Source organism: Nostoc sp. ChiVER01 (assembly GCF_034531155.1).
Classification (GTDB): domain Bacteria; phylum Cyanobacteriota; class Cyanobacteriia; order Cyanobacteriales; family Nostocaceae; genus Nostoc.
Window position 1 is genome coordinate 1 of record NZ_JAVRBS010000013.1, and the last position, 57,671, is coordinate 57,671.

At 41.5% G+C, this 57,671-nt stretch carries 50 protein-coding genes; 23 read left to right on the forward strand and 27 right to left on the reverse strand.

Annotated elements, in window-relative coordinates:
- Window positions 1-275 precede the first annotated feature (275 nt).
- Complete coding sequence (locus RMY00_RS17925; protein WP_322648819.1) at window positions 276-968, reverse strand: urease accessory protein UreF; 693 nt, start codon at window positions 966-968, stop codon at window positions 276-278.
- A complete protein-coding gene (ureE, locus tag RMY00_RS17930; protein ID WP_322648820.1) occupies window positions 943-1,386 on the reverse strand; it encodes an urease accessory protein UreE in 444 nt (147 codons plus the stop codon). Before ureE ends, RMY00_RS17925 begins: the two co-directional genes overlap by 26 nt.
- 125 nt (window positions 1,387-1,511) lie before the next feature.
- Here ureE and RMY00_RS17935 point away from each other — a divergent pair, with 125 nt between their 5' ends.
- Both RMY00_RS17935 and RMY00_RS17940 read left to right on the forward strand, forming a co-directional pair.
- Window positions 1,512-2,084, forward strand: coding sequence for a Uma2 family endonuclease (locus RMY00_RS17935; protein WP_322648821.1), 573 nt, complete (start codon window positions 1,512-1,514; stop codon window positions 2,082-2,084).
- A 335-nt stretch (window positions 2,085-2,419) separates the two neighbouring features.
- Window positions 2,420-4,015, forward strand: coding sequence for an alkaline phosphatase family protein (locus tag RMY00_RS17940; RefSeq protein ID WP_322648822.1), 1,596 nt, complete (start codon window positions 2,420-2,422; stop codon window positions 4,013-4,015).
- A 320-nt stretch (window positions 4,016-4,335) separates the two neighbouring features.
- On the opposite strand, the gene RMY00_RS17945 is transcribed toward RMY00_RS17940, so the two are convergent.
- The 4 genes from RMY00_RS17945 to RMY00_RS17960 form a co-directional block, all read right to left on the reverse strand.
- Window positions 4,336-4,722, reverse strand: a complete 387-nt coding sequence (locus RMY00_RS17945; RefSeq protein ID WP_322648823.1) for a hypothetical protein — start codon at window positions 4,720-4,722, stop codon at window positions 4,336-4,338.
- A 54-nt stretch (window positions 4,723-4,776) separates the two neighbouring features.
- Entirely contained in the window at window positions 4,777-6,552 is a 1,776-nt protein-coding gene (locus RMY00_RS17950; RefSeq protein ID WP_322648824.1) for an ATP-binding protein, read from the reverse strand.
- Between the two features lie 63 nt (window positions 6,553-6,615).
- Window positions 6,616-9,237 carry a PAS domain S-box protein gene (locus RMY00_RS17955; protein WP_322648825.1) on the reverse strand — a complete coding sequence of 874 codons (2,622 nt, stop codon included), beginning with the start codon at window positions 9,235-9,237 and terminating at the stop codon, window positions 6,616-6,618.
- Between the two features lie 53 nt (window positions 9,238-9,290).
- A complete protein-coding gene (locus RMY00_RS17960) occupies window positions 9,291-9,422 on the reverse strand; it encodes a hypothetical protein (protein WP_322648826.1) in 132 nt (43 codons plus the stop codon).
- A 199-nt stretch (window positions 9,423-9,621) separates the two neighbouring features.
- Between RMY00_RS17960 and RMY00_RS17965 the strand changes: the two genes are divergently transcribed.
- Window positions 9,622-10,209, forward strand: coding sequence for a Uma2 family endonuclease (locus tag RMY00_RS17965; protein ID WP_322648827.1), 588 nt, complete (start codon window positions 9,622-9,624; stop codon window positions 10,207-10,209).
- A 310-nt stretch (window positions 10,210-10,519) separates the two neighbouring features.
- Here the strand turns inward: RMY00_RS17965 and RMY00_RS17970 are convergent, their stop codons facing one another.
- Window positions 10,520-11,032 (reverse strand): GNAT family protein, encoded by a 513-nt coding sequence (locus RMY00_RS17970; protein WP_322648828.1) that lies wholly within the window; start codon window positions 11,030-11,032, stop codon window positions 10,520-10,522.
- 175 nt (window positions 11,033-11,207) lie between these two features.
- On the opposite strand from RMY00_RS17970, the gene ada reads away from it, so the two are divergent.
- Window positions 11,208-12,293 carry a bifunctional DNA-binding transcriptional regulator/O6-methylguanine-DNA methyltransferase Ada gene (ada, locus tag RMY00_RS17975; RefSeq protein WP_322648829.1) on the forward strand — a complete coding sequence of 362 codons (1,086 nt, stop codon included), beginning with the start codon at window positions 11,208-11,210 and terminating at the stop codon, window positions 12,291-12,293.
- On the forward strand, window positions 12,277-12,915 hold the full coding sequence (locus tag RMY00_RS17980) for a DNA-3-methyladenine glycosylase 2 family protein (protein ID WP_322648830.1): 639 nt from the start codon (window positions 12,277-12,279) through the stop codon (window positions 12,913-12,915). The genes ada and RMY00_RS17980 overlap by 17 nt, the downstream gene beginning before the upstream one ends.
- Before the next feature lie 37 nt (window positions 12,916-12,952).
- On the opposite strand, the gene RMY00_RS17985 is transcribed toward RMY00_RS17980, so the two are convergent.
- Entirely contained in the window at window positions 12,953-13,090 is a 138-nt protein-coding gene (locus RMY00_RS17985; RefSeq protein ID WP_322648831.1) for a hypothetical protein, read from the reverse strand.
- Window positions 13,091-13,124: 34 nt separating this feature from the next.
- Between RMY00_RS17985 and RMY00_RS17990 the strand changes: the two genes are divergently transcribed.
- Window positions 13,125-14,123 carry a DMT family transporter gene (locus tag RMY00_RS17990; protein ID WP_322648832.1) on the forward strand — a complete coding sequence of 333 codons (999 nt, stop codon included), beginning with the start codon at window positions 13,125-13,127 and terminating at the stop codon, window positions 14,121-14,123.
- Window positions 14,124-14,218: 95 nt separating this feature from the next.
- Here the strand turns inward: RMY00_RS17990 and dapF are convergent, their stop codons facing one another.
- Window positions 14,219-15,058 carry a diaminopimelate epimerase gene (gene dapF, locus RMY00_RS17995; protein ID WP_322648833.1) on the reverse strand — a complete coding sequence of 280 codons (840 nt, stop codon included), beginning with the start codon at window positions 15,056-15,058 and terminating at the stop codon, window positions 14,219-14,221.
- A 69-nt stretch (window positions 15,059-15,127) separates the two neighbouring features.
- On the opposite strand from dapF, the gene RMY00_RS18000 reads away from it, so the two are divergent.
- Window positions 15,128-15,343, forward strand: a complete 216-nt coding sequence (locus RMY00_RS18000) for an Hfq-related RNA-binding protein (RefSeq protein WP_322648834.1) — start codon at window positions 15,128-15,130, stop codon at window positions 15,341-15,343.
- Window positions 15,344-15,551: 208 nt separating this feature from the next.
- On the opposite strand, the gene RMY00_RS18005 is transcribed toward RMY00_RS18000, so the two are convergent.
- Both RMY00_RS18005 and RMY00_RS18010 read right to left on the reverse strand, forming a co-directional pair.
- On the reverse strand, window positions 15,552-17,336 hold the full coding sequence (locus RMY00_RS18005) for a diguanylate cyclase domain-containing protein (RefSeq protein ID WP_322648835.1): 1,785 nt from the start codon (window positions 17,334-17,336) through the stop codon (window positions 15,552-15,554).
- 604 nt (window positions 17,337-17,940) lie between these two features.
- The gene (locus RMY00_RS18010) at window positions 17,941-20,280 is read right to left on the reverse strand and encodes a cation:proton antiporter (RefSeq protein WP_322648836.1); all 2,340 of its coding nucleotides are present in this window, start codon (window positions 20,278-20,280) and stop codon (window positions 17,941-17,943) included.
- A 777-nt stretch (window positions 20,281-21,057) separates the two neighbouring features.
- Between RMY00_RS18010 and RMY00_RS18015 the strand changes: the two genes are divergently transcribed.
- On the forward strand, window positions 21,058-22,305 hold the full coding sequence (locus RMY00_RS18015; RefSeq protein WP_322648837.1) for a tetratricopeptide repeat protein: 1,248 nt from the start codon (window positions 21,058-21,060) through the stop codon (window positions 22,303-22,305).
- Window positions 22,306-22,475: 170 nt separating this feature from the next.
- Here the strand turns inward: RMY00_RS18015 and RMY00_RS18020 are convergent, their stop codons facing one another.
- The 4 genes from RMY00_RS18020 to RMY00_RS18035 form a co-directional block, all read right to left on the reverse strand.
- A complete protein-coding gene (locus tag RMY00_RS18020; RefSeq protein ID WP_322648838.1) occupies window positions 22,476-23,309 on the reverse strand; it encodes a PhnD/SsuA/transferrin family substrate-binding protein in 834 nt (277 codons plus the stop codon).
- A gap of 123 nt (window positions 23,310-23,432) precedes the next feature.
- The gene (locus RMY00_RS18025) at window positions 23,433-24,098 is read right to left on the reverse strand and encodes a glutathione S-transferase family protein (RefSeq protein WP_322648839.1); all 666 of its coding nucleotides are present in this window, start codon (window positions 24,096-24,098) and stop codon (window positions 23,433-23,435) included.
- A 73-nt stretch (window positions 24,099-24,171) separates the two neighbouring features.
- The gene (locus tag RMY00_RS18030; protein WP_322648840.1) at window positions 24,172-25,293 is read right to left on the reverse strand and encodes an aryl-sulfate sulfotransferase; all 1,122 of its coding nucleotides are present in this window, start codon (window positions 25,291-25,293) and stop codon (window positions 24,172-24,174) included.
- A gap of 102 nt (window positions 25,294-25,395) precedes the next feature.
- Entirely contained in the window at window positions 25,396-26,433 is a 1,038-nt protein-coding gene (locus RMY00_RS18035) for an NADP(H)-dependent aldo-keto reductase (RefSeq protein WP_322648841.1), read from the reverse strand.
- A 259-nt stretch (window positions 26,434-26,692) separates the two neighbouring features.
- Here RMY00_RS18035 and RMY00_RS18040 point away from each other — a divergent pair, with 259 nt between their 5' ends.
- A complete protein-coding gene (locus RMY00_RS18040; RefSeq protein ID WP_322648842.1) occupies window positions 26,693-27,712 on the forward strand; it encodes an isopenicillin N synthase family dioxygenase in 1,020 nt (339 codons plus the stop codon).
- 10 nt (window positions 27,713-27,722) lie between these two features.
- Here the strand turns inward: RMY00_RS18040 and RMY00_RS18045 are convergent, their stop codons facing one another.
- From RMY00_RS18045 to RMY00_RS18065, 5 genes are all read right to left on the reverse strand, one after another.
- A complete protein-coding gene (locus tag RMY00_RS18045; protein ID WP_322648843.1) occupies window positions 27,723-28,064 on the reverse strand; it encodes a 4Fe-4S binding protein in 342 nt (113 codons plus the stop codon).
- 12 nt (window positions 28,065-28,076) lie between these two features.
- Window positions 28,077-29,750, reverse strand: coding sequence for an FAD-binding protein (locus tag RMY00_RS18050; protein WP_322648844.1), 1,674 nt, complete (start codon window positions 29,748-29,750; stop codon window positions 28,077-28,079).
- A 121-nt stretch (window positions 29,751-29,871) separates the two neighbouring features.
- On the reverse strand, window positions 29,872-31,095 hold the full coding sequence (locus RMY00_RS18055; protein WP_322648845.1) for a glutathione S-transferase family protein: 1,224 nt from the start codon (window positions 31,093-31,095) through the stop codon (window positions 29,872-29,874).
- Between the two features lie 3 nt (window positions 31,096-31,098).
- Window positions 31,099-31,755: a class I SAM-dependent methyltransferase family protein gene (locus RMY00_RS18060; RefSeq protein WP_322648846.1), complete on the reverse strand. Its 657-nt coding sequence runs from the start codon at window positions 31,753-31,755 to the stop codon at window positions 31,099-31,101.
- Window positions 31,756-32,139: 384 nt separating this feature from the next.
- A complete protein-coding gene (locus RMY00_RS18065; protein ID WP_322648847.1) occupies window positions 32,140-32,889 on the reverse strand; it encodes an aspartate/glutamate racemase family protein in 750 nt (249 codons plus the stop codon).
- 274 nt (window positions 32,890-33,163) lie between these two features.
- On the opposite strand from RMY00_RS18065, the gene RMY00_RS18070 reads away from it, so the two are divergent.
- The 3 genes from RMY00_RS18070 (at window position 33,164) to RMY00_RS18080 (ending at window position 35,734) form a co-directional block, all read left to right on the forward strand.
- Entirely contained in the window at window positions 33,164-33,835 is a 672-nt protein-coding gene (locus RMY00_RS18070; protein WP_322648848.1) for a glutathione S-transferase family protein, read from the forward strand.
- A gap of 48 nt (window positions 33,836-33,883) precedes the next feature.
- Entirely contained in the window at window positions 33,884-34,750 is an 867-nt protein-coding gene (locus RMY00_RS18075) for a CmcJ/NvfI family oxidoreductase (protein ID WP_322648849.1), read from the forward strand.
- Between the two features lie 69 nt (window positions 34,751-34,819).
- The gene (locus RMY00_RS18080; RefSeq protein WP_322648850.1) at window positions 34,820-35,734 is read left to right on the forward strand and encodes a TauD/TfdA dioxygenase family protein; all 915 of its coding nucleotides are present in this window, start codon (window positions 34,820-34,822) and stop codon (window positions 35,732-35,734) included.
- 577 nt (window positions 35,735-36,311) lie between these two features.
- On the opposite strand, the gene ssuE is transcribed toward RMY00_RS18080, so the two are convergent.
- The 5 genes from ssuE to RMY00_RS18105 all read right to left on the reverse strand — a co-directional run bounded on the left by ssuE (window position 36,312) and on the right by RMY00_RS18105 (window position 40,588).
- Window positions 36,312-36,878 carry an NADPH-dependent FMN reductase gene (gene ssuE, locus RMY00_RS18085; protein WP_322648851.1) on the reverse strand — a complete coding sequence of 189 codons (567 nt, stop codon included), beginning with the start codon at window positions 36,876-36,878 and terminating at the stop codon, window positions 36,312-36,314.
- Complete coding sequence (locus tag RMY00_RS18090) at window positions 36,875-37,513, reverse strand: carbonic anhydrase (RefSeq protein ID WP_322648852.1); 639 nt, start codon at window positions 37,511-37,513, stop codon at window positions 36,875-36,877. The genes ssuE and RMY00_RS18090 overlap by 4 nt, the downstream gene beginning before the upstream one ends.
- 27 nt (window positions 37,514-37,540) lie before the next feature.
- Complete coding sequence (gene ssuD / locus RMY00_RS18095) at window positions 37,541-38,701, reverse strand: FMNH2-dependent alkanesulfonate monooxygenase (protein WP_322648853.1); 1,161 nt, start codon at window positions 38,699-38,701, stop codon at window positions 37,541-37,543.
- Between the two features lie 182 nt (window positions 38,702-38,883).
- The gene (locus tag RMY00_RS18100) at window positions 38,884-39,651 is read right to left on the reverse strand and encodes an ATP-binding cassette domain-containing protein (RefSeq protein WP_322648854.1); all 768 of its coding nucleotides are present in this window, start codon (window positions 39,649-39,651) and stop codon (window positions 38,884-38,886) included.
- Window positions 39,652-39,763: 112 nt separating this feature from the next.
- On the reverse strand, window positions 39,764-40,588 hold the full coding sequence (locus tag RMY00_RS18105; protein WP_322648855.1) for an ABC transporter permease subunit: 825 nt from the start codon (window positions 40,586-40,588) through the stop codon (window positions 39,764-39,766).
- A 987-nt stretch (window positions 40,589-41,575) separates the two neighbouring features.
- Here RMY00_RS18105 and RMY00_RS18110 point away from each other — a divergent pair.
- From RMY00_RS18110 to RMY00_RS18140, 7 genes are all read left to right on the forward strand, one after another.
- Window positions 41,576-42,397 (forward strand): class I SAM-dependent methyltransferase, encoded by an 822-nt coding sequence (locus tag RMY00_RS18110; protein ID WP_322648856.1) that lies wholly within the window; start codon window positions 41,576-41,578, stop codon window positions 42,395-42,397.
- Window positions 42,398-42,432: 35 nt separating this feature from the next.
- Window positions 42,433-43,797 (forward strand): LLM class flavin-dependent oxidoreductase, encoded by a 1,365-nt coding sequence (locus RMY00_RS18115; protein WP_322648857.1) that lies wholly within the window; start codon window positions 42,433-42,435, stop codon window positions 43,795-43,797.
- Between the two features lie 326 nt (window positions 43,798-44,123).
- Window positions 44,124-45,662: an amidohydrolase family protein gene (locus tag RMY00_RS18120; RefSeq protein ID WP_322648858.1), complete on the forward strand. Its 1,539-nt coding sequence runs from the start codon at window positions 44,124-44,126 to the stop codon at window positions 45,660-45,662.
- Window positions 45,663-45,767: 105 nt separating this feature from the next.
- Window positions 45,768-46,421, forward strand: coding sequence for a dienelactone hydrolase family protein (locus RMY00_RS18125; RefSeq protein ID WP_322648859.1), 654 nt, complete (start codon window positions 45,768-45,770; stop codon window positions 46,419-46,421).
- Window positions 46,422-46,427: 6 nt separating this feature from the next.
- Complete coding sequence (locus tag RMY00_RS18130) at window positions 46,428-47,102, forward strand: class I SAM-dependent methyltransferase (RefSeq protein WP_322648860.1); 675 nt, start codon at window positions 46,428-46,430, stop codon at window positions 47,100-47,102.
- Window positions 47,103-47,169: 67 nt separating this feature from the next.
- On the forward strand, window positions 47,170-48,168 hold the full coding sequence (locus RMY00_RS18135; RefSeq protein WP_322648861.1) for an aldo/keto reductase: 999 nt from the start codon (window positions 47,170-47,172) through the stop codon (window positions 48,166-48,168).
- 194 nt (window positions 48,169-48,362) lie between these two features.
- Window positions 48,363-50,213, forward strand: coding sequence for an ABC transporter ATP-binding protein (locus RMY00_RS18140; RefSeq protein WP_322648862.1), 1,851 nt, complete (start codon window positions 48,363-48,365; stop codon window positions 50,211-50,213).
- Between the two features lie 49 nt (window positions 50,214-50,262).
- On the opposite strand, the gene RMY00_RS18145 is transcribed toward RMY00_RS18140, so the two are convergent.
- Together RMY00_RS18145 and RMY00_RS18150 are read right to left on the reverse strand one after the other, a co-directional pair.
- Window positions 50,263-51,366: a sulfonate ABC transporter substrate-binding protein gene (locus RMY00_RS18145; protein ID WP_322648863.1), complete on the reverse strand. Its 1,104-nt coding sequence runs from the start codon at window positions 51,364-51,366 to the stop codon at window positions 50,263-50,265.
- A gap of 661 nt (window positions 51,367-52,027) precedes the next feature.
- Entirely contained in the window at window positions 52,028-52,165 is a 138-nt protein-coding gene (locus RMY00_RS18150) for a hypothetical protein (protein WP_322648864.1), read from the reverse strand.
- A gap of 146 nt (window positions 52,166-52,311) precedes the next feature.
- On the opposite strand from RMY00_RS18150, the gene RMY00_RS18155 reads away from it, so the two are divergent.
- From RMY00_RS18155 to RMY00_RS18170, 4 genes are all read left to right on the forward strand, one after another.
- Window positions 52,312-52,530 carry a hypothetical protein gene (locus RMY00_RS18155; protein ID WP_322648865.1) on the forward strand — a complete coding sequence of 73 codons (219 nt, stop codon included), beginning with the start codon at window positions 52,312-52,314 and terminating at the stop codon, window positions 52,528-52,530.
- Window positions 52,531-53,087: 557 nt separating this feature from the next.
- On the forward strand, window positions 53,088-54,647 hold the full coding sequence (locus RMY00_RS18160; protein ID WP_322648866.1) for a CheR family methyltransferase: 1,560 nt from the start codon (window positions 53,088-53,090) through the stop codon (window positions 54,645-54,647).
- The gene (locus tag RMY00_RS18165; RefSeq protein WP_322648867.1) at window positions 54,637-55,698 is read left to right on the forward strand and encodes a chemotaxis protein CheW; all 1,062 of its coding nucleotides are present in this window, start codon (window positions 54,637-54,639) and stop codon (window positions 55,696-55,698) included. The genes RMY00_RS18160 and RMY00_RS18165 overlap by 11 nt, the downstream gene beginning before the upstream one ends.
- A gap of 193 nt (window positions 55,699-55,891) precedes the next feature.
- Complete coding sequence (locus RMY00_RS18170) at window positions 55,892-57,349, forward strand: methyl-accepting chemotaxis protein (protein WP_322648868.1); 1,458 nt, start codon at window positions 55,892-55,894, stop codon at window positions 57,347-57,349.
- The last annotated feature ends 322 nt before the right edge of the window (window positions 57,350-57,671 follow it).

Consider the following 57,671-nt stretch of genomic DNA (forward strand, 5'->3'; position numbering starts at 1 on the left):
ATGCCAAATTGGTATCTTCTAGCAGTATTGGTGCTGTGACAGATTTGGATTTGTTCAATAACTAGTTATTAAGCCAATAGCCATTTAAGTTAGTAAATCGCTTTCATTATTTGATATCATGTCCGCCTAATTAGTTATAATTCCCGCATCTATGCAAAAACTAGGAAAACTTCTTTCCCCCTGCTCCCTGCCCCTAATCCCCAAAGGGGCCCCGAGTTCCCCCCAAACGGGGAGGGGTTGGGGGTGGGGTGTTACTTTTGCAACAAGTCTAATGACTAACTCCTAAACAACCTTGTATACTGCGTTTCATGCTGCATACTCGCCAGTGATAAACCCCAACTACAACAGGCGAGTTCATCATCCTCCAACGCCAGAATTTCCAATGCCGTAACGCTAAATAATGGTTGTAAATCTAGTAATAACTGCTGTCCTGTTGTTTGTCCAAGGGGGATAAGTTTCACACCCGCAGTAATCAAATTACTTGCCCAACTATGCAGATATGCGAGTAATGCGGCTTGGATACTGATTTGCCAATAGGCAACGGCAATGCCAAAAGCGATCGCATAATTGCAAGGATTACCGACAGCATTGGCAATAGGTATAATCTGCGGTTCTAGTTTACCAAGTAATTGGATGAGCGATCGCCCCATCTGCCAACTAGAGGCGCGTAATTCTTCTGTTTCTCTAGCTGCGGATAACCACAGATTCCAACGACATAGCGATTCTAAATCACCCATTTTTGCAGATTGGTGCGATCGTACCATTACCCCTGCCTCTAACCGAATTGCCCCGTAGAGCAACTCTGCTTTTAACCAATCTTTGAGATGTGTGTGGTTAGCGATCGTACTATTTTCTACCAGCATTTCCAAACCTTCAGAATAACTATATGCTCCCACAGGTAAAGCAGGACTAGCCAACTGTAAAATACTCAAAAGATGACTATCAGTGAGCATGATGGTGTTGTCCATAAGCTCCCAATTCTGGCTGAAACGGTAAAATTTCCTCTTTAATTTCTAACCCCAATTGTTCTAACATGGTGCGTAAAACCGAATCTGAAGACAAACGTAAATAAGTTGGAGTAATTTCTACAGGTACATGGCGATTTCCCAAATGATATGCCGCCCGTAATAATAAAAGTGGTGTTTGGGCAAAAGCAGTCAATACTAGTTCTGGTTTGGCTGTAATTCTGATTAAACTGCTATGTGTTTCTTCTTGCAGAATATCGCCATCATGTAAGACAGTTCCTCTGGGTAAATGTAAAAACACAATACCATCTTCCGTTTCAAAACGATGACGGCTACGAGTACGTTCTTCTGCTGTCAGCGCCAGAGTAAAAGTAACTGCGGCATCGTAATTAGGTGGTTTAAGTTGGGTAAATGTCAGCATACAGAGTTTTTTTTTGCCTGAACTTCCGCTTTTTATTATGGTTGTAATTTAAACCTCATAGTTACCTTGCCCGAAGAAAAGATAAAATTAAACAAATAAAGGCAACGAGCCAAACGGGAACAATTATGAACCAAGCCGTTGAGGGAGTACGCTGGACAATTCACGATTTAGAGGTTCTACCCGAAAATGAGTGGACACGCTATGAAATTATTAATGGAGAACTCTTTGTGACTCGCACTCCTCACCGCCGTCATCAACAAGTTTGTGTTAAGATTGCTCGACAACTCGATGTTTGGTCAGATTCGAGTGGTTTAGGAGAAACAATTGTAGCTCCAGGGGTGCTTTTTTCGCAAGCAGATAGCGTCATACCAGATGTTGTTTGGGTAAGTCGAGAACGACTGGCGCAAATTGAAGATGAAGCGGGACATTTAACAGGCGCACCAGAGTTAGTAGTAGAGGTTTTATCCTCTGGTAAACAAAATGAACTTCGAGACAAAGAAGCAAAACTGAAACTGTATTCAGTTCAAGGCGTGCGTGAGTATTGGATTGTTGATCGCTTTACTAAAAAAATAGAAGTTTATCGGCGAGAAAAAGCACAGTTGGTTTTAGTTGCTACTTTGTTAGGTGATGATGAGATAACATCGCCACTTTTACCCGGATTTTGTTGTTCTATTAATTGCTTTTTCCCTGAAAAATAGCAAACTCGATAAGGTTGATGAAAACCTAATCGCTAAATATACATGCAAATCTTGATTCTTAAATTGATGATATTGAACTTGAAATTTTCTGGTCAAGGTTGATAGCCGCAACATAAAATCATGCCTCCTTGCCAGTTAATTGGTTTCATGTCATAACCTTTTGTCACTATTCGACATAACCTTCTCTTAATCTTTTATTCGTATCTTGAGGTTGAAAATATCAGGGTTTCTATTGAAAATTTAGTAGTCTTTTGTGAAGCTTTATTGACATAAGCCCAAGCGTGACTATCAAAAATAACTTCTAGAACTCTGTTTACACAGTAAATACAAACATCATGATACAAATTCAATACTTACAGCCTCCGGTAATCAGATATGACTATTCCTCGCCCATAGTCAGAATAGCTGATAGCCAGAAAAAGGATGATGAACCCTTCTATAAGCGTCCTGGAAAGTTTAAGAGTGTACTTTTACTATCAATTGATGGTTTGCGTCAAGCAGATTTGTCTGATCCTAAACTACAAAAGTATTTGCCGAACATCAATTGTTTGAAACAAACGGGTATCAGTTACACTAACGCTTTTACTAGCACTCCTTCCGATTCCTTTCCTGGTGTATTGAACTACTTAACAGGAGCAAGCCCCAAAACTACTGGGGTTTATTATGACGATACATATAGTCGAGTATTATCAGAAAAACTAGGTTCTCCTGCTGGTATAGAAGTTGAATTTGCGGAAAACATTGATAAAAACTCGGATCTCCTTAGCGGTGGCGGTGACTTCGGGATAAATAGTATTGATCCAGGCAAATTACCAGTAGACAGTAATGGAAATCGTGTTTATCCTCACAACTATCTAAAGGTAAATACCATTTTTGAAATAGCTAAAGCTTCAGGTTTGCACACTGCATTTATTGATAAACATCCTGCTTATGACATTGCCAATGGCCCTTCTGGTAAAGGAGTTGATGATTTCTACGCTCCAGAAATAAATGCCAAAGTTGCCTTAGAAAATGGTAAGCTTGTAGACCAATCAACAGCACAGAATCCTGGTAATCTCACATTTAAAACGACAACTAAAGACATTAACCTTACGGAAGCTTACGATGATCTGAAGGTAAATGCGATACTGAACGAAATTGCTGGAAAAAATTCACAAGGCACAGCTAAACCCGGAATTCCCGCGATTTTTGGCATGAATTTCCAAGCTCTCAGTGTAGCCCAGAAAGATGCTAGCAGTAATGGTGGTATTGCCAGCAATGGCACACCTTCGCCAGGTTTAATTAATGCTCTGGAACATACGGATAGCAGTATCGGCAAGATAGTAAATACATTAAAGAAAGAAGGGAAATTTGAATCGACACTGATAGTTTTGACAGCGAAACATGGTCAAAATCCTCGTTTGGGAACAGCTACCCTTATTCCTGAAAATACTTTTACAGATGCCTTAACGAAAGCTGGTATTACAGTTAATCAGGCTACTCAGGATGATGTTGCTTTACTCTGGCTTAAGAATCAGAACCAAGGCAGCATTGCAACAAGTGTTTTAAAAAAACTGGCAAATTCAGCTATTGATACAGTTTATTCGGGTGGCGCACTATTAGCAGCAGGTTTTGGCAATCCGTTGCAAGAAGATCGTACTCCTGATGTCATTATCAAACTCAAACCAGGATATGTGATTTCAGACAGCACTAAAAGGGCAGAACACGGCGGTTTTTCTGATGATGATACCCATATTTCTCTGATCCTCAGTAGTCGTGGACTAGAAGATCGTGTTAAGGGAACTTTTCAGATCAAGAAAGTTTCTAGCAAACAGATTGCAGTTACAGTATTGGAGGCACTGGGACTTGATCCAAGGAGACTCCAGGGAGCTAAGTCTGAAAATACACTTGCATTACCGGGAACGGAAATTGAAGATGCTAGAAAGTTTTGAGAATCTTTCAATAGAGATTTCTGGTGGTAGCTAAACACGTCATTGGGAAAAGGCGATCGCATTTTTTTATGTGCTTTTATATCATGTCTGCTTGATTGCTTATTAAACCTGAAGAACCCCTCTCCGTCAAAGCTGCGCTTTAGCTCCCCTCTCGAAGCAACTGGCGCAGCATTGAGAAAAAACAATTTTATTTTACAAGTCACCTTGAAAGGGTTAGTCCTAATAATATTATTTTGGTATTAATTTGAATAGATTTATGCAACGCCAAAAAAGGAGAGTATTGCTACTCTCCTAACGTAATCTGAGGGAAAACTTTCAGCTTAGTGATTAAAACGGGCTTGACGTTCACGCAATTCATGAGCGCGTCGTTCACGGGCTTGGCGTTCACGTAATTCACGAGCGCGTCGTTCACGAGCTTGACGTTCACGCAATTCACGAGCGCGTTGTTCACGGACTTGACGTTCGTGTTGGGCTTTATTGTTATTAAAAGCTACAGTATTACTACGATTAAAATGATCTCGCTCAGATTTAAATTCAGCAGCATTAGCATTTTGAGAAAGAGCAGCAATTGAAGCAGCTGCTAATAAACCTCCAAGAAGAATAGATTTAAAGCGGTTCATATATCCTTTAATCTCCGTTGCATTGCTTGATTTGTATATTCTTAATTTAATCGGAATAATCAGGCACACGCCTGTATCTAACGTCACGCTTAAATAGTTACTTTAGTCATTAATACTAAGATTTACAGCAGAATTCAGGAGTCATACCAATTCACAATTCGCAGGCAATGTAAACCAGAAAGTTGCCCCTGCATTCAATGCACTATTAATACCAATTTCGCCGCCGTGAGCATGGATGATTTGCTTACATAAATACAAGCCCAATCCCAAACTTACAGAATTGCGGATACTTGTATCCCGAAAGTAAAGCTCAAAAAGCCGATCGCTTTGCTGTTGACCAATGCCCACGCCGTTATCACTAACAGTACAATAAATCATCTCACCTTCACGGGTAGCGTTAATTGTCAGGAGCAAACCAGGGGGATTATGTTTCAGCGCATTCACAATTAAGTTAGAAAAAACTCGCCATAGTTGCGTGGGATCTGCATTCACTAATGGCAAATCTGCGGATACCAGATTTGTCAGCTTGGCTTGATTTTGCTCTAGCAATGGCTCTAAATCTGCGATCGCAGCTTCGACAACTGTCAGTAATTGTACGGCTTGACGCTGCAAAACAACACCTTGCACCTCGCTGATATGAGCTTCCATCAAGGAATTAATTAAATTAAGTTGGCGATCGCTACTTTGAATCATCCGCTCTAAAATTGAGCGTGAAATCGAAATATTCTCTTCTTTCCGGGCAAGCAAATTTTTCAGCACCATTAAAGTACCTAGCACTGGATTGCGTAAGTCGTGGGAAACTGCATGGAAAAATACTCGTAGTTCTTCTTCAGTTTGTTTACGCTGGGTAATATCTTCAATCAAACCTTCGTAGTAAAGTAGCTTTCCTTGTTCGTCATGCACTGCGTAGGCTTTTTCCGAAATCCAGACAATACTTCCGTCTCGGCGATAAATTTGGGACTCAAACTCGGAAACGCTGCCATACTTTTCCATCAGGCGGACAAATTCGGCGCGGCGGTTCGGATCAACATACAATTGTTCAATAACAGTAGAATTTGCTGTCACTTCCTCCGCTAAAGAGTAGCCATAAATGCGTGCTAAAGCAGGATTTGCTGTAATGTAACGTCCATCAGGACTGCTTTGAAAAATCCCTTCAACGGCGTTTTCAAAAATGCTGCGATATTTAGCTTCTGCAACCTTAAGTTTTTGGTAGGCAGATTCCAGTTCTTTATGGGCGTAAAACTCAGAACGTTGCAGGCGATCGTACAGATAAACACCGATATCACATATAGCACAAAACCAAAAAATGTATAAAATGAACGTTACATTATATATTTCTGGATGGTCGGGGATTGGTGTTTTTAGTCCAAATACTGTATTCACACCAAAATAGTAAGTTAGCACACTTACTTGAGTCAGCAGGTGAAGAATCCAGCAGACGGGCATCAACACAGCTTGACTCAAGAATAACAGCGACCAGCCGATGGTATCAGGTAATGCGAAACCTGTGATGGTTGCAAACAACTGTGAGGCTAAACTAATTGACCAAGAAGACCCCAAAAATAATAAATCTGGACGATCGCGACCTAACTTAGTTTTATGTAAAGCAAGGCAGATTAGTATATTCAGCAACATTGCAATATTAATTACAAGGCGCTGAGTTCTAAGTACTTCTGGCAGGTGCTGCAACTGTGCAAAAGGAAAAAATAAGCCGTAAATGTCTCGCAAAGTAAAAGATAACAGACACATCAGCGCCAGCCATAACCATAAACGCAATCTCTGCCACAAAAAACGGTTACGCCAATCTCTGTAAAGATTAGTGGTTTCATCTTTTATTGGTGCAGAAAAGCTTTGTCTGCACCACCTTTGCACTGTTGTAAACAGAGTAGCTATTAGCATCCGAGCAACTTTGCCCATACCTTGAGGGTGTTTCTCTAACTCAACATTGCCATAAATAACACCCTCTCATTTTTTGGTGACTTATGGGCGATTTGTTGGAGATATTGCTAAAGGTAGTGTAAACCAGAAAGTTAACCCGCGCTTGCGGTTACTAATAACACCGATTTCGCCGCCATGTGCTTTAATAACTTTTCGACAAAGATAGGTTTTTAAACCAATGCTTGTGGAACAACAATCTTGGGGATCGCGGACATGCAGATCGAAAAGGCGATCGCACTCTAGTTTACTCATGATCACACCGTCATCTTGAATCTGAGTGCGAATCATTTTGCCCTCAACGCTGGCACTCAGAATAAAATTTAAGCCTGGTGGATTATTTTGCAAGCTATATGTTATTAAATGTGCTAAAACTTTCTCTAACCGAGTCGCATCTGCCATCACTAATGGTAAATCGGCAAGAACCAAGTTCTTCAGAGTTGCTTGATTTTGTCTGAGTATGGGTTCCAGCTGCGTGAATGTTGCTCCCAGTAGAGTGTTAAAATCCACAGGTTCGGGTTTAATGTCAATACCTTGTTTTTCACAAGAATTAATTTCTAGCAATGAGTTAATCATCGTCAGTTGGCGATCATTCCCTTGAATCATCCGCTCAATTATCGAGCGAGATACTGGAATTGGGGATTGGGCATGGGAAAGAGGCAGAGGGGCAGAGGGGATCGGGGGCAGAGGGGAAAGACTTGCTGTAATTTTTCCCCTGCTCCCCTGCTCCCCTGCTCCCTTGCTCTCCTGCTCCCCTGCTCCCTTGCTCCCCTGCTCCCCTGCTCCTCCACTCCCCACTCCCTGATTTAACAAATTCTTTAACACCATCAAGTTACCCATCACCGAAGTTCGTAAATCGTGGGCAACTGTGTGCAAAACAACATCTTTTACCCGATGCAATTCTTCAACTTCTTGCATTTTCTGCTGCAATTGTGCTGTTCGTTCTTGTACCTGGTGTTCTAAATTAGTGTTAAGTTCTGCAAGTTTTTGGTAAATCTGGCTTTGGTGAATGGCGATCGCTACTTGTTCTGACATTTGCTGTAACAAATCAATTTCTATTGGTTGCCAATGACGCGGGCCTGAACATTGATTGGCAATTAACGCCCCAAATAATTCATTACCTAGCATAATTGGTACACTCAAAGCCGCCTTCGTTTGGAATTTTTGAAAGTGCGCTTTGACTTTGGGAGATAATGCTACTTGTGTTACATCTTCAATGACACGCACAAGATTATTTTTGAGTAAGTTTCTTAATTCTTGTAGATAAGCTTCATCATTAGTAGACCATCCTGTAACTGATGGATACTTGGGAGCGACTGATTCTGCAAGAGTTCTGGCTCCTAATTTGGTATTATTTAAACAAATAAAAACCCGATCTGTTTGCAGAAATTGCCTGACTTCCGTCACTGTGGTTTGAAGAACTTCTTCTAAGTTAAGGGAAGACCGAATTCTAACTAATGTTTCTGCCAACAAGCGATCGCGTTCTGCTGATAGATGTAATTGTGCTTCCACCTGCTTGCGTTCTGTAATGTCGTGATGGACTGCTAAAATCGAAGGCAAACCATCTAAATCAATGATTTCGGCTGAAAGCAGCGTTGTAATTATTTTGCCTGACTTTTGCCGAAATTCAAATTCCAAGTTGCGAACAACTCCTGTAGCTTGCAACTCTTGTAACAAATTCTGGCGATCGCGATCGTGTACCCAAAGATTTAAGTCAAAAGAAGTTTTACCAATCGCCTCATCTCGCTCATAACCTGAAAGTTTCACAAAACTGTCGTTAACTTCGATGAAGCGTCCTTCTTGGAGTGTGCTAATAGTAATTGAATCGGGGCTACAACTAAAAGCTTTAGCAAATTTTTGGGCAAGATTTTGTAAGGCGACTTCTGCTTGTTTGCGTTCTGTAATGTCTCGGACAATTGCTACTACCTCATCTTGACCACTCACTACCAACCGCGCCTCATAATCTTTGACTCCCAAAGGCGTTGGTAGCTGATATTCACAAGTTTGCAAAGTTCCAGAATCTAAAGTTTTAGCGATCGCTTCTAGACTAATTGCAGCAACATCACTAGGCAATAACTCGTGTACATGTTTCCCAACTATTTCTTCTCTCGAAAGAGTGATATTTGCTCCTTCACTTTTCAAATCTAGATACTCGCTATCACGGCTGATGCGAAACATTAAATCGGGAATAGCGTCCAAAATTGCTTGATAACGCGCCTCACTCTCAAGCAATTTTTCTTCGGCTTGTTTTCGGTCTGTAATATCCATGACCAAGCCATTCCAAAGCAAATCACCTGATTCTTGTAATTCAGGTTGCGAACTAGCTTGAATCCATTTAAGTTTTCCACTGGGCGTAATGATGCGACCTTCCCAATGCCAAGATGTATTATTTGTAGTACAATAAGTTATAGATTCTGTAAAAGCTTTTATATCCTGTGGATGAATCAGTTTGTATAGCACCCGAAAGTCTTTATGTATAGTTTCTGGTTCTAATTCATACAAATATTCACAACCAGAACTAATATAAAGGACTAGCACAGAACCATCCTGCTGTTGCAGAACTTGGAAAATCATTCCTGGTAAATTGACAGCAACTTTTGAGAGCAAGTTAATAGCGTCTTGCTGGCAATTTGGTGTATACAGCGATTTTACAACGGTTTCATCCACTCTTTGACCCTTTGATACACAAGCTGTTGATGTACAATTAAAAGCCAGAATAACTAACTTAACGGTTTTGATTCTGTAGGCATAATCGCTAACAGAATCAAAACTGCACCTTCTTTCAGAGTAGTTCCTGATGAGGCGATCGCATTCCCCCAATCGGGTGAACGATTTGCCAGATAGAGAATCATTTCAGGAGTGCTGAGTTATATTATGTCCAGGTAATTTAGTTATGATTCCATAGTCATTACGTGCCAGATGCTCCACTTTGTATTTCTTCTTCTTACAAAGGGAGAGACTAGCGCCTGCTGTAGGATGCCCGAACGCGATGGCATCGTTAACTTGACAGACTACTAGAATAAAGATATTGCTTCCACCCAAACTGATAACATGAATACTACCACCGTCAGTTTACCTCCTACCCTCGAACTAAATATCGACTTGACTGACGAGCAATTTTTTCAGCTTTGCCAAAATAATCGAGACTTAAAGTTTGAGCGGACAGCTTCAGGGGAATTAATTATTATGCCACCTACGGGGAGTAGTACTAGTGACCGTAATGCCGATTTAACTTATCAATTAAGAGCTTGGAGTCGTCAAAATAAACTAGGAAAATCCTTTGACTCTTCTGGTGGTTTCAAACTTCCCAACGGTGCAGAGCGTTCTCCAGATGCTTCCTGGGTGAAAATGGAACGGTGGAATTCTTTAAGCGAAGCAGAAAAAGAAAGATTTGCTCCTTTGTGTCCTGATTTTGTAGTTGAGTTAATGTCTCCAAGTGATTCCTTAGAAAAAACGCGAGCTAAAATGAGGGAATACATGGAGAATGACGCTAGATTAGGTTGGTTAATTAATAGAGGACAGCAACAGGTAGAAATTTATCGTCCCAATCGAGAAGTTGAGATTTTACAAAGTCCTAAAACTTTATTGGGAGAAGATGTTTTGCCAGGATTTATTTTAGATTTGGCGGAAGTTTGGTGAGTAATTTCCTTCCCTGAACCATTCATAATCAATCATAACCCCGATAACTTTGATGAAGTCGGGGATCTGCGCTCACGAGTTTGTACATTAACAAACTGACATAATCAACTTTGATCGCAAGAATCAGATAGAAAGTAGTTTCTCGATACAGCTAATCTATTCTCATTTAGAACATGAATAGATTTACTAACATGGAGAAATTAATAATAGGTTTTTGGAGTGGATAGTTTCTGTATTATGGCGATGCTGGGTCTTTTTTATCAAAAAAGGCAGGAGGGCGTTCGGCGAAGACTCAGTAAAGCCGCAGAGGTTAGGAAGAAAATCCACCATTTGCCTTACTAGCCAGTTTTTCATATTCAGGTCGTAAAACTGACATGATAATCAGGGAATCATAACCATTTCCTGATTTTAGACATTCGCGTAGTTTTCCTTCTACAAAAAAACCAGCATTTTTGTAGATAGCCTGAGCACGATGATTTTGCTCTTTAACATCTAGCCATAACCGATGTGCTTTGTATGTCTCAAACACCAATTTCTTAATCATTTCAACAGTGTCTTTGCCATAACCTTGCCCCTTCTGTGTGATGACAATGCGACGAAACTCAATACTCTGATTTAAATTAAGCAGTCCAGCCAAAATAACGTAGCCAATTTTTGTTTCTGTTTGCACAATCAGATGAGCAATATCAGAATCAGCGATCGCTTGAAGATGCTGTTGATATGACCAAGGAATGATGTACTGTCGATTATCGTCATCATACTCAGCTTGCAGAACATAATCGAGATCAGCTTCCTGTGTTTTGCGTAGACTTAAACTGTGCATGATCTCATTTAAGGACGTATTATCATCAGTTTATTCATTATTGTGAACGGTTACGTTTCTCTTCGGTGAACATTTACCAGCATCAGGTTCATCTTTGCGGATCTAGTTGTCATTGACGGTAGGGTGATGAAAGCAAATTAATTCCTTAATAAAAAATATATTGAAGGAGGCATTAATGCAATTACAACAAACACCAGTCTTGGAAGAAACTTTTTGGCAAGCCGTTCTCAATCGAGATCCCACAACTGACGGCAAGTTTTTCTATGGTGTTCGCTCTACAGGCATTTATTGCCGACCTATTTGCCCTAGTCGCAGACCAAATCGTAATCAAGTTTGTTTCTTTGAGTCGGCACAAGAGGCTGAAATTGCAGGTTTTCGACCTTGTAAACGCTGTCAGCCACAACTTGAAACAGTTCCAAATACAGCTAAGTCCAAAGTTTTAGCAGCATGTCGATATATTGAAGCACAAGGCGATCGCATCCCAACCCTCTCAGAATTATCCTCTGAAGTTGAAATGAGTCCTAGTTATCTACAAAGAATATTTAAGCAAATAATTGGCGTATCCCCTTTTCAATATGCAGATGCGCTGCGTAGCCAACGATTGAAGCAGCGTCTTCAGTCAGGCGAGGAAATTGCTCATGCAGTTTACGACACGGGATATGGTTCAAGTAGCCAACTGTATGAGAAAGCACCGAAACAACTGGGAATGACACCAAAAATTTACCAACAAGCTGGAAAGACAATCAGCATTGTTTATGCGATCGCTCCATGTCCACTAGGATATTTGCTTGTGGCAATAACAAAGAAGGGTATCTGTGCCGTTAAACTAGGTGATGAAACAGACAAGCTTAAACATATTTTGAACCAAGAATTTCACCAAGCGCACATCATACGTGATGACCACACACATAAGGAATGGATACAAGCAATCCTCGACTTCATTGCAGGAGGTGAAACACATCTTGATTTACCACTTGATGTCCGTGGAACAGCATTTCAGAAACAAGTGTGGGAAGCATTACAAAAAATTCCTTATGGCGAAACCCGTACTTATACAGATATCGCCCGTAATATTGCCAAACCCCAGGCAGTCCGTGCTGTAGGTAATGCTTGTGGCGCTAATCCGATCGCGCTAATTGTACCGTGTCATCGGGTGCTGCGGAGTGATGGCAGTCTTGGTGGTTATCACTGGGGAATTGAGCGCAAACAAAAACTGCTTACACAAGAATCGAAATTTCTCAAAGATGACTCAAACACCTGAACTAGAATCGTTGACTGAAGAAAGTCTTACCCTTGGTTTAATGGTGCTTGCCAAACTTGATAGCGATTTGGCTCGGATTTTAGAAACACTGGGGCCTCCACCTATATGGTCAAGACAACCGGGTTTTGCAACACTGTTGTGTATAATTCTGGAACAGCAAGTTTCAGTAGCGGCTGCAAGGGCTGTATTTACGCGTCTATGTGCGGTTGTTGTAACTCTGACGCCAGAAAATTTTCTGCTATTGAATGATGTTGAATTGAGAGCAATTGGATTCAGCCGGCAAAAAATTTTATACTGTCGTGGGTTGGCGAATACTATTGCAACTGGTCAGCTTGACTTAAGCAAGCTAGAAACAATGGACGAAACTACTATTAGAACTGAGTTAAAGCGTCTTAAAGGTATAGGAGACTGGACAGTTGATATTTATTTGTTAATGGCGCTGCAACGTCCTGATGTCTTTCCCAAAGGAGATTTAGCGATCGCGATCGCTCTACAAAAACTCAAAAACTTGGCGACGCGTCCAACACCCGCACAATTAGAAGCAATGACACAGCACTGGCGACCGTGGCGAGCAGTTGCGGCAAGACTTCTATGGCATTATTACCTAAGTAGTCCCAAATAATTACTCTTTCTCCCTTCTCTAACGAGACGCTGCGCGTTTACCTAGTGTCTCGTAGAGATGGCGCACTTGGTGAACCAGCGCTGTAGGCGGGTTTCCCGCCGTAGGCGACTGGTGTTAGCGTAGCGGTAGCGTTAGCGAAGCGGTAGCGAGGAACGAGCGTCCGTAGAAGCGTCACCCGAAGGGCGATTCGTATAATAAATATAAACTAAATGGTAGAAAATCAATTAAGCCTAACATCAGAAAACTCTAATAAAACTTCAAAAATCCTGCCGATTATCGCAGTAGTAATTGCATTATTAGCTTTATCTTCAACAGCAATATTTATTAAAGTCGCTGTTAGAGAAATGAGCGCTGTTGCTACATTATTTAATCGTTTATGGATAGCCACTATTATCTTTGGCTTATGGAGTGGGATTAACCAAGTACGGACTCAAATTACAGATGATAAACCTGTATTACCACAGCAACCTTATCCAATCAAAGAGATAGCGCTTTTAATTGCAGTGGGTTTAGTTCATGTATTAGGTCGATTATTTTGGACTTGGGCGCTAACTCAGACTGGTGCTGCTAATGCTAATGCCTTGGGTAGCCTCAATCCGCTATTTACTACTTTAGGGGGATGGCTATTTTTTAATCAAATTTTTGGGCGTAAATTTATCATGGGTCTGATCTTAGCCATAATCGGTGCGATCGCTGTTGGATTTGAAGATTTATTGCGTTCCAATAATAATATTACAGGAGATGCTGTTGCTATCATCTCATCGATATTTTATGCAGCAAATTTTTTACTTATTGAGCAAATCAGCAATAAGTTTTCACTTATCACCATCCTTCTGTGGCGCTGTGCGATCGCAACTACATTGATGATCCCAGTAGTACTAATCTTTGAAAAACAAGTTTTTCCAGTTACTTTGTCGGGGTGGTTAGTAGTCTTTGCCCTAGCTGCTATTTGCGAAGCCTTGGGTCATGGGCTAATTGTATACAGCCTCAAAAATTTTTCATCAGGATTTATCTCTTTACTCTTACTACTCAATCCCGTGATTGTTGCGATTCTTGCTTGGATACTTTTCTCGGAAAACTTGAGTATTTTTAACTTGCTAGGGTTGGCTCTAATTGTCGGAGGTATATATTTAGCAATTTCTAATAAAGAATCTATACAATCTAAAGTTAATACCCATATCCAATCTCCAGCAGAAAGTGAATCTTAAAAAGTTTGTAGTAAAGACTTTAGTCCTGATTTATTAAGCACTAAAGTGCTTACTACAAACCTTGAAATACTTGAGTAATGCCAATGAGAAGCTGGTTACAGTTTACCAGTGAATACCTTTTGGGCCGGGCCTGTCATGTAAACCCGTTGGTCTACTTCTGACCATTCAATTTGTAACGGGCCACCTGGTAACTCTACAGTGGCGATGCGATCGCATTTCCCGGTTAACACTCCAGCTACCAAGGAAGCACAAGCACCAGTCCCGCAAGCTAATGTAATTCCAGCCCCCCGTTCCCATACCCGCATTTTCAAATAGTCACGGCGTACCACTTGAATAAATTCGGTATTTATGCGTTGGGGAAAAACTGGGTGATGCTCAAATTTCGGGCCGATGGTTTCTAACTCAATTGCTGCTACATCTTCCACAAAAGTAATGCAGTGGGGATTTCCCATATTTACACAAGTGACATCCCAAGTTTGCCCCGCCACCTCTAAGGGCTGAGAAATGACTTTTTCTTGGGCGGGTGCAAGAGTGGTAGGAATTTCGCTAGCGAGTAACCTTGGTAAACCCATGTCTACTTTAACTTGACCATCAGATAACAGTTGGGGAGTCATTACACCACCCAAAGTATGAATGCGATATGAGTCTTGATTTCGGGATTCCCCTTCTAAATCTGCCAAAAAGCCAGCTAAACAGCGAATGCCATTGCCACACATTTCCGGTTCTGAACCATCAGAATTAAAAATCCGCATGGTGTAGTCAGTGCCCTTTTCTCCAGGCAGGGCAAAAATTACACCATCAGCACCGATACCAAAATGGCGATCGCACAACTCGATGGCTTGCTCTGGAGTCACAACAGGTACTGATGACGAGCGATTGTCAATCAGAATAAAGTCGTTGCCTAGACCATGATACTTAGTAAATTCAATTGCCATTTCTTCAAGGATGAATTATCAAGGATTAGTTACTCTTTATTTTGCCTTGTAGGTTCATCTTTACTAAAAATGCTTACCGAATTTGACACCACTTTACCCAGTATTATCCAAGTCCAAAACCTGATTAAACAAACAACGCCAGTAGAGTTAAAGCTGCTGACTGGTGATGTGCTGACAGGAAAGGTTGTATGGCAAGATCCACAGTGTATCTGTATTGCTGATGCAAACAGTCAGCACACCGTTTGGAAACAAGCGATCGCCTACATCAAGCCGAAAGTAAGTTAGTAGTGAGGCAGAAACATCATAACCTATCGCTTTATCACTTGCTTCAGTCGAATTAAAGATTCGAGCCCACCGCTTAAGCTGTGGGCTTAGAATAAAGATGCCTTGCACCTTGCATGGCGAAGCAATTCTTTACTTATTCTAGGATACAAGCGCACAATTAAAGTTGTGTATTTTTAATTTTATATTTTTAATTGTTTTGTCACTATACTTAGATTTTTGCAGCACAAACCCACCTATTGCGTCCTTGCTCTTTAGCTTTATATAAAGCTTTGTCGGCGGCGTTAATTAAATCTTGAGATGAACTTTTATCTGTTGGTCTTTGAATTGCAACACCTAAACTGACGGTCACAAAATATTGAACGTTATTCTTCTTTTTATGAGGTATCTTTAATTCTTGAATAGATTTTTGAATCAACTTAGTTATCTTAATCGCACCTGATTCGTTCGTATTTGGCAAAACTACAACAAATTCTTCACCACCATAACGAGCTAGTAGATCGGTAGAATGGTTTAATACAGATTGTGCTGCACGAGCAACTTGTATTAAGCATTCATCTCCAGCTAGATGTCCATAAGAATCGTTATAATCTTTGAAATAGTCAATATCAAATATAATTAAAGATAAATAATTTTCACTTAGTCTTAGTCGATTCCACTCCTGAACTAAAAACTGATCGAAACAATGACGGTTGGCGATTTTGGTTAGAGCATCTAGCTTACTAAGTTTTTCTAGCTGAGAATTTGCTATTTCTAAAGCATGATTTGCTTGAGCAAGTTGATTAGCTTGAGAACGGAATTGCTCTAATAATTCAGAATGTTCTAAAGCTACATTAAACTGAGTGGCTAACTGATGGATAAATTGAATTTCTGACTTTTTCCACTCACGCGAACAATGGCACTGATGAACGCATAGCAATCCCCATAGAGTTTTTCCTTTCATTAAAGGTGCAACAATTTGTGCCTTGATTTGAAATTGCTCTAACAGTTGAATGTGGCAATCCTTTAGCCCAGCTTGATAAATATCTGATACTACCTGTATACGCCCTTGATGATAAGCAACTGCATATTTTTCACCAAAACAATGATCCTTTACTTTGATGGCGATTGTAGAATCGTAGTCAGGCAATACATTCTCAGAAACAAATTCACCAGAGGTATAGTTCGATTCCAAGTCAAATCGAAAGATACTGACGCGATCGCTCCGTAGAGCCTTACGAATTTCTCGTACAGTAGTCTTAAACAAGGTGTCTAAATTCAGAGATTCACGAATTTCAGCAACTAAATTAAACAGAATATTCTGTTGCTGATTCGCTTTATACAGTTCTGCTGCTTTTTGTTCTACTTGAGCTAAAAATTCTGCTTGTTTAACTGCAAATCCTAGCTGTGTTGCAATCTGAGACAAAAACTGAATCTCTAATTTTTTCCATTCATGTGGCTGTGAGTGCTGATAAGCAGCAAGCACTCCCCACAGTTTTTTTCCAACAAATATTGGTGCAGTTGCATAAGCTCGAATATGGAACTGTTCTAAAATTTCTAAATGGCATTGAGACAAGTCTGCTGCATAGACATCTGAAGCAACTAAAGTTTCATTATTACGATATCGTCCACCTTGATTTTCTTGTAGATAAGAGTCATTCCAAACTGTATTTTTTCCTAATGTCTCTAGCTCGTCCCATCCAGTCTCTGCAAACTCAAAGTCGCTGACAAATTCTCCACCCCAGTTTTCATAGAAACAATAAACGGCAATTCTCTCAACGCGGAGTAACTTGCAAGTTTCTTTAGTGGTTGTACGAAAAATTGTTTCTAACTCAAGAGAAGCTCGAATTTTGCTAATAACTCGGTAAAGCGCCCTTTCTTGCTCTTCTAGCTGCTGAATTTGAACTTGTTTATCGTGGAGTTGAGTTTCTAAATTACTAACACTAGGCTGTCCTAAAAGCTTACAGAGTAGATTCGCAGATACTTTCGTAATAACACGTAAACCTGTATAAAACATTACGATTATAGTTTCAGTAATATTTAGACATGATAATAGACAGTTACAAAATCTATAAAAACATAATTTTTCGTAGTTTATAGCTATTATCTCGCAAAGAAGTTTCTTGATCGCTTCTCTGTATCTGACTTTTGTCGTTAAATTTTAAAAAGCTTGCTTTTATCACAAATGATTTTGGATAAAGCACAGTATATACAATAATTATTATTATCGCCAAAGTATCTGATAACTGAAAATATGAGATGAAAAAGTATTGTAAAGATAGAATAAATTTGTCAAAGTAAAGCTCAATCTTAGGTAAATTCAATTATCAAACAAGTTAATCAAATTCAGTAAACCGAAAACTTCTGCGATTGATATGATAAAGATAAATGCCCCCATCAGAGATAATACCAATTCTCCAAAAGGAGGCAACAGATATAAATAACGAAAGTCTTACTGCATCTAAGTTTCTTAATTGCGAATTGCGTTAGCGGAGCGGGGCGTTAGCCCATTGCGTAGCTTGCTTCTCGCCTTTGGCGAGTATTGCGAATTGGTATAAGTCACTACTATCCCAAAGGGGCGATCGCTATATTGAGCCACTTAGCTTGCAAAGTCTTAAAGTTCAATCACTCACACTATCGGCAGGTAGAAAGTCTTTGAGCGCTTCTGCCTCAGCAGCTTTGATTATTGGGACAGAAAGGGGTACTGAAGTAGCGATGGCAAATAACTGTTGTAGTTGACTTAGACCTGTCAAACCACCACATAACAATACTTGGTCGCCAACTCGCAAGTCCATGCCGCCATCAGGATAGCGAATAAACTTGCCATCGCGCCGAATTGCCTGTACTTGTACTCCAAACTGCTTGGCGATATCTAAATCTGCAAGGGTTTTACCAAGGGTTGGTGTATCTGCATTAACTGTAACCCACTGACAAGCACTATTTTCTCCGGGAACAGCAGCTTGCCCCTTGGCAAATTCTGCCAAGGCTGCCAGTTCTTCATTTGCTCCCACTACTAGCAAGCGATCGCCTGCTTCCAATTTGGTTTGATTATTGGGATAATCGATTTCATCGCCGTTAGCGCGGCGAATTGCCATCAAACTCGCTCCTGTTAAATAGCGCATATCTGCTTCTTCTATGCTCATGCCAATTAAGGGCGAATCAGATGGTAGAGGATACCAGCGCTGATTTAGATCGCGAGTTGCTTGGCGCAAATCACGAGCAACTTCAGTAGCAGAACGCTCTGGGCGAAAATCTAAATAATGATCGTTGCGGATTTGCTGCATTTCCCGTTGGACGACAGCTGGCGACAACAAGCCTAAGCTAGTTAATAAATGAGTTGCCATTTCTAAGCTGGCTTCAAACTCTGGTTGCACAACTTCTTTCGCTCCCAATTGATACAGCACTTCAATATTTTTATCCTGGGTAGCACGGACAACCAAATCTAATTCTGGGCGCAATTCCAAAGCGCGTTTCAAGCAAAGACGGCTACTCATGGGATCTGGAAGTGCGATCGCCATTCCTTTGGCATGATTCACCCCGGCAGTTTCTAGAACATGTAAACTGACGCAATTGCCATAGACATAAGACACCCCAGCCTCACGTAACTGCTGAATTTGATTCTCTGATTGGTCGATTACTACCACAGGTAGGTCGTGTTGCAGCAATAACTTGACTAAATTCTTGCCGACTCGCCCATAACCGCAGACTACCAAATGGTCTTTAAAAGGCAAATCTTCCGACGCATCCCGTACCTGATCTTCTTGTAAATACGGTTTCAACCAAGGCATTGATTCGGCAAAATTAAATAAAAATGGCACTAACCGCAGGACAAAGGGAGTAAGCATGAGAGTGACTGCGGTGGTTCCCAAAATTAATAAGTATATCTGTCGAGATACCAGTCCCAAAGTTTGCCCTTCGCTGGCGAGAACAAAGGAAAATTCCCCAATTTGCGCCAGTCCCAAACCGGCGATTATCGCTGTTTTCACAGGGTAGCCAAATAGCTTTACCAGGGGCGTGATAATCAAAAATTTACCTACGAAAACCAGTGCCACTAGTCCTAAAATCAATTCCAGGTTGTTCCACAAAAACACTGGGTCGATTAACATGCCAATGGCGGCAAAAAATAAACTGGCAAAAATATCTCGCAGTGGTTCGACATAAGTCAAGGTTTGATCGGCGTATTCCACCTCAGAAATCATCAAACCGGCGACAAATGCCCCCATCTCAATCGATAGCCCTAAATGCTCTGTCAACAGAGCAATGCCCAAGCATAAAGCTACAACTCCTAATAAAAATAGTTCTCGGCTTTCAGTACGGGCTAACAGTTGCAACAAAGGCGGTATCAGCCAAATCCCCGCAGCTATTGCACCAGCAGCGAATAAAGCAATCCACAGCAGTGCTGTCAGCACGGCGATGCCAATGGTTTCTGCGGGTTGGTTAAGGGCTGGTAAAACTGCTAGCATCAGTCCTAGTGCCAAGTCCTGTACTACCAAAATCCCTAGCATCACTTGCCCGTGAGGGGTTTCTGTTTCGTTGCGCTCCATCAAGCACTTGAGGACAACAGCTGTGGAAGACAAGGATAGAATACACCCTAAAAACATGCCCTTAGCAGGTAAGGTTCCCCAGGCTCCGGTTAACCCGCATACCGCAACTGTGACCAAAATTGTCAAAGCAATCTGAAGTCCACCTCCGCCAAGAGCGATCGCTTTTACTTTCTTAAGTTCCGCAAAAGAAAATTCCACACCCAAGGCGAATAGCAAAAAGGCGACACCAAACTGTGCCAGAGTCTCTACTTGAATAAGTTCTTTAATCAATCCCAGTCCGGCTGGGCCAATGATCATCCCACCAATGAGATACCCTAGCAACACGGGTTGTCGCAAAAGTGCCGCCAACAGTCCACCGCAGGCAGCAACGCCTAAAACTAAAACTAAATCAACAATTAACCTAAAATCTTCTTGCACCAGTTTTAAAAGAACTATTTAAGACCTATTAATTCAGCATACAAAGTTTTATGATCTCAGACAGCTTGTTTAGAGTCTATTCATAAAGGAAATCTTAAGAATACTGAATTCAAATTCCTGAAACCCTTACTAGATAGATATTTTACTTAAATTTACAAATTAGCTGTTAGTGAAGGTGCGACAAAATTTTCATATTAGCCATTAAAAAGAGGCAGAGGGCGGGGTGCTGCTCTTGCTGAGGGAAAACTCTTCTCCTTGCCCCCTGCTCCCTGCCTTATAAAGGTAGGTATTTTGTATTTGGCCATATTTTAACTATTTCAGCCGATGCTTAAATCCCGAAACGACCAAACTACGTTAAACACTTGAGAATTTTCTCAACTATTTTCGAGATTCTAAAAAACCTACCTTTGAAAGGAGTAGGGAGTAGGGAATAAGGAATTAGGCTTTTCAATCTGTACGGAGCTTTTCAGAAATCAAATATTAGTCCTATAGATCCGCCAACCTCCTTAAAAAGGCAGGGCTGTTTCATTCGATCTCTTAAAAATTTTGTCAAGAGTATGAGCCAGAAATTTTAAGAATGCCATTAATATCTTGAGATAAGGAAGTTTCCTGAAATACCTTTACCAAAAATAAATACGGTTATACCTTGGGTTTACAGTAGTTTAATCATTGCAATTTTTTTGTAGCTATGACATACTCTAGCTTGTAAATCCATTATTCCTATAGACTTACCGTAGTTTATAAATTGCTTCACAAATCTGCTGCAAGAAATTAATAATGCTTAAAGATGCACAAGGACTAGTAGTTACAACAGATTCAATCAATGCGATCGCAGGAATCAACCATTTTATTGATCAGATGCTTGGTTATGGTAAAGATGCAGAAACAGTAATTTTACAAGCAATTGCAGCAGATCCCACTTGTGCATTAGCTAATGCTTATGCGGCTGCTTATTATCTCACCCAAGAAAACCGCAAAGCTTGGCAGCAAGCTTTACCATATCTGCAAACTGCACAACAGTATTGCACCAAGATTACTGCCAGAGAAAAGTTATATGTGCAAGCAATTTCAGCTTGGGCTAATCAAGAGATTGATGTAGCGATCGCTATTCATGAGGAAATTACCAGTAGGTTTCCCCGTGATTTGATTTCTGTTCAGCAGGGGCAGTATCATTATTTTTATACAGGCAACAAAGATAAATTACTGGAAATCGCCCAAAAAGTTTTACCAAGCAATCCTGAAAATCATTATTTATCCGGCATGGTGGCATTTGGTTTAGAACAGTGTGATCAACTCCCAGCAGCAGAAAAGATGGCACGTCAAGCGATCGCCTTAAATAGATATGATCCTTGGGCGCATCATGCGATCGCTCATGTCATGGAAACTCAGGGAAGAATCGATGAGGGAATAGCTTGGATGGAGAGTTTTGCAGACACCTGGGAAAACTGCAACTCTATGCTCTACACTCACAACTGGTGGCACATTGCACTATATTATTTGCAGTTAGAAAACTACCAGAAAGTCTTCAAACTCTATGATACGCATATTTGGGAACGTGCCAACAAACAATCTCCTAAAGACCAAGTAGGAGCAATTTCATTATTATTGCGCCTAGAATTACGCGGTGTAAATGTCGAGAACCGTTGGCAAAGCATCAGTCCTTATCTTTACAGCCGGATTGATGAACACGCATTACCATTCCAGGATTTGCATTATGTCTATGCTCTTACCAAAGCCGGACACCATGATTGGGTGAGCCAAATGCTTCAGAATATGCAGTATCACACTTTAAATATTAATCCCTTTTTGCGACGGAGTTGGATAGAAGTAGCAATTCCCGCAGCTAGAGGAATGGTAGCTCATGCCAAAGGCGATTTTCACACAACTGTTGCGGAACTGAAACCTGTTTTACCACGCTTGCATGAGATTGGAGGGAGTCATGCACAACGAGTATTATTTGAGCAAGTTTATCAAGATGTGGTTTTGTCAGCACAAAAGCAGAGTTGGGATTATGCCATGTCTTAAACCAATTCGCAATGGGCAACTCTTGGAGACGCTAAAAGCGAACGCCCCGCTACGAAGAGAGCAATTACGTGTTGTAACGGGGATAAAGGCAAGCAGCCCAACACTTGCGGCTTGATAGAAGCCGGGGACTTAAACCCCTGCATTTTGTTAAAAACTGAAGTTGTTATTTCTTACCTAGACAAGCTAACACAAGAGCGATGTCTACGACTGGCTACGCCTACGCTATAAATCTGATTTAATATCTGATAGTCTTTTAATTCCACTACGGCAAAACGCCTGACTCCAAACTGTTCCATGACTGTTTGCAACTCTGCATCTGGTTGGAGTAGTGCTAACTGCATTTGCTGAATTAAAGATATGCCGAGATGCTGTGCTACTACTAAAGGTGGCATCGGGGAAGGCCCCAACACTTCCACCACCCGCAAATGCTGTAATAATTCGGGAAAATCTTTCAATTCCTGTTCTAGCACTACACTATCAATCGATGCACAATCTGCCAATCCCTCAACTACCCAGCGAATTGAATGTTGATGCGAACCTGATTGTAGCGTTTTGCCAAAAAAACTTTCAGGATATTGTTCTTGAATTAATTTATGACAAAGTAAATTATAACCACTGTTAGAGCCAAGGTCATTATAACAAAATGTTTTTTTTGCTAAATCTGCAAACTTTTTGATATTACTATTAGCATTGACAATTACATCTGCATAGTAAATAGGGCGGTTACTATATCGTGATGATTGCATTACTGGCGCAACTAATGTCTGGAATTGATTTAAAACTATTTGACTATACCGAATTAGTGGTAATCCACAAATAAAAGCTAGGTCTATTTGGTCTTCAAATAACCGAGGATCTTCTAAGGGGTCACATTCACCTTGCTGGAGTTGGAATTCTGCTTTTAAAACACGACCTAAATAAGTTGCGATCGCCTGATAGAATCCGAACCAATTGGGAGCCAGATAAGATGTAATTTGCAACTTCTTTTTATAATATATAGCCATTTTTTTTATAGCAGTTTCAGACTGAAAATTCTTTAGAATATTTAGTTTTTCGCCGCTCAAAAATATTCTGGGCGGCGAAAACTTAGGGCAAGATAAAATTCTTTTGACTACCAAAAAGCAACGCTAGGCAGCAACAGGAGTAGCAAATCTAGCATATCGCTCTATGTAAAATTCCTTACTATTAGCGATCCCTACTACAGAATCACGTTGTTTTAAAGCCTTTTTCCATTGACGTAGACGAGTAAATTCCTCTGGTAGTGCAAAACCTCGATGGTGCTTCAGTGCAGCCCAACGTTCAAACCAGGGGTAAAATGTGAAATCAACCAGACTAACGGATTCGCCAAACCAGTAAGGGCCGTCTCCTGATAACTTTCCTAAAGCTTCATTCTCGACAAATTCCAGATGTTTGTATAGTTCTTGTTTAGCTGCTTCTTGCTGTTGGATATCAGGACTACGCAAGAGAGTAGAAAAAGCTGGAACGAATCGAGTATTAGCAAAATCAATCCAGATTCGAGCTTGTGCTTTAGCAATGGGACTGCTAGGTAAAAGCGGCGGATTAGGAAATACTTCGTTGAGATATTCGTTAATTACTGCTGATTCCCAAACTCGGTTATTATTATGTGCGATCGCAGGCACTTTTCCATAAGGAGAAATATCTGTAAATCCCTCAGGTTTGTTCTGCAAATTAATCTCAATCAAGTCAAAGTCAATGCCTTTTTCTTGCAATACCAAGCGCGAACGGTGAGCATAAGGGCAAACAACCGCACTATATATCTTGATTTCAGCCATGTTGATATTCCTGTATAAATAGGATTTGTTTATTAGCTTTGGCAATTAGTTCAATCCAAAATCTAAAATTAAACTAAAGCCAAGGCACTTCTTCAGGTGCATAACGAAAGGCACGGAAGACTGAATTTTGTTCCCCACCAGCTACTGCTGACTTCTCACCAAGATTCCGAACTGCAAAGTGAGGATTGACATATTCCCAAACAATCTCTCCTGTAACTGTCACCTCAAATATGCGACCGAAAGCACCTTCTGTAATTAAAGTGTTGCCATTCGCTAGACGCTGTGCGCCTGATATATACGAACTGAAGAAATTTTGAGGTGGGTTGTCAGTGTACTGCCAAACTATCTCTTTCGTTTGACGGCTTACTTCAATTACACGAGAGAAATTTAACGCAGTGTGACGACGATGTGCGCCATTATCAAAAATTAGGATATTACCGTTAGCTAATTCATTAGGAAAGTGCTGCTGTGCTAATACGTCATCTCCAAGTGTCCAGATAATCTCTCCTGTTTTGCGATCAATAATTACGACGGTAGAGATATTACGAAAGCTGACTATAATATTGCCGTCAGCGAGTTCGCCTACAGTATTGCCATGAGTCCATTCGTGTCGTTGATCTTGGGGAGTGATAGTAAAAATATCTGGATCTAAATGTTCATGAGCGTGCCAAGTCCAAACAATCTCACCCGCAGGAGTAACTTCATAAAGTACATCAGCATAGATATCACCGTCTGCTTCCGTTCCTGCTACACCGCCTTTGATACGGGGAATCAAAGACTGAGGTATCTTTTCAATAGCTAATAAAATCGTGTTACCGTTGTGTAGTCTGCGCCCGTCGTGATGATGATCTGGATGTTTATACTCCCAAATAATATTTCCTTTAGGATCTGCTTCTAAGACAACGCCACCTTTAAAGGCAGCCCACAAAGGAAAATGTGCCGGAATATCTAGCGTTTTCCCATTATAAAAAAGGTTGCCATTGGGTAAAAGATAAGCATATAAACCCGGTGAATATGGCAGATTCCATTGATGTACTATTTCTCCTTCTAGATTCAGAAGATATACTTCTCCGTTACCTGTAAGTGGTGTAAAAAGGGTATAACCTTTGAATACTTTGTCAGGATTATAAGCTCTTAAACCAGTACCACGGCGACGAATAGTATTTTGGTCAACTGATGCTGTTGCGATCGTCATAATTTTAAGGGTACTAGAGACTATTTTTAAACCCAAATTTGCATTATTTTGTTGGGTGGCGCTACGCTTAACCCAACCTACTTTTCTTTTAATTTTTAATTGTTAAGGTGCTGGGTTCGGATATTGAGTATGAACTGAATCCAATTCAGCCAATATATCTTTATCAAGAACTACATTGATGCTTTCTATATTCTCTTTAAGTTGTTCTAGTGTAGTAGCACCAATAATCGTACTGGCGACAAACCAACGACTCCGCACAAATGCGATCGCTAATTGTGCAGGGCTTAGTTGATGGCGTTTGGCAATTTCTACATAAGCTGCTACTGCTTTGCTAACATTTGGTTTTAAATATCGCTGACCAAAGTTTTCAAATAAAGTAACTCTTGCTTTCTCTGGTTTACCGTTGAGGTATTTACCAGTTAAATAGCCAAATCCCAAAGGGCTATAAGCTAGTAAAGGAACGTTTTCGTAATAAACTGCTTCTGCAAGTGCGCCATCAAAAACTCTATTGAGTAAATTGTAAGCATTTTGAATAGAAACAACTTTAGGTAATCCTAATTGTTTAGCTACATGGCTAAATTGTGCAATGCCCCAAGGAGTTTCATTACTTAAGCCGATATAGCGAATTTTACCTGCATTTATGACATCGGCAAAAACTTCTAGTTGTTCAGTTATGGGAACTGTTTCCCCGACTTGATTAGGGTCGAAAACTGTTTGTCCAAAACGTGGTACATAACGGTCTGGCCAATGGATTTGATATAAATCAATATAGTCTGTTTGCAATCTTTTGAGACTATCATCTACAGCTTGTTTGATATTATCCCGATCAATGGCTTTAGCTCCATCACGTAGCCATTTAAAGCCGCGACCAGGCCCTGCAATTTTAGTAGCGACTATTAGTTGATCTCGCTGCTGATGTTTTAACCATTCTCCAATATAAGTTTCGGTTAAGCCGTATGTTTCAGCACTGACTGGTACTGGATACATCTCAGCCGCATCAATGAAGTTAATTCCCTGTTTAATGGCATAATCTAGCTGCTGATGGGCTTCTTCAATAGTATTTTGCTGCCCATAAGTCATTGTGCCAAGGCAAATTTCGGAAATTTTTAGGTCACTATTACCTAGTTGATTGTATTGCATATTTCTGAATTATTTTTTAAATTTAACAAAGTTTTTACGCAATTGCTATTAAAAAGTAAATTACCCCTTGTTCAGTAGATTAGTGCTGTTTGCAGAAATAATTGAGAATTATTTAAATAATACTACGTTATCTCTACCGAATTATCGGATTAATAAATAAATTTACAAATTTATACTCAAAATATTTTACTAGGGTTAGCGATCGCCATCCCCAACATCAACATTATAATTAGTCTAAAAACGACTATAAAAGTAGAGTATGACAATCTTACAACTTGTAAATAAAGAGCTTTCAGAAGTTCCCGTCATTGATATTAGTACATTAGTCTCTCAAACTAGCAACAATTCTGATGTAATTACAGACCAAATTAGACAAGCCTGCCAAGATTACGGTTTCTTCTATATCGTCGGACATGGAGTTGATGAACAACTACAGGAGCAACTAGAACATCTCAGTCAACAATTCTTCGCGCAGGATATAGAAACTAAACTGAAGATTCGTATGGCTCTTGGTGGTAGAGCATGGCGAGGATATTTCCCCGTGGGTAACGAGTTAACATCAGGTAGACCTGACTTAAAAGAAGGTATTTACTTTGGTGCAGAACTAGCAGAAGACCATCCATTTGTGAAAGCTGGTGTACCAATGCACGGTCGAAATCTTTTTCCATCCAATATTCCCCAATTTAGGGAAACAGTGCTGGACTATATAGACTCAATGACCAAACTTGGACACACCCTAATGGCTGGTATTGCTCTAAGTTTGGGGTTAGAAAAATCCTATTTTGCTGAACGTTATACAAAAGATCCATTAATATTATTTCGGATTTTTAATTACCCTCCCAATCCATCATTATCTAAATCTGAATGGGGCGTTGGTGAACATACAGATTATGGAGTATTAACTATACTCAAACAAGATAATGTAGGTGGATTACAAGTCAAATCAAAGTCTGGTTGGATAGATGCACCTCCTATTCCTGGTTCATTCGTATGCAACATTGGGGATATGCTCGATCGCATGACACAAGGATTGTATCGTTCAACACCCCACCGCGTTCAGAACTTATCAACAAATAATCGCCTTTCGTTCCCGTTCTTCTTTGATCCCAATTTCAACGTTGAAGTCAAACCCATTGAATTGAAGGATGTAGTAGTGAATGATGATAAAAGCTATCGCTGGGATAAAGCCAGTGTCCACGAATTTCGCGGGACTTATGGCGATTATCTTTTGAATAAAGTCTCTAAGGTATTTCCAGAACTACAACAAAAAGTGCTTTAGAGAGTCCAAATCAACTTTGATAAGGACGCGGTAATTGGCGCAGTTTATGAGCCGTATCCAATTCGCTATTGTTTTTCCTGCCATATCCCCAACCCAAGAGACGACGATATTCACCCATGATGCCACTTTCAATTAAATCATCCTCATTGACTGCAACGTTGGTATGAGATTGGGGCGCAACATAAAGTGCATCCGCAGGGCAATATGCCTCACACATGAAACAAGTTTGACAGTCTTCCTTGCGGGCGATCGCAGGTGGTTGATTAGGTACAGAGTCAAAGACATTGGTAGGGCAAACTTGGACGCACAAATTGCAATTGATACAAAGTTTATGGCTGACAAGCTCGATCATGATATGCTCCTGCTACAACTTTGATACAGAGGGTGTGGTTTGAGTGGTTTTTGCTGGTGGTGTAGCGATTGCATCCGTAATCCAATCACGCCTTACCCAAAGCTTATCTAAGCCACCTGTTGCTTGGTAATAACGCTGATTTGGATCGGTTTCAGGATAGTCTATGCGAATATGTTCGCTGCGCGTTTCCTTGCGATGTAAGGCGCTAAAATATGCCCATCGTGCTACAGCCGTTAAAGCAGCCGCTCGCCGAGAAAATTCCACATCGCGCACTGTATCTTGTTTCGGGTTGCCTTGTACTTGCTGCCACAGCGTTTCTAATTTGGCGAGAGAATCCAAAAGTCCCTGCTCAGAACGCAAGTAATTCTTCTCCAATGGGAACATCTGGGCTTGTACACCGCGCACGATCGCCTCACTATCGAATGTTTCAGAAGTAGGTGAGGATGACGATGGGCTACGCCCTGCCAAAGGCGATCGCAATCCCACTTGACCAGCAGGACGCGCAACCCGTTCATTTGCATGAGTGCCCAGCCTCTTGGCGAAGTGCGCTGCTCCAACTCCAGCCCATTGCCCTGTGGAGATTGCCCAGGCAGCATTGGGGCCACCACCCCCAGAAGCTAAACCGGCTAAAAACTCCCGCGATGCTGCATCACCGGCAGCGTAGAGACCAGGAACCTTTGTAGCGCAATTATCATTCACAATCCGAATCCCACCTGTACCACGGACTGTACCCTCTAAAACAAGTGTCACAGGCACTCGTTCTGTATATGGGTCAATACCAGCTTTTGTATAGGGTAAAAAAGCAATGAAATGAGACTTTTCAATCACTCCTTTAACTTCCGGTGTGGCTCGATCCAAACGAGCATAAACGGGGCCTTTCAGGAGGGCATTAGGAAGGAATGATGGATCGCGACGGCCATTGATATAACCGCCTAGATCATTGCCTGCTTCATCGGTATAACTAGCCCAGCCAAAGGGAACACCCCTGGTTACAGTGGCATTGAAAGCCGTCGAAATTGCATAGTGATTAGAAGCTTCCATACTAGAAAGTTCGCCGCCGGCTTCCACTGCCATCAGCAATCCATCACCTGTATTGGTATTGCAACCTAATGCTTTACTCAAGAATGCACAACCGCCATTCGCTAAGACTACTGCACCAGCACGAACGGTATAAGTACGATGATTTTGCCTCTGCACACCTCTTGCACCAGCTACTGAGCCGTCGTCAGCCAATAAAAGTTCTAGAGCCGGACTTTGGTCGAAAATCTGCACACCAACACGCAAAAGGTTTTTGCGAAGTACCCGCATATATTCAGGGCCATAATAACTCTGACGCACAGATTCCCCATCTTCTTTAGGGAAACGATAGCCCCAACTTTCTACTAGGGGCAAACTCAGCCAGGTTTTTTCGATAACACGCTCGATCCAACGTGAGTTAGCGAGGTTTTTTCCTGCGCGATAACGCTCCGATAAAACTTTTTCCCAATTCTCTGGAGACGGAGCCATGATGCCGTTACCACTAGCCGCCGCCGCACCACTCGTACCCAGAAAACCTTTATCAACAATGATGACTTTGACACCTTGAGATGCTGCTGCCCAGGCTGCCCATGCTGCGGCAGGGCCACCACCAATTACCAGTACATCAGCAGTTAGTTGTAGTTCATTTTCACTATGGACTGTTAGCAATTCCTTTTCCTCTATAAAGTCTCCAAAGTACAGCAGAATTCAGGAGTCAGAAACCCTCCGACTTTTCGCTGCGTCTGTGCATAAGGCAAATTCATACATTCAATCAGCAACGCCCACAAAATTAATAAACAGAAGTCAGCAATTTATCTATCGCAGCCCGAAACGCCGTTGCTGCACCAGCACTCATATCACGAGGGGCGCAGATGCGATTTCTCAAATATGCGAAAGTAATAGCTCCGACAGCAGCGAATAGGGGATCAACACTACTATTTTTACCACCAGTCCTTCCACCCGATAAGGTATTGCCATTGCCATGAATCAGATAATCAGCCAGTTGTCGCAGGTGAAACTCAACAGCGTCCTTAACTGTGGTAAAGTCACCGTCTGCCGCTATTACTTGGACTCCAGAATTTTTGATAATATCTGCGATCGCAACTTCCCGATTATCGCTCAATCTCTCAGCTGCTTCGGCTCGATATTGAATTTTTTCACTATCTGCTACATCCAGAGGTAAAGGACTTCCAATCGGTTCAACTCCCCATCTGCGACGCAACAATAAATTATTAGTGATATTATCCGACTTCACCCTGTGATAAGCAGGACGCTGATTAAGTGCATCAAACCAAGCATTAATGCGAGGAAAGCGAGGATTTCCTTTGAGGTGATATCCCCGATACACAGGTAAATTAGCCGCCAATCTATCTAGATGGGGGCTATACAGAATGTCTACTAAGCTAAATGTACTGACAAAGTAGGGGCCAGGGTATTTAGCCAAAGCTTGCTCAAGTTCATCTAACTTCGCCTCAAATGCTGCTTGCAATGCCAACTCATCAGCAGCATCTACAGATGCTTCTCTCAGGAATTTGTAAGTAATCTCTCTAAAACCGTTAGTCTCAGCTTCTTCAACTAACTGCCTAGCAACAGCATTTTCCTCTGGATTTTCCGGTAATAATGCTGGATGTGGAAACCTTTCTTCTAAAGCTAAGAGAATATCTTTAGATTCATATACTAAATTTCCCTCAATTTTTGCTGCTGGGACAAGAGTTGTGGGAACTAGGTCAGTGTACCATTTAGGTTTATTACTTAAATCAATAAACTCTGTTGCAAAGGGAATTTCCTTTTCTTCCAGAGCAAACCAAACTCGTTCACAGAAAGGACACCAGGAATTAGTATCTCGATAAAGTAAGACTGGCGGTTCTGTATTTGGCGGAAGTTTATCTAAACTGCTGGGTATTGGTGCAGTAGAAGGAGATTGTCCTGTCCTCTTTACCCTACGCGCAGAGGTATTTTTTCTAGCAGTTTCTAAAACTTCTTCCCAAGTTGACACTGTGTTTTGAATTGACATTTTTTACCTCGCTTTACTAGGAATGCCGGAAAACACAAATAACTGTTGCTCTTTAGGTGCAGCCAAGTTTTCACCAAGGTATCGATTAAGACCAACACCCATATCTCCTGTAGCGGTAAGCTTGAAGTTTACTTCTTCAAATCCAGATGCACTTAAAATTTTCCGCACATTGTCAGAGTAAGTAATACCGTTAGAGTGTCCACGAGTCCAAATGACAAAAGCACCTGGTTTACTCAGAAAACTTAAATTATCTAGTAAGCGATTGAGTTCAGCCTCATCAGCCAGATTGCCAAAGACACCACACACAATCACGATATCTGCTGGTACTGCTCCTACATAGTTTGTGGCAAGAGTTGCATCACCATTGATAAACTCAATTTGCTTGGCTAAACCCAAAGACTCTATACTTGCTCGTCCACGCTCAACTAAATTTGAATTTATTTCAACCAGTCGTGCAGAAACATCCTTCGCACGGGGGTGATTTTTTAAAGTTCCTAATAAATCTCGTCCATCACCCGCGCAAACACTCACTATTCGGATAGCGCCATCTGGTGAGGCATTTAAGCTATAAGCAATATATTCCTGCACGATTTCTAGACGCTGCTGCAATTTTGGCTCAGTGTTGTAGAGGTCGTGCCATTCATACCAATCTTTTGGCATAAGGAGTGATTCCCATTTGATGCACACTGTGTAATTGCAAGCTACAGTTATTTGATAGACTAACCGTAGTTTACAGATGAAGGCAGAGTATCATACACATTCATAGAAAATCAAGCCTGATTTTTTATGAATGTCTTCAGTGCAGTAATTATACGGTATTGAGTTTATGGTATTTATTTTTACATACCCAGTATTACTCAGGAACAACTCTGGTTATAGCTAATACAGAAATTTATAATGATTGATTCTGAGCGATCGCTTAAATTGCTGGCATCTAAATGTTGTACTCTGTTTTTAAAGTTCAATCGACAACTATTTTATAAACTAATGTCACAACCATCAATAACATAGTACGCAACCAAAAAGCGAACGCGAACGAACTGACTAAATAGCAAACAGTTTTCCTCTAGGACAAAGTGCAGATTCAATAGAAGCACGCCTTGCTAAACTCCATATTGTGGCTTGATTTGCTGTAACTACAGGAATCTTTAAATCTGCCTCTAATTCCTCAATCACCTCAAATGTTCTCCATGCCGTACAAGGCAACACAATAGCATCTGCACCTTTGTGAGATACCTCTTTAATAAAAACTGCGACTTCATCGGGTGACTGATGCCAAAGGTAATTCTTTTTTGCTACTTCTTTTGGGCGTTCATCACCTTTAAACCCCACTATTTCAAAAGGCGCTTCACTCAAAAACGTTTTTAGCGTTTGGTTATTCCATTCTGGATAAGGAGTGACTACAGAAATTTTCTTAATCTTTAGATATGCCAACGCTTCTAATAGAGCCAGAGCAGGCACAACAACAGGTACTCCTAGCACCTGCGTCAAACGTTGCTCTAGTTGTTTGGCAAAAACTTGCCCTCGGTAAAAAGTTGCTGTTGTAAAGCCGTATGCTCCAAAATGTACCCCGGCTCTAGCTAATTTTTCTACTTCCTTAACAGCTTCTTCATTGATGTCATCCATTGATTCATAGCTTTCATAAGCGTGTGAGCGTTGAGCAATCACACGATGGCTATGAATACTGACTTGACTGGAAAAAGCAGAGTGAAAGTCAGGCTCAAATGTGGTGTTACCTGCGGGTACTAGCAAGCCAAGACGGATCTGCCTATTAGAGTCAGCTTTTGAGTACATAATAATACCTCTTTTTGACAAGCCTGATTATGTCTAAATATTTATTTAGTTACACTAATAATTAGGTATACATATTTTCAGGAAGACTGTATAATATAGTAACTACGCTAAATCGACCGATAAACTGTAATATATCATTTAACTGACATAGATACCTGCCAGTCAATTATTTAACTGCACCGATCAATCCATCTCACTTTTGTCTTATTGCTTTAGTTGGAGTTGTGCAATCTCAAATAGTTTGTATCCACGATGATTACAAGGAAAAGATTTCATGAGCAACATACAACTGTATTTCGCCAAAGCCTCTACTTTCTCTCAACGGACTCGTGTAGTCTTACTGGAAAAGGGCGTTGACTTCACCCCGATAGAAATTGACTTACAGAACAAACCAGATGGGTACACTCAGATTTCCCACTATGGCAAAGTTCCAGCTATCAAACATGAGGATGTTGTAATTTACGAGTCCGCCATCATCAATGAATATCTAGATGAAGTCTTCCCGGAACCACCTTTGTTACCCCGCGATCCAGCAGCTAAAGCGATCGCTCGCATCTGGATAGACTACGCCAATACTCGCCTTGTCCCAGCTTTTAATAAATTGCTGCGCGGTAAAGATAGCCAAGAACAAGAACTTGGACGAAGAGAGTTCACAGAAGCACTTCTATATATTGAACAAGAAGGATTAGGCAAAGGTGATTACTTGTTAGGAGATCAGTTTAGCCTAGTTGATATCAGCTTCTATCCTTGGTTTGAGCGTTTACCACTCTTAGAACACTTCCGCAAATTTACATTACCAGCAGAAACACCTCGTTTGCAGACATGGTGGAACAGCTTAAGCGATCGCTCCTCAATTCAAGCAGTAGCAAACCCTGTGGACTTCTATTTGCAAAGATTCGCAAAAATTCTCGGTGAACCTGTTCCCGTTGGTGCAGCACAAAAATAGAGCATTGGGATTGACAGAAATTAACCAAAATCCAAAATGGGATAACCTATGAGCTTAAATAACCAAGTTCTAGACAAACCAATTTCCGCAGAACTGCCATACGTAGAGGCTAACCTCAGTTACCTGGTTCCAATGGCAGAAAAACCTGTTAACTATACTTACGAACCACCAGCCGGGATTCCCCGCACGAATGCAACTTATCAGACGCACAAACTGCCAATTTACAATGCTCGTTCTATCTCAGAGAACATCTCGTTAGATCGAGAAGGTTTCGCCTTTACTGGACATAATACTAATGTCCGCAACTTTTACGATGAAGACGAAGTACGCCGCGTCTACTATCCAGAAGCCGAGCAATTGTTAAAAGAAGTCACAGGTGCAACAAAGGTAGTGATATTCGATCACACCCTGCGTAATGCCAGTCAGTCAAAGCCAGGTGAGAATAATATTAAAGAACCTGCCTTGCGCGTACACAACGACTTCACTGCCAAATCTGGCTATACTCGCGCCCATTTGGAACTAGCAGCACGAGGCATAGATGACATTGATGCGCTACTAAAACAACGATTTGCCATCATCAATGTTTGGCGAGCGATCGCACAACCAATCCAAGAGTCACCATTAGCAGTGTGTGACGCGCAAAGTATCGCACCCACAGACATTGTAGCTGGCGATCTTGTGTACCGCGATCGCGTCGGTGAAACTTATGGAATTACGTATAACTCCAAACATAAATGGTTCTACTTTCCGCAAATGCACAGAGACGAAGCACTATTTATCAAATGCTTTGACTCCGCAGAAGACGGACGCGCCCGTTTTGCCGGCCATACAGCCTTTGAAGATCCCACCAGCCCAGCCAACGCTCCCCCAAGAGAAAGCATTGAATTACGAACATTCGTCTTTTACCCGGCATAAATCGCAAAAACTTCTCTCATACTCCTACTCTCTGCGTGAAACAAATTAACCCTTGGAGATACAAATATTATGACTTCCCAACACTTTGACATCAAACCAATCGCTGGACGTATCGGTGCAAAAATCATTGGTGTTGACTTAAGCAGTAACCTCAGCAATGAAATCATCAGCGATATCCGTAAAGCTTTAGTTAAACACAAAGTCATCTTCTTCCGAGAGCAGAACCTTGACGCTCAAGGACAAGTAGCCTTCGCCCGACGCTTTGGGGAAGTCACCACAGCCCATCCCACCGTTCCCTCATTGCCAGAAAACCCAGAAGTTCTTGATCTCAATTACGGTAAGACTGTGAGTCGCGCCAACAATTGGCACACCGATGTGACATTTGTAGATCGTCCCCCTCTTGGTTCTATTTTGCGGGCGCTTGTTATTCCACCATCGGGAGGTGATACTATTTGGGCAAACTCCGTAACTGCCTACGAAGATTTACCAACTCACCTGCGTAATCTTGCTGACCAACTCTGGGCAGTACACAGCAACGCCTACGATTATGCAGCAGCTACAATTGACTTGCCAGAAGAAATCTTAAAGCATCGGGCTGTTTTCACTTCGACTGTATACGAAACCCTGCATCCAGTTGTCCGCGTCCATCCTGAATCTGGTGAACGTGGTTTATTTATTGGTGGGTTTGTGCGTCGCCTGCGCGGTTTTTCCCAGAATGAATCCGATGAAATCTTGAAATTGTTGCAAGCTTACATCACACGTCCTGAAAACACAGTCCGGTGGCGCTGGAAAGTTGGCGATGTAGCTTTCTGGGATAATCGCGCTACTCAACATTATGCGATCGCAGACTACGATAATCAACCTCGCCACGTTCAACGAGTTACACTTGTGGGTGATATTCCTGTTGGTATTGATGGTAAGCAGAGTGAGGCTATTAAGGGAGATTCTTCTGCATATAACCGACGTGAACCCGCTTTAGTTTAGAACAGATCAATACCTTTTTTATCTTTAGACATCGCCGAAGATGAATGTAGAGACGTTGCATTGCAACGTCTCTACAAGGGTTTCATATCATGTCCGCTAAATTCCCATAATAAAAGAATCCCTCCCCGCAAGCCTACGGTGTACACACAAGTCGAATTACCCCCCTTAATCCCCCCTTATAAAGGGGGGAAACCGGAAATAAATCTAGTTCCCTCCCCTTTATAAGGGGAGGGTTAGGGTGGGGTAAAAACCAGCTTCTGCTTCTTAAACTACTTCAGACTTGTGTGTACACCGTAGCCCGAAGAGCGGGGAGGGGTTGGGGGTGGGGTTCTTAGAGTTTAATAAGCAATCAAGCGGGCATGATATCAGGTAACGCATAATTAATTGATGGAGATGTCTTTTGTATGAGCAGAAAATTGGGGCGCTCAAAACTGTTTTAATTCAATTTTCTTATCCCGCTTTTCTGTTAAATTCCTATAATAAATTTGTATTACTCTAATTAACTTTAAAAAAAACGTAGCAGATGGGTAAAAATTACCTTTCTGCTACAGAAATGCGGAGGTATAAACTTGATTATTTAATTGGCATGAACCAATTCTTGAGGCGCTGCGGCATCATATTCTACAGCTTTCACAAATTCTTTGAGAACGTCTTTAAGCCTTTGATCAATATCCTCATCTAACACGACGCTGTTATCAGCTTGTCGTTGAATTTGTTTGTCTACCGCATAAATAGTAGCTAGGATATGCCGCGCTCCTAATTCAGATAAGACAGGTTTAAGAGCATATTCAATTGCCAATAAGTGAGCGATCGTCCCACCCAAAGCAATTGGTAAAACAGGTTTACCTGTTAATGATTTTTGTGGGAGCAAATCTAGAAATGTTTTCAGTACTCCTGTGTAAGCAGCTTTGTAAATCGGGGTGGCAATAATCACACCATCTGCTTTTGCTAGTAAAGCTTTTGGCTCCTCTAAAGCAGGACTATCGTAACGTCCAAAAACTAAATCTTCAGCAGGCAAATCCCGAACTGAAATAATGTCTACATGCAAGCCTTCTTGTTGTAAAAGCTTGGCAGTGTATTCGACAACACCATAGGTTCTAGATGGATGGGTTGGACTACCAGCGATCGCTAAAATATTTGTCATTCAATTAAACTCCCAATTTCTACAATCGGTTCAGTATGTTTTGTGGTTTTGGTATTCATAGCTGATGCTGTATTAACCTGATCGCTCAGTCGTTTGTAGGGACGGCGTAAACTCATACTCTCTACTTCCCAGATGTAGCCATGAATAACTACATTTTTAGGAATTAAGGCAGAATTACGCAGTAATTCTACCTGCTGTGTACAGATTTCATCCACATCGGTAAACGTTTTGATCCATTTGGAAAAAACGCCTTTTGGTAGCTTCAACTCTGGCAAAGCAGGATCGACACTAACTTGATCCACGTTAATACCTTGATTTTGCAATACCTCACTGAGAAAGTCTCCTGATGCTGTCATCATGCCACATTCGGTATGATTAATAACGATAATTTCTTTTGTGCCAAAAAACTGTGTAGTTAACATTGCTGATCGGATAGCATCATCCGTAACTAATCCTCCAGCATTACGGAAAATATGAGCATCTCCTTCACCAATTCCCAATACTTTTTCTATCGGTAATCGCTCATCCATGCACGCCAGCACCCACAAGCGTTTATTGTTAGGTATCCCCAACTGGCGACGTAATGCCCACGCTTCTTTTTCTGAGATTTTTTGGTCAATTTGTTGGTGCAACATGGCTGGTAATTTTCTAGTTCTTAATTACTAGGATATGGACGTTGCTCTTTCCTGATGCTGCTTTTTAGGGAAATCTTCATTTGCCACAATCTCACCAAATGGACTCAATACATGTTGCTTCTCAACTGTTGGCAGATTCTCTAATGGCAAATGGGGAAATAGAAGTTCTGCAACTCGATAAGCTTCTTCTAGGTGGGGATAGCCAGAGAGAATAAAAGACTCAATACCCAAAGAAGCATATTCCAATATCCTGGCAGCTACAGTTTGGGGATCGCCTACTAAGGCTGTTCCCGCACCACCCCGCACCAAACCAACTCCCGCCCACAGGTTCGGGCTAATCTCTAATGCCTCACGATTACCGTGGTGTAGTTGAGTCATCCGCCGTTGCCCAACTGAGTCCATCCGGGCATAAGCTTTTTGGGCTTTAGCGATCGCCTCATCATCTACATACTTAATCAATTGATTCGCCGCATCCCAGGCTTCACTCTCAGTTTCGCGCACAATCACATGTAGGCGAATCCCAAACCGCAAAGTTCGGCCTTCTGATAAAGCAAGTTTACGAACTGATGCAATTTTCTCGGCTACTTGCGCCGGTGGTTCACCCCAAGTTAGATAGACATCTACGTGCTTGGCAGCAATTTTTTGAGCAACGGCAGAGGAACCACCAAACCACAAGGGCGGATATGGCTTCTGGACGGGTGGAAACAGCAGCTTACCATCTTGGATATTAAGATAGTCGCCTTGAAGATTAGCTTGTTCACCACTAGCGATCGCTCGCCATACTGTCAAAAATTCATCTGTTAATTCATACCGTTGATCGTGATCCAAATGCAAGCCATCTCCCGCTAACTCTACGGGATCGCCACCTGTCACGACATTAATCAGCAAGCGTCCTCCAGAGAGCCGATCAAAAGTCGCCGCCATCCGCGCTGCTACTCCAGGTGATACCAAGCCGGGACGAATCGCTACCAAAAAACGCATTTGTCGCGTCAGTGATACCAGTGTTGACGCTACAATCCAAGCATCTTCACAAGAGCGACCTGTAGGCAGCAATGCCCCCGTATAACCAAGGTCATCCACCGCTTGGGCAATCTGCCGCAGATAAGGAAAGCTGATTGCCCGCCCACCTGTAGCAGTTGCAAGGTAACGTCCGTCGCCGTGGGTTGGGATAAACCATAGTAGCTGCATGAGTCGTGTCCTTTTAAACTACGGTAATTCGGTAGAATCACCGTGCTTTACTTATAGTTTTCAGAGTATCACATATTCTACTTAACCAAAGAAGAAGTTTTTCTGAAAACCTTTTAGACTACGATATACACACAAGTCCTAGTGAAAAGGAAGGGGGCAAACAAGTTCTCAAACGGATCAACTTAATGACTCATTTGCAATAATTGATGTGCGTGAGCGCCTTCATTATTCATAACTTTTTCTAATACTGCTTCTCTAATATTTACAAATACTTCACTAGCTCTGTCTCGTGGACGCGATAATTTTACAGGTAAATCTAACGCAACCCGTCCTTCTTCAATTACTATCACTCTGTCTGCCAGCGCTACAGCTTCTTCTACATCATGAGTAACTAAAAACGCCGTAAAGCCTCTCTGTTGCCACAAATCCTCGATTAAATGTTGCATTTCTAAGCGAGTTAACGCATCCAATGCTCCTAAAGGTTCATCAAGTAGTAATAGTTGTGGTTGACTCACTAAGGCTCTAGCCAATGCTACTCGTTGTCTTTGCCCTCCAGATAATACGTAAGGCCATTCATCAGCTCTATCTTTAAGTCCTACTTGTTCCAATACTCGCGCAGCTTTTGCACGCCAATTTTCTTGCAAACCCAGACCCACATTATCTATCACACGTTTCCAAGGTAGTAATCGAGGGTCTTGAAACATTACTCTTACAGATTGACTAAGTTTATGTAGTGGTTGCCCATCTAATAATATGCCGCCTGTAGTTGGTTTATCTAACCCAGACACTAGGCGCAGTAAGGTACTTTTACCGCAACCACTACGTCCGACAATAGCAATAAATTCTCCTGGTGCTACTTCTAGATTTAATGATTTTAAGACAGTTTTATTTCCAAAAGCCTTGCTTAAATCCAAAATATTGAGTTGTGAACCTTGTAGAGTTGAAACCATGTGTATTTCTCTTTTATTGAGTGATTTAGGTATCGGGAATTTGGATGGATTTTTTAAAATCAATTAATCACATTCAAAAACTAAACGGTTGTTTAACCTTCGATTTAATATCTTATCCAGCAGATGTGTAATTAGGATTCCATGATAAAAATTTGTTTTCTAGAGCTTTGGCAATAGAATTTGCAAGTTTACCTAACAGTGCATAGATGACAATACTTAACACCACAACGTCTGTTTGCATAAACTCACGGGCGTTCATTGCCATATAACCAATGCCGGAATCTGCTGCAATTTGTTCAGCTACAATTAACGATAGCCACATAATCCCCAAAGAAAAGCGGACGCCAATCAAAATTGAAGATAAAGCTCCTGGAAAAACAATTTGCCACAAAAGCTGCGATGTTTTTAAGCCATAAACTCTGCCCATTTCAATTAGAGCGGGATCTACACTACGAATTCCATGATAGGTATTAAGATAAATTGGAAAGAATACACCTATAGAAACTAAAAATAATCTAGCTTGATCGCCAATCCCAAACCATAAAATTACTAGGGGAATTAATGCCAAGTTGGGAATAGTACGCAGCATTTGTAAAGAACTATCTAACAATTGTTCTGCAATGCGAGAAAACCCAGTGAGTAATCCCAAAATAAAGCCAATTCCGCCACCAACGATAAAACCAGATATAGCGCGTGCAGCACTGATTCCCATGTGTTGGAAAAGCTCTCCAGTTGAGGCTAACCTAAATGCCGTAAAAACTACACTACTTGGTGCTGGAAGAATTCTGCTGGAAAGTAAACCAGTTCTAGAAGCAACTTCCCAAAGTATTAGTACTATAAGAGGTACTACCCAAGGGATGATTGGATCAGCGATTTTCTTGTTGAATAATACTTCTAGGGATTTTTTGCTGCTTTTATTTTTCAGAGTAACAGTCATAAGCTACCAATTAGTTGTTGTTTTATGAAATTCTCTCTCAATTTAAAAGCTATTTCGTCAATAGGACTGAATAGCTTTGGTGTTACGTATGTTTGTTTTAGCGAGACAGGGACATAATGGGGAACAAACCCAAAAAATTACCTTGTCGTTTGCGTATTATTCTTTAAACTACTATATATCGATCGAATTATCGTATATTTATGATATTTTACACCAAATTAACTAAAAAGCAATTCTCAAGATAGGGGGCGGGGAATATTCCTTTTTCAGCTTTGGCTATGGGATTTTCCTGTGATTTGCTGACTAGAAACTAAAGATAGTGCAAAGAGAATCCACCGAAATCGGCTCGTTATTTATGTTCGGGATGTTCGCGCTTGGTAATTAGATACAAGCTAGGAATAATTCGTATGTTGTTGTTTAACCTATAAGAATAAAAAGTCTATAAATGCAAAGAAATGTGTGCGTCTTGCCGATGGTTCTCATTAAAGTACTAAATACCGATTGAGTTTTAGTAGTTTTACCGCTAACTTTGGATAATTGCATAAAATAGCTAAAAAAACAAGTACATTAAGATATATTCTTTAAAAGAAAATATTAGCAAATTTGTGTTAAGCAGTACTTGCCTTTTTCTTGCAAGTGTGAAAAACTCTGTTAAATAGACAAAATACGGTAAACCAATCAAGTTGTAGTATTTTAGAAAGAATAAACTACAGCATTTCATTTATCGGCTGACTACTTAGCCAGAGCTACAAAAAATATTGATCGGGCAAAAATTAATCGTATACCTGATGCAAGTAGTAGTGAAACGCCCTATCAATGTTCTAAGTAATTCAAACAAACTTGGTAAGAACCTTGTTATTCTCATACTACAAGTCCTCCTTTATAGATTTGTTCTAGCAACACAGACAAGGGAAATATTCAGAATAATTTTGCCAATACCTAATCGCCAATAGCCAAATAGAGATTGATTCACTAAAAAACTAACTTATGACCCAACTGAAAACACTTCCTACTTACGATCCAACATTATTTGAGGGTGCAGCTGAGGTTTACGCTCAATACAGAACTAAATACCCACCTGCTGTATTCGACAAATTAACCGAAATTTTTCATCTTAATGGTCAGGGACGACTGCTTGATTTGGGTACTGGGCCAGGTTTAATTGCCATTCCCCTCAGCACTAAATTTCAGGAAGTAGTTGCGATCGATCCCGATCCGGAAATGCTTAAAGAAGCGCAACGCCAAGCAGCAAGCGTAGGAGGAAACAATATTACTTGGTTCGAACAAGGCGCAGAACTAATTAACCCTAGTCTAGGGGTATTTAAACTAGCTACCATTGGCAGAGCCTTTCACTGGATGGAACGGGAACTCGTACTAGAACGCCTTTATGAATTGCTGGCAGATGATGGAGGTGTAGCACTGCTCAATACAGGTGATAATCCTTGGATAAGTTCTTTACCCTGGAAACAAGCTGCCGTAGAAGTAGTGAAAAAATGGTTAGGTGAAGAAAGGCGAACTGGACAACGAGGACAAGGTATTCGTAAACCAGTTGATCCTCCCCACGAAGTTGTAATTGCCAATTCAAAATTTGCTCGCCAAGAAGTGTATGAAGTGCCATTTGAAAAATCCTGGACAGTCTCCAGCTATCTTGGCTACTTGTACACTACAGCCTTCTCTTTGAAAATTTTCTATGGCGATAAAGCTGAAGCATTTGAAGCAGATATCAAAGAAGCATTACTAGCAGTTGAGCCTTCTGGACACTTTACAGAAGAACTTACAGCAACAATCCAAGTAATTTGGAAGCATTAATTTTGAATGCTATTTAGCCATACACAAAAAAGTAGATGAGTAAAACACGCAAGTTTCGTTTAGGTGCATTCATTCAAGCTACTGGACATCATGTTTCTGCCTGGCGACATCCAGATGCACAGATAGACGCTGGATTCAATTTTGAGCATTACAAAGAAATTACCCAGACTGCCCAACGCGGCTTGTTTGATGCAGTTTTTCTGGCGGACAGTCCAGGAGTTTGGGGTGGCGCTCCAGAAACTCAAAAACGCAATGGTAAACTTGTGCATTTTGAGCCAGTCACACTCTTTTCGGCATTGTCTTCTGTAACCGAAAACATCGGCTTCATTTCTACCGCCTCAACTACCTACGAAGAACCCTACACACTGGCACGGAAGTTTGCTTCTTTGGATCATTTGAGTAAAGGTCGGGCGGGCTGGAATGTAGTTACTACAGGTAATGAAAACGCCGCACTTAATTTTGGTCTGGAGCATCATCCAGAACACAGTCAGCGTTATGAACGTGCTGAAGAGTTTGTGGAAGTGGTGAAAGGATTGTGGGATAGTTGGGAAGATGATGCTTTCATCCGTGACAGAGAATCTGGTATCTATTTCGACCAGAATAAACTACACATACTCAACCACAAAGGCAAACATTTTTCTGTTAAGGGCCCTTTAAATGTCGGTCGTCCACCCCAAGGTTACCCGGTGATTGTGCAAGCTGGAGCCTCTGAAGCTGGACGGGATTTAGCCGCGCGTACTGCTGAAGTAATCTTCACCGCCAATCAAACCCTAGCCGATGCCCAGGAATTTTACGCTGATATCAAAGGGAGGCTAGCACAATATGGGCGTTCTCCAGAGGATCTGAAAATCATGCCTGGGGCTTTCCCCATTATTGGGCGGACTGAGGAAGAAGCTCAAGAGAAATACGAATTTCTGCAATCGTTGATTCATCCCGATGTAGCTTGGGGTATTTTAAAGACCTATTACAAGGGTGTGGATCTATCCAAGTATTCTCTAGATGATCTAGCTCCTGAACTGCCCAGTGATACTAACAATAACAAGAGTCGTCTGAAACTAGTCAGAGATTTGGCTACTCGTGGGACTCTGACGCTGCGTCAGTTATATCTGTCTCTAGCTACTGCACGAGGTCATCGCACCATACTTGGTACTCCCGAAAGTATTGCCGATCAACTAGAGGAATGGTTCAACAATGGTGCAGCAGATGGTTTTAATATCATGCCGCCAATTTTGCCCACAGGATTGGATGAATTCGTAAACTTGGTCGTTCCCATCTTGCAGAAACGGGGACTGTTCCGTACTGAATACGAAGGTAGCACTTTGAGGGAAAATCTGGGGCTGCGTCGTCCGGGTAATCAATTTGCCGCTAAACAAGTCGATGCAAGATTGGTTTTGGCGTAAATCAATAGGGCTTACGCAACGCTACTTGAACAAAATCAGGACTAAAGTCCTTACTACAAACAAAAAGCGTAAGTCCTGATCAAAAAAGTATTGAGTTTCGAGTGCTGTAGACACTCCTACAGTGAACCACTGTGTTACAGGTTCTTTCAGTTGTAGCAATTGTCTTAGCTGAGTTATCCAGATGCGATAAATCGCCTATAAATTTTAGGGTTTTATTGGGCTTTCAATCCAATAAATTACCAAGTAATACCCAGATGGGTTGTTGTACTCAGCACTCATAACTCATTTCTCAGCACTACTTCTGTCATTTATTCAAGGAAAAAAACATGACTGAATATAGCAGATTAAAAACTTCCCGTTCCGCCGCAATCAAAGCAACCCTTAATTATCCGATAATCGACACCGATGTTCACACTAATGATTTCACTCCAGCGCTGGAGGATTACATTGCTAAATACGGTGGCTCGAAACTTGTAGATGAATTACGCAAGGCGGAATCTTCTCGTCTCAATTCCAAGAGCAATGGTAAAGACTGGTATCAACAAACTCCAGAAGAACGTCAGTACAACCGCACAATTCGATCGCCTTGGTGGGCGAGAGTTACTCGTAACACTTTAGATTTAGCGACTTACACTTTGCCTGAATTGTTCTATCAACGTCAGGCGGAGCAGGGATCAGATTATTCAGTGTTATTTCCGAATAATGTTCTTGCACCAGCTGGAGCTAGTAAAGAGAATCGTCAAGCACTGCAACGCGCAGTCAATCACTATCACGCTGACTTGTACCGGAAATATAGCGATCGCCTGACACCTGTTGCTGGTATCCCTATGGGTAATCCTCAAGAGGCTGTTGAGGAGCTAGAGTTTGCAGTGAAAACACTAGGTCTAAAGGTAGCTAATATTCCTGGTGGTGTAAAACGGCCAATTAAGGCGATCGCTGATAAATATCCAGCAGATCAATACCCTGAAATCGCCAAGTATGCTTCTTACATTGACTTTTACGGATTGGATAGTGAATATGACTACGATCCATTCTGGGCAAAAGCAGTTGAGTTAGGTGTACCCATTACTACCCATTACGGCAGTCAAGGCTGGACTGGGCGCTCTTCCATCAGCAACTACATGAACAACCATATCGGTCACTTTGCCGATGGCTCACAAGCATTTGCCAAAGCACTGTTCTTTGGTGGTGTTACCAAACGTTTCCCACAGTTGCGCGTAGCTATGCTTGAAGGCGGTGCAGATTGGGGCGCACATGTCTACATTCATTTAGTGGATAGATTCTCCAAGCGCAATCTTAAAGGACTGCAAAACTACAACCCAGAACTAACAAATGCTGATGAGTTGTTCTTGTTGTTTGAGCGTTTCGGTAGTGAATTCTTAAAAGAATATCTTCTCACTAAAGAAGAACTGACAAAGAGTGTCTTGGGTTCTTCCTTCAACCGTCATAGCCGTTCACCCGTTGGTAGCGAACTAGAAGATTTTGCCGCTGCCGAGATTGAAAGCATTGAAGATATTCGCGATCGCTGGGTAAATAGTTTCTTCTTTGGTTCCGAGTCTGACGATCGCACCATCGCAGCTGCATTTAACAACAAAGCTAATCCCTTGGGTGTAAAAATCAACGCCATCTACTCCTCTGATGTTGGCCACTGGGATGTGCCAGATTTGACCGACCCACTAGCGGAAAGCTGGGATTTGGTACAAGAAGGTGTGATTTCTGAAGCGGACTTTAAGGCTTATGTATTCAATAATCCTTACAAGTTTTACACCGAATCTAACCCCGACTTCTTCAAGGGTACAACGATTGAATCCAAAGTCAGTGAAATTGCATCCCCACAAGTAGATAAGAAACTTGTAGTGGCATAAATCACGAAACAAGTTCACAATCTAGAGATTTTTACCAGTCATGGGGATTAGATGATTTCTAGTCCCCAATTCCTAAATCAAACACATACTTCAGGAATTACAGCTATGCCTATTGAACACCGCTCCGATTTATTGCCTTATATTTTCTCACCTGTCTCTGATGATGCCAAAAAACCCGTACCTCTTGTGTTATTTCTACATGGAGCGCGCGATCGCGGTAACGATCTAAATGTGTTACTCAAATGGGGTTTACCTCGTTTTGTAAATGAGTCAAGCTCGTTACCTTATGTCTTTGCAGCCCCCCAACTTCCTGAAGGACAAACCTGGATAGATCGAGAATCTGACGTCATTGCTTTATTGGATAATCTCATCACTTCCCAACCCATCGATCCGTCCCGTGTGATTTTGTCTGGATTCAGTTTAGGTACGGCTGGAGCATGGCATATCGCTGCTTCTCATCCTAGTCGCTTCGCTGGTCTGGTAGCAGTGTCTGGTCGTGCACCCAAAACATTAGAAGCAAGCCAACTAGCTGCTCTTAAGAACATTCCTATCCAAATATTCCAAGGTGGAAAGGACGAAAAACTGCCGATTGAGGATGCACAACATATTGTCGATACCTTGCGCGAACTAGGGGGGACAGTAGATTTTACTGTACTACCTGAAGGGGATCATTTTATAGCCGATGAAGTGTACAGTGACCCGAAATTGCAACAATGGCTGATTTCACAGAGCCGTCGCAATATACCCCTAGTTGTCTGAAACTCTATGTCTTACGCATCATCTGATCACTGGAATCAATTCTTCACTAAATTGAAGAATACTAGCACTGATTTAGATTGGGGAAACCAATGGACGAAGGTTCACCTTCCGTTCCTTAATGCTGCTAAAGTTAAAACCGTGCTTGACCTTGGTTGCGGTACAGGAAACGATGTGTTACATCTTGTACAACAAGGTTTTACAGTAACTGGTCTGGATTTTTCAGATGAAGCAGTACGACAAGGACGTGAGAAGTCAGAAAAGTTAGGATTGGACACACAGTTTGTAGTTGCCGACATGGCAAAACCTTTGCCTTTTAATAAAGCAACCTTTGATGCTGTCATGTCCAATGTTGCCATTCACATGTTTTCAGATCGGATTACACGCGAATTGTTTAAAGAAATTCGCCGGATAATACGCCCCAACGGATTGTTTGTTTTCCACGTTAATTCTACAGAAGATGTTTTAGTTCGGGCCGAACGTCACCCAATCATGCGCGAAATAGAGCCAAATTACTTTCTAGAACGTCACGGAGAAACTATGCACTTTTTCTCTCAAGAATATTTGCTAGACCTCTTATCTGATTGGAAAGATGTAGAGCTAAAACATTATGAAATATTGCATGAGCAAACAGGCAAACTGTTTAAAAGAGTTTGGTGGGGTAAGGCAATACAGCCAGATTAGTCTGCTTGCAATCTGTAACGAAAAACCTCAGCTTTTAAATTCTTAATCAACAACGACGAAAATCTTCATGACATTACCAACAACTAAACTTGGTCAAACTGGATTGACCGTTTCCCGTCTTTGTCTCGGTACAATGACTTTTGGATTGCAGACAGATGAAGAAACTTCCAGACAAATCCTTGACACCGCCGCCGATGCTGGAATTAACTTTCTCGATACAGCCGATGTTTATCCCCTTGGGGGTGGACTTGCTACTGCTGGAAGTACCGAGGAAATTATTGGCCGTTGGCTCAAAGGTAAACGCGAACATTTTATTTTGGCTACCAAGGCTGTAGGTAAGGTTGGCCCTGCACCTTGGGATCAGGGTGCTTCGCGCAAACACATTTTGGATGCAATTGATGCTTCCCTCAGACGACTGGGAACTGATTATGTTGACCTGTACCAATTGCATTCTGACGATGCTTCAACCCCTCTTGATGAAACTCTGGAAGCACTGGATACGATAGTTCGTGCTGGTAAGGTACGCTATATCGGGGTTTCTAACTTCTTGGCTTACCGACTCAGCCGCGCTTTGGGTCGTGCCGATGTGCGAAATCTGACTCGCTTTGTTTCAATTCAACCCCGCTATAACTTATTATTCCGCGAAATTGAGCGAGAACTTTTGCCTTTGGCGAAAGAAGAGGGACTTGGTGTAATTCCTTACAATCCCTTAGCGGGTGGTCTATTGACTGGAAAACACAATCTGACTCAAGGCCCCACCGCAGGCACACGTTTCACCTTGGGTACTGCCGCAGAACGTTATCAAGAACGATACTGGCGCGATCGCGAATTTAATACTGTTGAGGAATTACGTACAGTCGCAGAATTCGCTGGCTTGTCACTTACTACTTTAGCGGTGGCTTGGGTACTGGCTAATCCCATTATTACCGCCCCCATCATTGGTGCTAGCCGACCAGAACAACTTGCTGACACCCTCAAGGCTGTAGAATTCCAACTCGATGACAATTTGAAACAAAAACTAAACGACATCACCGCCGAATACCGTCGGGGAGATTCTCTGCGTTAAGGGTTATCGACGTAGAAATTTGGTTGCTAGGAAAGGATTTAGTGATTAGAGGACAGAATAGCTAATACCAATTCTCCAAAATGATGCAAAAACCTAGATGAAATGTGACTTTCTTAATCTCGTTCGCCTAGCGTGACTTGGGCTGTTATTACAAACTACGAATTGGTATACGTGATACTAATCTATCAACTTTCATGAATAAAAAGTCCAGACAATCCAAATCCTTTCAACGTGCAGCTAATGCACCTAACTTGCCAGACACGACCTTTAGGTTCATTTGCTATTTCGTTAACCAGTTTCGGTGGTGGTATGTGCTAATGGTAATTCTGGAGGTAATACACGCCACCTGCGGCATTATGTTACCTTACGCCATTGGTGAAATCATTCGGAGCGTGACGCGATCAACGGGCGATAGCAAGTTCATTTTTGATGCAGTGAGGCAACCCTTAATGTTGTTCACAGCCTTGAGTGTGGGTGAAGTGATATTTGGGCGATCAGCTGGACTCTTGCAAACTATTCTCCATCCGATCCACCGACAGCACATTGTGCGATCGCTATATGCCTATTTGCAACATCATTCCCATCGCTACCTAAGCAGCAGTTTTTCCGGGGCATTGGCACATCGGATTAGTGAAACTTCTCTAGGTGTTACCCAGACGATGCAAATGATGATTACTGAATTTATGCCAGTAATTGTTGTGTATAGTGTTGCCACCATGTTACTGTATCGCGCCTATCCTCCGCTTGCTGCATTCGTGGGGATATGGGCAGTTCTATTCATCAGTATTTCGTTCTGGTTGGCAACTCGCTGCCGAATTTATTCCCGGAAAGCCGCAGCCGCCAGAAGTGAGACAACTGGCATAATTGTAGATACAGTAACAAATCTCACTAGTAGCCGACTGTTTGCTCGCCTGGGTTTTGAACGACGTTATTTGAATGAGCAATTAAAGGACGAACTCAAACAGGTGAGAAAATCCAACTGGTACTCGGAGCGAATCCGTTGGTTTCAGTTTATTTCAGCAGCAGTCCTGAAAATTGGCACTTTGTATTACTCGCTCTCACTTTGGAGTCACGGGACGATCGCAACTGCGGATTTCGTCGTAGCAACTAGTCTGTCGCTGTTAATTATTAGTGAGGCCCGCAATTTAAGTAGACGGTTTCTAGAATTTTTTGAACATGTCGGCAATGTTGCCAATGGTGTCTTTACTATCGTTCAGCCCCACGAGATCATTGATCGAGAGAATGCGATCGCCCACTCAATTACCCAAGGTAAGATCGAATTTCGGCAAGTGAATTTTGGCTACTCCCCTGGCAAAAAAGTATTCGACAACCTCTCTATTACCATTCAACCAGGGCAGCGTGTCGGACTGGTTGGCTTTTCTGGCTCTGGGAAATCCAGTTTTGTAAATCTAATTTTGCGTCAATTCGATCCCCAATCGGGACAGATTCTCATTGATGGGGTGGATATTCAAGACATGACGCAAGATGCCTTACACGCCCAGATCAGCTTGATTCCTCAAGATCCGTCTCTGTTCCATCGGACATTAATAGAAAATATTCGTTATGGACGATTAGATGCCACCGATGAGGAAGTGATCGAGGCAGCACGTAAGGCTTATGCTCATGATTTTATCGCGCAGATTAAAGAAGGTTATGATTCTTTGGTTGGTGAACGCGGTGTCAAACTTTCTGGAGGGCAAAGACAAAGAATTGCGATCGCGCGGGTAATTCTCAAAGATGCGCCAATTCTGATTCTAGATGAAGCTACCTCCAGCCTCGATTCTATCACCGAAAAAGCAATCCAAGACACTCTAGATTTAGCGATGGATGGAAAAACCGTCATCGTGGTAGCTCATCGACTTTCTACTATTGCCCATCTAGACCGCATTTTGGTATTTGATCAAGGGCGGATTATCGAAGATGGTACCCACGCCAAACTGCTGGCACGCCGTGGCGCTTACTACAGGTTATGGAAAATGCAGGCAGGTGGATTCTTACCTGTAGAAGCCAATAATCAAAATGCCTCCGAACTACAAACAGGATAGTTTCGAGTAAGTAGGTAGGCGCATTTTTAGCGCCTACCTCCTGCCTTTTTCAATTAATTTTGGGTGAAAAAGCTGCATATTGCTCAGGTGTAAGCATCGCTTCTTTGACGTTAATTTCTTTGGGAATCAATTTCAGTTCATAGAATTTATCAGCAACTTGCTGCTGAAGAGTAATTAATTCTTGAGAAATTGGTGTGATGCCAAATTTTCTTCTGTTAGTACTTTTTTGCATTGTTTCCAAATCAATGCCTAAAATGGGAGAGAGATTTGCAGCTACTTCATCTCGATGTTGATCAGACCATTGTTCAAGATTTTGAATTTCTTCTAGTAATGTCTTAATAATTTCTGGTTGCTGGCTAGCAAATTTTTTGCTGGCAAGGTAAAAGCCTCCCTGTTTATTAATTCCTGTACCATCAATTAATACACGAGTATCAGCAGATTTCTCGGCTGCTGCGTAAAATGGGTCCCAAATTGACCATGCATCAATACTACCTTTGATAAAGGCAGCACGAGCATCGGCTGGCGGTAAATATATGGGTTGAATATCACTATATTTCAAACCATATTTTTCTAAAATTTGTACCAGCATATAATGGGCGCTAGAACCTTTTTGGAAAGCTATCTTTTTCCCCTTGAGATCGTTGACTGTTTTGAGAGCTGATTTTTTGGAAACAAGAATTGCTGAACTTGCAGGACTTGGTGCAATTCCTGCAATATATGTGATTGCAGCACCTGCTGCCTGGGCAAAAATTGGTGGCGATTCTCCAGTATGCCCAAAGTCAATACTGCCAACATTCATAGCTTCTAAAAGCTGTGGACCAGCCGGAAATTCAATCCATTGAACAGATGCACCTTCACCTTGTAATCGCTTTTCTAAAAGCCCTTTAGTTTTTAGGAGAATTGCTGATTTCTGATAGCCAAATCTAACTACTGATGCTTTAGTTTGAGTGGAATTATTGGCAGATACATTTGTAGTATTACTTGGATTATTTGCTGTACAAGCAGCAAATAGTAAGCTGAGGCATAAGCCAGTAATAAAAGCTCCAGTAATTTGTATAGGAGCAGTTGATAATAACCGTGTTTGACTAGCAAATCTGGAAATCACCCATTGTTTCCAATAGATTATTATGCGGTTAAATAAAAACTCAAACATTAATTTTGACCTCTTTTTTCGGGAAAATGCTAAGTCTATTGATTCTTAGTATCATTAGAGCAAGTAATTTATGATGATTTTGCTAAATTTATATTTTTATTAATTTACACCAAATCAATCGATTTACAGTATTTAACTTTTTACAAGATACTAGCATCTCATAAAAATTTTAGTAAATAGGTATTTACGGCTAAAACTTAAACCTAAAAATACAGTTGCTTGTGTCAACCAAATCTGATAACATGCATTTTTCAATACCAAATTGCAATAAATTCGTAAAATTGCCGCAAATTTAGTTTTTTATGCTCGATTTATTAAAATAAAGCTTTTTGCAGAGCGACAAGTTTTTACTATTTCTTACAACTTTATTCAATCGAGTTTAACTTATATTAAGATGCTCTTGATTTTTAAGAAAAAGTGTGTAAAGCTCTTTTATATAAAAATACAGTAAGTCTATCGACAATAAGTAGTATTTATGAGAGTGCGATCGCTGTTTACATAGCGTTCCGCAGAAAAGGTAGGTGTGTAAACCCCTTGCCTCAACTTTTGCGCTCTGTTTGCATACAGTCATCATTACTGCTGAAAGCTACTATTTTGAACTAAATGAAATTCAAAAATTAAAATTTTAACAAAATGTAGGGGTTTAAGTCCCCGGCTTCTATCAAGCCGCAAGTGTTGTGGCTTTTTCTAAATCCCCGTTACAACTGACAACACTTTTGATTTGTGGTTTTGACCCCGTGGAAGATGCGTAGACGCGTTCGCGTAGCGTCTCGGAGAGAAGTGGCTTGTCGTCAGACATCCCTTACGGTCGAGATGTGATTCCGTTAGTAAAAAAAGAAGTACAGCGAAGAGAACAACAAACAGTCACTGTTGCCTAGATTGAAAGAATAGAAATCTAAAATCATTTACATTGAATTTTTCTTGCCAACTTATTTATTACAGTTTATGGCTAACAACGGTGAGCAGATATTTAATGGACAAGTTGAAAGAGAGCTATTAGATGGAGTGCCTTGGTTATTAGGGCAACAGCCTCAATTACCAACTCATCTTAAATTATTAGTCGATGAACAACAGCAAACACGAGATATCTGGGAGTTACCAAAAGAAAATAGCCCCAGTTTAGAACCAACAAAAATGCACTTCCATAAATTCAAATCTTCTTAATCATTCATGGGCATCAACACCATAGAATTGTAAGCGAACAGTTTGAATAACTGGATTATATGTTGACTTATGCCAATTCTCCAAAAGAAGGCAACAGATATAAATCACGAAAAGAATTTTTAGTATTAAATATTCAACACGTCTCAGGCAGGGCAAACGCATCTAAAGTATAAGAATCCTTTAATAGCAAGGGTTTTGGCGTTTTTTAATTTAGCCTATTTTTTCGTCAAGATCCTTATCCAGCAGGGGTTTCAGAAATGCCGTGCGTTCGCCCTGACGTCTTAGGTGTTTTTCGTAGAACTCCGCTAATGTTGTCATTAGATAAAGCTTATTGCGAATAAATTGTTAAGAGATATTTCGCCAACAGCATCATTAATAGAACGAAAAACCGGGTTAAGCTTAAAAATATTATTCTCTAAAACCTATATATAGCAAGTTTTTTAGACGAACTTGCAGGTTTTTACTTGTATCTAAGTTGAATACCACACATCATATAAATCTGAATAAAGAGATTGAAATGGGAAACCTAAGCGTATCAGCTTGAAAATCATGTAGTGATGAATCAGATGCTCGGCGATCGCCCCATTTTAATTGAATCTAATTCTCAACACAGTGATGACTTTAGTTTGTCACAGATGGTTGATCTGATTGCTGATAAATTCGGTATTCACATCAAGCCCCACTATCAAGATACATTAAAGAAAAATCTTTTAACTCGCATCCGGGCGCTGGGATTATGCTCACTCAATGATTACTATCAGTTCTTGGTGACAAGAAATCAATTAATTCCTGGTGCGACAGAGTGGCAAGAACTAATTTCTTTACTCACTGTCACTGAAACTTATTTTTTTCGGGATCAGGGGCAGATGTCGCTGCTCAAAAATCAGCTGCTCCCAGAGTTAATCGAGCGCAAACGGGAGCTTAGTTTAACTCAGCGCAACCCTGCTAATGGAGAATTTTATCGGCCAACATTACGGCTTTGGAGTGCTGGGTGTTCGACTGGTGAAGAAGCTTACTCACTTGCCATTTTGGTGAAGGAACTAATCCCTGACAATCATACATGGGACATTCTGATTTTAGGCACAGATATCAATCAACCCGCGATCGCACTGGCTCAACAAGGAATTTACAGCGATTGGTCTTTTCGGACAATCACTCCAGAAATCAAAAATCGCTACTTTCGATCCCACAAAAAAGGTTGGAAAATCGATCCTGCTATTCAAGCAATGGTCACATTTCAACCTGGAAACCTGATGCAGGATAATTATCCCGCTTACGCATCCAGGATTCACGATTTTGATTTGATTATTTGCCGCAATGTGTTTATTTATTTTGACTTCAACGCGATCGCACAAGTTATAGAAAAGTTTTACTGCTCTCTGACGCCGGGAGGGTTTCTGCTCACAGGCCACACGGAATTACACGGGCAAAAAACTGAACCGTTTCAAGTCAAAAATTTTCCGCAATCTGCGGTTTATCAAAGGCATACCTTGCTCAACGAGCATAGCAAAGTCTTAAATACCATAATACCTGCTGCCATTGAGAGCAGGGAAACCAAAATTTCTTCCCCCTCTCTCCCAAGCTTGGGGACGGGGTTAGACGTGAGCGCAAACACTCAAACTCTTTTAGATGCAGCTAAGGAATCGCTAATTCAAGAAGCTTATGCCGATGTCATTCAAATAGCGGAGCAACTTATTGCTGTTTCCACCCAAAACTTTCAGGCATATTGTTTGATGGCAGAAGCTTACGCGAATTTTGGCGATTACTCCCAGGCGAATCAGGCGTGTCAGCAGGCACTCGAGATCAACCCATTGGCGATCAAACCTTATCATTTGTTGGCTCAAATTGCCGAAGAGCAAGGAGACCGTGACAGTGCAAAATTATTCTTAAAACGTATTATTTATCTCGCTCCTAATTCTGTTACTGCTCACCTGGAATTGGGTTCTATATACGAACGAGAGGGAAATGAAAAACAGGCTCAAAAAACCTGGCGATCGCTTCTAGAAATTTTGCAAAATCTACCCCAACAAGCGATTGATTCCCATAACCAGCAAACCACTGCTGAATTAAAAGCACATGTTCTTAAGCACTTAAATTCAACTAATTATGAGCCATGAATCTTATTTAATGTTTAACCTCAATCACTCACGCTATGGCATTCCGGCTACAGCCGTACAAGAACTCTTCTTTCTGCCAGAAGTGACTGCGATCGCACAAACTCCCAGCACAATTTTAGGCGTAATTAACCTGCGAGGGAAGTTTCTGCCCGTGATGGATTTATATCACCGTTTAGAACAAGCACGTCCCCCTTTTCAATTGACTGACAGCATGATTGTCTTGGAGTGGCAAACTCAACAAATCGGAATCATCGTCAATCAAGTGGATAGTGTACAAGTGATCGCACCCGATCGGATCGCTGCCAATGTTTGCGGTCAATCAAAAGAGAGTTTGCAGGATAGATTGGTGACTGGCATTGCCAATGTTGAGGAAGGCATCGTTACATTGCTTAATCCCGAACTGTTGGTGCAACACGCCTTTCTAGAGACTGTTTTCAATCTAAATTCTGATTTTAACAACGGCTCAGTCAATGACGCCCTAAAACATTCCTCTGATTCAGAGCTAAATCAGGGCTTATACGATCATTTCGATTCGCAGGAACGACAGATTTTTCAAGAGCGAACTGAAAGTCTGCGGTGTTCAATTAATGACGAGGATTCGGCATCGCTCTTGCCTCTGGCTGTTGTGGGATTAGGAGGTGAGTACTTTGGGTTTGGCTTGGAAACGGTGCATGAGTTTACTGAGATTCACAAGATTACCCCGATTCCCTGCTGTCCGCCGCATATTGTTGGCAACATCAACTTGCGGGGCGAAATTGTCACCTTAATTAACATTAATAATGTGGTCGATCTGCCCATAAATGGGGTGCGATTGCATCAGCAAGCCGTTGTCGTGCGTCTGGATCAACGAGTGGCGGGCATTGCCGTGGATGACATTTTTGATGTGACGTATATTCATCCCTCCCAAATGACTGCGGCTCCAATTGCCCTGCATTCTGCTAAAGACGACTATCTCCAGGGTGTTGCACCTTATCGCGATCGCATGATGAGCATCATCAATTTGTCTAAATTGCTGACTTCAGAGGTGTTAGTTGTCAATGAAGAAGTCTAACGCTTATAAATCTGGGGTTAGGTTTTGTTTCACAGATTATCAATGAGATTCGCAGCAAGCTTGCAGAGATAATGCAGTCGATATACAGAATGTTGTGCAATCTTCCGTTGATTCAAAAGTGCGATCGCAAAGATTACAAATGATAGAAATATTGGAAAATCTTTGAACTCATTCATTCACAAGAGATAACAAGATGCAAAGTAAGCGAAATTGGAAACTGAGATACTGGATTATGGGCAGCTATGCGGTTCCCATTCTGGCATTGGTAATTTCTGCGGGGCTAATATTCATTAATATCAACTTGGTGAGTCAGCGATCGCAGAGTTTAGTTTCTTCCTATAACGTTAATTCAGCGATTAATGCCCTTGCCACAAATGTACAGAGCGGTTCTAAGTCAGTTCGGGGCTATTTGTTAGAAAAAAATCAGACATCCTTTGACGAATACCAAAAATCTCAAAGAAGCTTCAAAGAGCTTTTGTCAAAGCTAATGTCGCTTGCCAGAACAGAGCAAGAGCAACAGTCATTAACTAGGCTAGAAGGGCTGCTGAATAATTTAATGGTTGTCGAGAATGATTTGATTGGCAAAGTGAATCAAAGCAAGGTTCAAGAAGCTATTGAAACCTGGAGTAACGAAAATGCCCGCAGTATGGTTGATCGCCTGACAAGTGCGATCAATGAAATTCAGCGCCGAGAAGACCAGAATGTGATTGTAGCTGCCAAGCAACAGCAAGCAGCGCTTGATAGGCTCAAGCTCACAATTCTGTCCGCGACTGGACTTTCCTTGCTGTTGTCGATTTTGACTGGCATCTGGATAGTTAGCCGCACTGCTCGACGGATAAATGAATCAGCCAGTGCGATCGCCACCTCGACGGCTGAAATTGCTGCCACAATCGAGCAACAAGAGCGCACTGCCAACCAACAGGCAGTCTCGGTCAGCGAAACCACCACTACAATGGACGAACTTAGCGCCTCTGCTCAACAGTCTGCCCAGCAAGCATCCACTGCCTCAACCAGCGCTCAACAGGTCTTAAATTTGGCAGAGCAAGGCAATCAATCACTGAGCCGCACCTTGGAAGGAATGGCAGCCTTGAGCCATAGAGTCAGTGCGGTAGCAGAACAAATGCTGCGCCTGAACGAACAAACTAAGCAAATTGGCAGTATTTCCGGGTTGGTAAGTGACCTAGCAAATCAAACCAATATGCTAGCGCTAAATGCAGCAGTAGAGGCAGTCCGCGCCGGGGAACAGGGCAGAGGCTTTGCAGTTGTCGCCGCCGAAATTCGCAAACTGGCAGACCAGAGCAAGAAATCGACTGAAAAAATTAATGTGCTGGTCAATGATATTCAATCCGCCATCAGCTCAACCGTTGTGATGACAGATGAAAGTACAAAAACTGCTCAACAGGGGGCGGCAATAACTAAGCAGACGGTGGAGGTCTTTACCAGTGTTACCGAGTCTGTCAATCGGATGGTGTTGAATATTCAGCAAATCTCGTTAAACGCTAGCCAGCAATCCACTGCGGTTCAGCAAATTTTACAGGCAATGAACGCACTTAATAGCTCTGCTAGAGAAACAGCGATCGGCATCAGTCAGACTCGCCTTAGCACTCACCAACTCAATGATGCAGCCTACAAATTACAGAGTGTTGTGTAGGGGGGCAGGGGAGCAGGTTTGCCGTGAGCGTAGCCGAACGGGAGCAGGGGGAAATGACCCCTTCCTCGTTAATTTTTGCAGGTCGATGCAACAAAGGTGCGGGTCAATGCAACAAAGGTGCAGGTCGATGCAACAAAGGTGCAGGTTGATGTAACAAAGGTACAGGTCGATGTAACAAAGGTACAGGTCGATGCAACAAAGGTGCAGATCAAGAGACTTGTGTGTACACCGTAGCTTTATGAGGTCAATCTAAAATCTAAAATCCAAAATTGTCTGATGGCAATATCTGGAAATCTTTGAACTCGTTCATTCACAAGACATA

Excerpts from the sequence above, each read along its gene's own strand:
- RMY00_RS17925 (WP_322648819.1), bottom strand. The coding sequence starts at position 968 with ATGGACAACACCATCATGCTCACTGATAGTCATCTTTTGAGTATTTTA.
- ureE (WP_322648820.1), bottom strand. The coding sequence starts at position 1,386 with ATGCTGACATTTACCCAACTTAAACCACCTAATTACGATGCCGCAGTT.
- RMY00_RS17935 (WP_322648821.1), top strand. The coding sequence starts at position 1,512 with ATGAACCAAGCCGTTGAGGGAGTACGCTGGACAATTCACGATTTAGAG.
- RMY00_RS17940 (WP_322648822.1), top strand. The coding sequence starts at position 2,420 with ATGATACAAATTCAATACTTACAGCCTCCGGTAATCAGATATGACTAT.
- RMY00_RS17950 (WP_322648824.1), bottom strand. The coding sequence starts at position 6,552 with ATGGGCAAAGTTGCTCGGATGCTAATAGCTACTCTGTTTACAACAGTG.
- RMY00_RS17960 (WP_322648826.1), bottom strand. The coding sequence starts at position 9,422 with ATGATTCTCTATCTGGCAAATCGTTCACCCGATTGGGGGAATGCGATC.
- RMY00_RS17965 (WP_322648827.1), top strand. The coding sequence starts at position 9,622 with ATGAATACTACCACCGTCAGTTTACCTCCTACCCTCGAACTAAATATC.
- RMY00_RS17970 (WP_322648828.1), bottom strand. The coding sequence starts at position 11,032 with ATGCACAGTTTAAGTCTACGCAAAACACAGGAAGCTGATCTCGATTAT.
- ada (WP_322648829.1), top strand. The coding sequence starts at position 11,208 with ATGCAATTACAACAAACACCAGTCTTGGAAGAAACTTTTTGGCAAGCC.
- RMY00_RS17980 (WP_322648830.1), top strand. The coding sequence starts at position 12,277 with ATGACTCAAACACCTGAACTAGAATCGTTGACTGAAGAAAGTCTTACC.
- RMY00_RS17990 (WP_322648832.1), top strand. The coding sequence starts at position 13,125 with ATGGTAGAAAATCAATTAAGCCTAACATCAGAAAACTCTAATAAAACT.
- dapF (WP_322648833.1), bottom strand. The coding sequence starts at position 15,058 with ATGGCAATTGAATTTACTAAGTATCATGGTCTAGGCAACGACTTTATT.
- RMY00_RS18000 (WP_322648834.1), top strand. The coding sequence starts at position 15,128 with ATGCTTACCGAATTTGACACCACTTTACCCAGTATTATCCAAGTCCAA.
- RMY00_RS18005 (WP_322648835.1), bottom strand. The coding sequence starts at position 17,336 with ATGTTTTATACAGGTTTACGTGTTATTACGAAAGTATCTGCGAATCTA.
- RMY00_RS18015 (WP_322648837.1), top strand. The coding sequence starts at position 21,058 with ATGCTTAAAGATGCACAAGGACTAGTAGTTACAACAGATTCAATCAAT.
- RMY00_RS18020 (WP_322648838.1), bottom strand. The coding sequence starts at position 23,309 with ATGGCTATATATTATAAAAAGAAGTTGCAAATTACATCTTATCTGGCT.
- RMY00_RS18025 (WP_322648839.1), bottom strand. The coding sequence starts at position 24,098 with ATGGCTGAAATCAAGATATATAGTGCGGTTGTTTGCCCTTATGCTCAC.
- RMY00_RS18030 (WP_322648840.1), bottom strand. The coding sequence starts at position 25,293 with ATGACGATCGCAACAGCATCAGTTGACCAAAATACTATTCGTCGCCGT.
- RMY00_RS18035 (WP_322648841.1), bottom strand. The coding sequence starts at position 26,433 with ATGCAATACAATCAACTAGGTAATAGTGACCTAAAAATTTCCGAAATT.
- RMY00_RS18040 (WP_322648842.1), top strand. The coding sequence starts at position 26,693 with ATGACAATCTTACAACTTGTAAATAAAGAGCTTTCAGAAGTTCCCGTC.
- RMY00_RS18045 (WP_322648843.1), bottom strand. The coding sequence starts at position 28,064 with ATGATCGAGCTTGTCAGCCATAAACTTTGTATCAATTGCAATTTGTGC.
- RMY00_RS18055 (WP_322648845.1), bottom strand. The coding sequence starts at position 31,095 with ATGTCAATTCAAAACACAGTGTCAACTTGGGAAGAAGTTTTAGAAACT.
- RMY00_RS18060 (WP_322648846.1), bottom strand. The coding sequence starts at position 31,755 with ATGCCAAAAGATTGGTATGAATGGCACGACCTCTACAACACTGAGCCA.
- RMY00_RS18065 (WP_322648847.1), bottom strand. The coding sequence starts at position 32,889 with ATGTACTCAAAAGCTGACTCTAATAGGCAGATCCGTCTTGGCTTGCTA.
- RMY00_RS18070 (WP_322648848.1), top strand. The coding sequence starts at position 33,164 with ATGAGCAACATACAACTGTATTTCGCCAAAGCCTCTACTTTCTCTCAA.
- RMY00_RS18075 (WP_322648849.1), top strand. The coding sequence starts at position 33,884 with ATGAGCTTAAATAACCAAGTTCTAGACAAACCAATTTCCGCAGAACTG.
- RMY00_RS18080 (WP_322648850.1), top strand. The coding sequence starts at position 34,820 with ATGACTTCCCAACACTTTGACATCAAACCAATCGCTGGACGTATCGGT.
- ssuE (WP_322648851.1), bottom strand. The coding sequence starts at position 36,878 with ATGACAAATATTTTAGCGATCGCTGGTAGTCCAACCCATCCATCTAGA.
- RMY00_RS18090 (WP_322648852.1), bottom strand. The coding sequence starts at position 37,513 with ATGTTGCACCAACAAATTGACCAAAAAATCTCAGAAAAAGAAGCGTGG.
- ssuD (WP_322648853.1), bottom strand. The coding sequence starts at position 38,701 with ATGCAGCTACTATGGTTTATCCCAACCCACGGCGACGGACGTTACCTT.
- RMY00_RS18100 (WP_322648854.1), bottom strand. The coding sequence starts at position 39,651 with ATGGTTTCAACTCTACAAGGTTCACAACTCAATATTTTGGATTTAAGC.
- RMY00_RS18105 (WP_322648855.1), bottom strand. The coding sequence starts at position 40,588 with ATGACTGTTACTCTGAAAAATAAAAGCAGCAAAAAATCCCTAGAAGTA.
- RMY00_RS18110 (WP_322648856.1), top strand. The coding sequence starts at position 41,576 with ATGACCCAACTGAAAACACTTCCTACTTACGATCCAACATTATTTGAG.
- RMY00_RS18115 (WP_322648857.1), top strand. The coding sequence starts at position 42,433 with ATGAGTAAAACACGCAAGTTTCGTTTAGGTGCATTCATTCAAGCTACT.
- RMY00_RS18120 (WP_322648858.1), top strand. The coding sequence starts at position 44,124 with ATGACTGAATATAGCAGATTAAAAACTTCCCGTTCCGCCGCAATCAAA.
- RMY00_RS18125 (WP_322648859.1), top strand. The coding sequence starts at position 45,768 with ATGCCTATTGAACACCGCTCCGATTTATTGCCTTATATTTTCTCACCT.
- RMY00_RS18130 (WP_322648860.1), top strand. The coding sequence starts at position 46,428 with ATGTCTTACGCATCATCTGATCACTGGAATCAATTCTTCACTAAATTG.
- RMY00_RS18135 (WP_322648861.1), top strand. The coding sequence starts at position 47,170 with ATGACATTACCAACAACTAAACTTGGTCAAACTGGATTGACCGTTTCC.
- RMY00_RS18140 (WP_322648862.1), top strand. The coding sequence starts at position 48,363 with ATGAATAAAAAGTCCAGACAATCCAAATCCTTTCAACGTGCAGCTAAT.
- RMY00_RS18145 (WP_322648863.1), bottom strand. The coding sequence starts at position 51,366 with ATGTTTGAGTTTTTATTTAACCGCATAATAATCTATTGGAAACAATGG.
- RMY00_RS18150 (WP_322648864.1), bottom strand. The coding sequence starts at position 52,165 with ATGTCTGACGACAAGCCACTTCTCTCCGAGACGCTACGCGAACGCGTC.
- RMY00_RS18155 (WP_322648865.1), top strand. The coding sequence starts at position 52,312 with ATGGCTAACAACGGTGAGCAGATATTTAATGGACAAGTTGAAAGAGAG.
- RMY00_RS18160 (WP_322648866.1), top strand. The coding sequence starts at position 53,088 with ATGAATCAGATGCTCGGCGATCGCCCCATTTTAATTGAATCTAATTCT.
- RMY00_RS18165 (WP_322648867.1), top strand. The coding sequence starts at position 54,637 with ATGAGCCATGAATCTTATTTAATGTTTAACCTCAATCACTCACGCTAT.
- RMY00_RS18170 (WP_322648868.1), top strand. The coding sequence starts at position 55,892 with ATGCAAAGTAAGCGAAATTGGAAACTGAGATACTGGATTATGGGCAGC.